This is a genomic window from Rubritalea profundi (genome assembly GCF_002954445.1).
In the GTDB taxonomy this organism is placed as follows: Bacteria; Verrucomicrobiota; Verrucomicrobiia; order Verrucomicrobiales; family Akkermansiaceae; genus Rubritalea; species Rubritalea profundi.
Genome location: NZ_MQWA01000001.1, coordinates 653,148 through 710,818, shown reverse-complemented (window position 1 = coordinate 710,818; position 57,671 = coordinate 653,148). Strand labels below are relative to the sequence as shown.

General features: G+C 48.2%; 52 protein-coding genes, 1 tRNA gene and 1 pseudogene (1 of these 54 only partly in view). 28 read left to right on the top strand and 26 right to left on the bottom strand.

The genetic code is table 11. The annotated features are described in order from the left end of the window. The 3 genes in view from murD to BSZ32_RS03090 are tightly spaced (at most 36 nt apart) and all read left to right on the top strand, a layout consistent with a single transcriptional unit that may run on beyond the window. A protein-coding gene (gene murD, locus BSZ32_RS03100; RefSeq protein ID WP_105042066.1) for a UDP-N-acetylmuramoyl-L-alanine--D-glutamate ligase crosses the window boundary here: on the top strand, nt 1–500 show its final stretch. The gene continues 808 nt to the left of window position 1, outside the view; 500 of the gene's 1,308 nt are visible here — the last part of the coding sequence; its start codon lies off the left edge, out of view; the stop codon is at nt 498–500. A gap of 36 nt (nt 501–536) precedes the next feature. Next, on the top strand, nt 537–1,295 hold the full coding sequence (locus tag BSZ32_RS03095; protein ID WP_105042065.1) for a LysM peptidoglycan-binding domain-containing protein: 759 nt from the start codon (nt 537–539) through the stop codon (nt 1,293–1,295). 4 nt (nt 1,296–1,299) lie between these two features. Beyond that, nucleotides 1,300–2,466, top strand: coding sequence for an FtsW/RodA/SpoVE family cell cycle protein (locus BSZ32_RS03090; protein ID WP_105042064.1), 1,167 nt, complete (start codon nt 1,300–1,302; stop codon nt 2,464–2,466). A gap of 86 nt (nt 2,467–2,552) precedes the next feature. Here the strand turns inward: BSZ32_RS03090 and BSZ32_RS03085 are convergent, their stop codons facing one another. Further along, complete coding sequence (locus BSZ32_RS03085) at nt 2,553–3,005, bottom strand: hypothetical protein (protein ID WP_105042063.1); 453 nt, start codon at nt 3,003–3,005, stop codon at nt 2,553–2,555. 147 nt (nt 3,006–3,152) lie between these two features. Then, a complete protein-coding gene (locus BSZ32_RS03080) occupies nt 3,153–4,382 on the bottom strand; it encodes an aspartate kinase (RefSeq protein WP_105042062.1) in 1,230 nt (409 codons plus the stop codon). A gap of 289 nt (nt 4,383–4,671) precedes the next feature. Between BSZ32_RS03080 and glmM the strand changes: the two genes are divergently transcribed. Genes glmM through glmS form a run of 3 tightly spaced genes read left to right on the top strand, consistent with a single transcriptional unit; the run spans nt 4,672 to nt 8,751 of the window. Beyond that, nucleotides 4,672–6,030: a phosphoglucosamine mutase gene (gene glmM / locus BSZ32_RS03075; protein ID WP_105042061.1), complete on the top strand. Its 1,359-nt coding sequence runs from the start codon at nt 4,672–4,674 to the stop codon at nt 6,028–6,030. Nucleotides 6,031–6,033: 3 nt separating this feature from the next. Further along, entirely contained in the window at nt 6,034–6,882 is an 849-nt protein-coding gene (locus tag BSZ32_RS03070; protein ID WP_105042060.1) for a hypothetical protein, read from the top strand. Between the two features lie 27 nt (nt 6,883–6,909). Further along, on the top strand, nt 6,910–8,751 hold the full coding sequence (gene glmS, locus BSZ32_RS03065; protein WP_105042059.1) for a glutamine--fructose-6-phosphate transaminase (isomerizing): 1,842 nt from the start codon (nt 6,910–6,912) through the stop codon (nt 8,749–8,751). A 241-nt stretch (nt 8,752–8,992) separates the two neighbouring features. Here glmS and feoB read toward each other — a convergent pair whose 3' ends face one another. From feoB to BSZ32_RS18630, 4 genes are all read right to left on the bottom strand, one after another. Then, nucleotides 8,993–10,900, bottom strand: a complete 1,908-nt coding sequence (gene feoB, locus BSZ32_RS03055; protein ID WP_105042057.1) for a ferrous iron transport protein B — start codon at nt 10,898–10,900, stop codon at nt 8,993–8,995. A 20-nt stretch (nt 10,901–10,920) separates the two neighbouring features. Further along, on the bottom strand, nt 10,921–11,175 hold the full coding sequence (locus BSZ32_RS03050) for a FeoA family protein (RefSeq protein ID WP_105042056.1): 255 nt from the start codon (nt 11,173–11,175) through the stop codon (nt 10,921–10,923). Nucleotides 11,176–11,682: 507 nt separating this feature from the next. Next, the gene (gene rlmN / locus BSZ32_RS03045; protein WP_105044756.1) at nt 11,683–12,780 is read right to left on the bottom strand and encodes a dual-specificity RNA methyltransferase RlmN; all 1,098 of its coding nucleotides are present in this window, start codon (nt 12,778–12,780) and stop codon (nt 11,683–11,685) included. A gap of 161 nt (nt 12,781–12,941) precedes the next feature. After that, a complete protein-coding gene (locus tag BSZ32_RS18630; RefSeq protein ID WP_165788603.1) occupies nt 12,942–13,094 on the bottom strand; it encodes a hypothetical protein in 153 nt (50 codons plus the stop codon). A 99-nt stretch (nt 13,095–13,193) separates the two neighbouring features. Here BSZ32_RS18630 and purD point away from each other — a divergent pair, with 99 nt between their 5' ends. Further along, a complete protein-coding gene (purD, locus tag BSZ32_RS03040; protein WP_105042055.1) occupies nt 13,194–14,444 on the top strand; it encodes a phosphoribosylamine--glycine ligase in 1,251 nt (416 codons plus the stop codon). A gap of 162 nt (nt 14,445–14,606) precedes the next feature. On the opposite strand, the gene BSZ32_RS03035 is transcribed toward purD, so the two are convergent. Then, nucleotides 14,607–15,224 carry a hypothetical protein gene (locus BSZ32_RS03035; RefSeq protein WP_105042054.1) on the bottom strand — a complete coding sequence of 206 codons (618 nt, stop codon included), beginning with the start codon at nt 15,222–15,224 and terminating at the stop codon, nt 14,607–14,609. Here BSZ32_RS03035 and BSZ32_RS19595 point away from each other — a divergent pair. Continuing rightward, complete coding sequence (locus BSZ32_RS19595; RefSeq protein ID WP_240610551.1) at nt 15,223–15,432, top strand: hypothetical protein; 210 nt, start codon at nt 15,223–15,225, stop codon at nt 15,430–15,432. The two genes, BSZ32_RS03035 and BSZ32_RS19595, sit on opposite strands and share 2 nt — an antisense overlap. On the opposite strand, the gene BSZ32_RS19590 is transcribed toward BSZ32_RS19595, so the two are convergent. Further along, on the bottom strand, nt 15,414–15,746 hold the full coding sequence (locus BSZ32_RS19590; RefSeq protein ID WP_240610550.1) for a hypothetical protein: 333 nt from the start codon (nt 15,744–15,746) through the stop codon (nt 15,414–15,416). The two genes, BSZ32_RS19595 and BSZ32_RS19590, sit on opposite strands and share 19 nt — an antisense overlap. 293 nt (nt 15,747–16,039) lie before the next feature. Between BSZ32_RS19590 and BSZ32_RS03025 the strand changes: the two genes are divergently transcribed. The 8 genes from BSZ32_RS03025 (at nt 16,040) to BSZ32_RS02990 (ending at nt 22,258) form a co-directional block, all read left to right on the top strand. Continuing rightward, the gene (locus BSZ32_RS03025) at nt 16,040–17,086 is read left to right on the top strand and encodes a TraR/DksA family transcriptional regulator (protein ID WP_105042053.1); all 1,047 of its coding nucleotides are present in this window, start codon (nt 16,040–16,042) and stop codon (nt 17,084–17,086) included. Between the two features lie 368 nt (nt 17,087–17,454). Next, nucleotides 17,455–17,646 (top strand): 50S ribosomal protein L33, encoded by a 192-nt coding sequence (gene rpmG / locus BSZ32_RS03020; RefSeq protein WP_343125950.1) that lies wholly within the window; start codon nt 17,455–17,457, stop codon nt 17,644–17,646. A 93-nt stretch (nt 17,647–17,739) separates the two neighbouring features. Further along, nucleotides 17,740–17,925 (top strand): 30S ribosomal protein S18, encoded by a 186-nt coding sequence (gene rpsR / locus BSZ32_RS03015; RefSeq protein ID WP_206018913.1) that lies wholly within the window; start codon nt 17,740–17,742, stop codon nt 17,923–17,925. Nucleotides 17,926–18,031: 106 nt separating this feature from the next. Next, entirely contained in the window at nt 18,032–18,826 is a 795-nt protein-coding gene (gene folE2 / locus BSZ32_RS03010) for a GTP cyclohydrolase FolE2 (RefSeq protein WP_105042050.1), read from the top strand. A gap of 118 nt (nt 18,827–18,944) precedes the next feature. Next, nucleotides 18,945–19,217 (top strand): hypothetical protein, encoded by a 273-nt coding sequence (locus BSZ32_RS03005; protein WP_129589565.1) that lies wholly within the window; start codon nt 18,945–18,947, stop codon nt 19,215–19,217. Between the two features lie 335 nt (nt 19,218–19,552). Then, nucleotides 19,553–19,993, top strand: a complete 441-nt coding sequence (locus BSZ32_RS03000) for a hypothetical protein (RefSeq protein ID WP_129589564.1) — start codon at nt 19,553–19,555, stop codon at nt 19,991–19,993. Between the two features lie 4 nt (nt 19,994–19,997). After that, nucleotides 19,998–20,471 carry a prepilin-type N-terminal cleavage/methylation domain-containing protein gene (locus tag BSZ32_RS02995; protein ID WP_105042047.1) on the top strand — a complete coding sequence of 158 codons (474 nt, stop codon included), beginning with the start codon at nt 19,998–20,000 and terminating at the stop codon, nt 20,469–20,471. Beyond that, the gene (locus tag BSZ32_RS02990) at nt 20,468–22,258 is read left to right on the top strand and encodes a hypothetical protein (RefSeq protein ID WP_105042046.1); all 1,791 of its coding nucleotides are present in this window, start codon (nt 20,468–20,470) and stop codon (nt 22,256–22,258) included. The genes BSZ32_RS02995 and BSZ32_RS02990 overlap by 4 nt, the downstream gene beginning before the upstream one ends. Nucleotides 22,259–22,275: 17 nt before the next feature. Here the strand turns inward: BSZ32_RS02990 and BSZ32_RS20510 are convergent, their stop codons facing one another. Continuing rightward, the gene (locus BSZ32_RS20510; protein ID WP_425500440.1) at nt 22,276–22,770 is read right to left on the bottom strand and encodes a 3-dehydroquinate synthase family protein; all 495 of its coding nucleotides are present in this window, start codon (nt 22,768–22,770) and stop codon (nt 22,276–22,278) included. 108 nt (nt 22,771–22,878) lie between these two features. Beyond that, nucleotides 22,879–23,357: pseudogene (locus tag BSZ32_RS20505) on the bottom strand (3-dehydroquinate synthase family protein); the annotation flags it as partial. A 551-nt stretch (nt 23,358–23,908) separates the two neighbouring features. Here BSZ32_RS20505 and BSZ32_RS02980 point away from each other — a divergent pair. The 3 genes from BSZ32_RS02980 (at nt 23,909) to BSZ32_RS02970 (ending at nt 26,662) form a co-directional block, all read left to right on the top strand. Beyond that, nucleotides 23,909–24,439 carry an RNA polymerase sigma factor gene (locus BSZ32_RS02980; RefSeq protein WP_105042045.1) on the top strand — a complete coding sequence of 177 codons (531 nt, stop codon included), beginning with the start codon at nt 23,909–23,911 and terminating at the stop codon, nt 24,437–24,439. Continuing rightward, a complete protein-coding gene (locus tag BSZ32_RS02975; protein WP_105042044.1) occupies nt 24,432–25,418 on the top strand; it encodes a hypothetical protein in 987 nt (328 codons plus the stop codon). Before BSZ32_RS02980 ends, BSZ32_RS02975 begins: the two co-directional genes overlap by 8 nt. Nucleotides 25,419–25,516: 98 nt before the next feature. Then, the gene (locus BSZ32_RS02970; protein ID WP_105042043.1) at nt 25,517–26,662 is read left to right on the top strand and encodes a methyltransferase domain-containing protein; all 1,146 of its coding nucleotides are present in this window, start codon (nt 25,517–25,519) and stop codon (nt 26,660–26,662) included. Between the two features lie 98 nt (nt 26,663–26,760). Here the strand turns inward: BSZ32_RS02970 and BSZ32_RS02965 are convergent, their stop codons facing one another. Both BSZ32_RS02965 and BSZ32_RS18230 read right to left on the bottom strand, forming a co-directional pair. Further along, nucleotides 26,761–27,207: a MarR family winged helix-turn-helix transcriptional regulator gene (locus BSZ32_RS02965; RefSeq protein ID WP_105042042.1), complete on the bottom strand. Its 447-nt coding sequence runs from the start codon at nt 27,205–27,207 to the stop codon at nt 26,761–26,763. A gap of 142 nt (nt 27,208–27,349) precedes the next feature. Beyond that, nucleotides 27,350–27,613, bottom strand: coding sequence for a hypothetical protein (locus tag BSZ32_RS18230; protein WP_129589563.1), 264 nt, complete (start codon nt 27,611–27,613; stop codon nt 27,350–27,352). A 284-nt stretch (nt 27,614–27,897) separates the two neighbouring features. On the opposite strand from BSZ32_RS18230, the gene BSZ32_RS02955 reads away from it, so the two are divergent. The 5 genes from BSZ32_RS02955 to BSZ32_RS02935 all read left to right on the top strand — a co-directional run bounded on the left by BSZ32_RS02955 (nt 27,898) and on the right by BSZ32_RS02935 (nt 31,789). Then, a tRNA-Ser gene (locus tag BSZ32_RS02955) sits at nt 27,898–27,987 on the top strand. Nucleotides 27,988–28,209: 222 nt separating this feature from the next. After that, complete coding sequence (locus tag BSZ32_RS02950) at nt 28,210–28,854, top strand: laccase domain-containing protein (RefSeq protein WP_206018702.1); 645 nt, start codon at nt 28,210–28,212, stop codon at nt 28,852–28,854. Between the two features lie 15 nt (nt 28,855–28,869). Continuing rightward, the gene (gene ispE, locus BSZ32_RS02945) at nt 28,870–29,691 is read left to right on the top strand and encodes a 4-(cytidine 5'-diphospho)-2-C-methyl-D-erythritol kinase (RefSeq protein ID WP_105042039.1); all 822 of its coding nucleotides are present in this window, start codon (nt 28,870–28,872) and stop codon (nt 29,689–29,691) included. 63 nt (nt 29,692–29,754) lie between these two features. After that, on the top strand, nt 29,755–30,771 hold the full coding sequence (locus BSZ32_RS02940) for a hypothetical protein (protein WP_105042038.1): 1,017 nt from the start codon (nt 29,755–29,757) through the stop codon (nt 30,769–30,771). Between the two features lie 13 nt (nt 30,772–30,784). Beyond that, nucleotides 30,785–31,789, top strand: coding sequence for a chorismate-binding protein (locus tag BSZ32_RS02935; protein WP_105042037.1), 1,005 nt, complete (start codon nt 30,785–30,787; stop codon nt 31,787–31,789). Here the strand turns inward: BSZ32_RS02935 and mutS are convergent. Next, the gene (gene mutS, locus BSZ32_RS02930) at nt 31,786–34,296 is read right to left on the bottom strand and encodes a DNA mismatch repair protein MutS (RefSeq protein ID WP_240610549.1); all 2,511 of its coding nucleotides are present in this window, start codon (nt 34,294–34,296) and stop codon (nt 31,786–31,788) included. The two genes, BSZ32_RS02935 and mutS, sit on opposite strands and share 4 nt — an antisense overlap. A gap of 95 nt (nt 34,297–34,391) precedes the next feature. Between mutS and BSZ32_RS02925 the strand changes: the two genes are divergently transcribed. Both BSZ32_RS02925 and BSZ32_RS02920 read left to right on the top strand, forming a co-directional pair. Next, a complete protein-coding gene (locus tag BSZ32_RS02925; RefSeq protein WP_129589562.1) occupies nt 34,392–34,823 on the top strand; it encodes a hypothetical protein in 432 nt (143 codons plus the stop codon). A gap of 21 nt (nt 34,824–34,844) precedes the next feature. Beyond that, on the top strand, nt 34,845–36,173 hold the full coding sequence (locus BSZ32_RS02920) for an AsmA family protein (RefSeq protein ID WP_105042035.1): 1,329 nt from the start codon (nt 34,845–34,847) through the stop codon (nt 36,171–36,173). Between the two features lie 6 nt (nt 36,174–36,179). Here BSZ32_RS02920 and BSZ32_RS02915 read toward each other — a convergent pair whose 3' ends face one another. The 4 genes from BSZ32_RS02915 to BSZ32_RS02900 form a co-directional block, all read right to left on the bottom strand. Next, the gene (locus BSZ32_RS02915) at nt 36,180–38,096 is read right to left on the bottom strand and encodes a RecQ family ATP-dependent DNA helicase (RefSeq protein ID WP_165788602.1); all 1,917 of its coding nucleotides are present in this window, start codon (nt 38,094–38,096) and stop codon (nt 36,180–36,182) included. 13 nt (nt 38,097–38,109) lie between these two features. After that, the gene (locus BSZ32_RS02910; RefSeq protein ID WP_129589561.1) at nt 38,110–38,640 is read right to left on the bottom strand and encodes a hypothetical protein; all 531 of its coding nucleotides are present in this window, start codon (nt 38,638–38,640) and stop codon (nt 38,110–38,112) included. 167 nt (nt 38,641–38,807) lie between these two features. Continuing rightward, entirely contained in the window at nt 38,808–39,434 is a 627-nt protein-coding gene (locus BSZ32_RS02905) for a peroxiredoxin (RefSeq protein ID WP_105042032.1), read from the bottom strand. A 228-nt stretch (nt 39,435–39,662) separates the two neighbouring features. Beyond that, entirely contained in the window at nt 39,663–40,112 is a 450-nt protein-coding gene (locus BSZ32_RS02900) for a superoxide dismutase [Ni] (RefSeq protein ID WP_105042031.1), read from the bottom strand. Nucleotides 40,113–40,232: 120 nt separating this feature from the next. Here BSZ32_RS02900 and BSZ32_RS02895 point away from each other — a divergent pair, with 120 nt between their 5' ends. After that, on the top strand, nt 40,233–41,927 hold the full coding sequence (locus BSZ32_RS02895; RefSeq protein WP_165788601.1) for a cation:proton antiporter: 1,695 nt from the start codon (nt 40,233–40,235) through the stop codon (nt 41,925–41,927). Nucleotides 41,928–41,947: 20 nt separating this feature from the next. Here the strand turns inward: BSZ32_RS02895 and BSZ32_RS02890 are convergent, their stop codons facing one another. From BSZ32_RS02890 to BSZ32_RS02850, 9 genes are all read right to left on the bottom strand, one after another. Beyond that, nucleotides 41,948–44,176 (bottom strand): hypothetical protein, encoded by a 2,229-nt coding sequence (locus BSZ32_RS02890; protein ID WP_105042029.1) that lies wholly within the window; start codon nt 44,174–44,176, stop codon nt 41,948–41,950. After that, complete coding sequence (locus BSZ32_RS02885) at nt 44,176–46,143, bottom strand: vWA domain-containing protein (RefSeq protein WP_105042028.1); 1,968 nt, start codon at nt 46,141–46,143, stop codon at nt 44,176–44,178. Before BSZ32_RS02885 ends, BSZ32_RS02890 begins: the two co-directional genes overlap by 1 nt. A gap of 21 nt (nt 46,144–46,164) precedes the next feature. Continuing rightward, nucleotides 46,165–47,061 (bottom strand): DUF58 domain-containing protein, encoded by an 897-nt coding sequence (locus tag BSZ32_RS02880; protein WP_240610548.1) that lies wholly within the window; start codon nt 47,059–47,061, stop codon nt 46,165–46,167. Between the two features lie 36 nt (nt 47,062–47,097). After that, complete coding sequence (locus BSZ32_RS02875; protein WP_105042027.1) at nt 47,098–48,150, bottom strand: AAA family ATPase; 1,053 nt, start codon at nt 48,148–48,150, stop codon at nt 47,098–47,100. Between the two features lie 103 nt (nt 48,151–48,253). After that, nucleotides 48,254–49,471 (bottom strand): 4-hydroxy-3-methylbut-2-enyl diphosphate reductase, encoded by a 1,218-nt coding sequence (locus BSZ32_RS02870; protein ID WP_105042026.1) that lies wholly within the window; start codon nt 49,469–49,471, stop codon nt 48,254–48,256. 46 nt (nt 49,472–49,517) lie between these two features. Then, nucleotides 49,518–50,198, bottom strand: coding sequence for a YwaF family protein (locus BSZ32_RS02865; RefSeq protein WP_105042025.1), 681 nt, complete (start codon nt 50,196–50,198; stop codon nt 49,518–49,520). A gap of 68 nt (nt 50,199–50,266) precedes the next feature. Then, complete coding sequence (locus BSZ32_RS02860; RefSeq protein WP_105042024.1) at nt 50,267–53,413, bottom strand: efflux RND transporter permease subunit; 3,147 nt, start codon at nt 53,411–53,413, stop codon at nt 50,267–50,269. A gap of 31 nt (nt 53,414–53,444) precedes the next feature. Beyond that, nucleotides 53,445–54,674: an efflux RND transporter periplasmic adaptor subunit gene (locus BSZ32_RS02855; RefSeq protein WP_105042023.1), complete on the bottom strand. Its 1,230-nt coding sequence runs from the start codon at nt 54,672–54,674 to the stop codon at nt 53,445–53,447. Nucleotides 54,675–54,700: 26 nt separating this feature from the next. After that, nucleotides 54,701–56,161 (bottom strand): efflux transporter outer membrane subunit, encoded by a 1,461-nt coding sequence (locus BSZ32_RS02850; protein WP_105042022.1) that lies wholly within the window; start codon nt 56,159–56,161, stop codon nt 54,701–54,703. Between the two features lie 377 nt (nt 56,162–56,538). Here BSZ32_RS02850 and BSZ32_RS02845 point away from each other — a divergent pair, with 377 nt between their 5' ends. Further along, entirely contained in the window at nt 56,539–57,351 is an 813-nt protein-coding gene (locus BSZ32_RS02845) for a hypothetical protein (RefSeq protein ID WP_105042021.1), read from the top strand. The last annotated feature ends 320 nt before the right edge of the window (nt 57,352–57,671 follow it).

Genomic DNA, 57,671 nt, shown 5'->3' with positions numbered 1-57,671 from the left:
TGATGAGTGCTGTGGCGGCTTGCCATGCTCTAGGAGTGTCCTACGAAATCGCAACTGACGCTCTTAGGGGCTTTGCTCCACCGATGCATCGCTGCGAGCTTATCCGCACCTTAGATGGGGTGGAATACCTCAACGACTCTAAGGCGACAAACCTCCACGCGCTCGACAGTGCATTGCGCTCACAATCTAGGCCTGTTGTCCTGCTAGCAGGAGGAAAAGAAAAAGGCCTTGAATACGAAGAGCTGTTAGCGCGTCTAGAAGAGAAGGTGCATTCCGCAATTGTGTTCGGTGAGATTGCTCAGCCGTTGGCATCCATTTTTTCAAAAGTAGTACCTACAGAAGTGGTTTCCACCTTAGACGAGGCTGTGGTTCTAGCTCAGAAACACGCGCATCTAGGAGATGCGGTGTTGCTCTCGCCAGGAACATCATCCTTCGATCAATTCTCAGGATACGAAGCACGCGGTGATCATTTCCGCATGCTCGTCAATAATCTCAAATAATTTCCATCCCAACCATTCCCAGCCCTAAAAAAGACCATGAAAGACAAAAAACTCCAGACCAAGCGGCAGACTAAAACTGGTTTCCGCAAACTGCACGCTAAAGTGACTGCTAGTTCTCGTAGAAAACAGCGAGCCAGTACTTCGGCTAACCCTAACATGCTCGATTCCGATGTGCCGAATGCCAGCATCGGCCGAGCACTCACAATCATTCTTATGCTTCACCTCGTAGCAATTGGAGTGATTTATACTGGCATCAAGTGGAACAAGGGACAATTTGATGACATCCTACCAGCTTCAGCGCGGACGCAAGCGGCTGCGACAAATGTCGACCTTAGTAATGTCAATGCCGGCCTCAGAACTGAATTTATGCTCGCAGGAGATACTTACGAAGCTTTTGCCGCACGCCACCAAGTGGATGTACAGGAGCTTCGCAAAGTGAATAATAATACAATTCCTCTCGCAGGGAAGCCATTGAGCCTACCCGCGGAGACTATCAAGGTGACATCGCCAGCAGTGGTTGCGGCGCTTCCAGTTTCAGATCGGCCACCACTCCCAGTAACGAACACTGTTGTCAATGTGCAGCCTGTGGCACATAGAGCGGTGATTGTTACGGCTAACATTCCTCTGGCTCAGCCAGTGGCAGGAGCTCAGACATACAAGGTGCAACCTGGTGATTCAGTCTGGCGTATTTCGAATAAATTTAAAGTGAGCCAAGATGCTCTGATGCAGCTCAATGGGATGAGCGATGCGCGTCAGTTACGCTCTGGTGTGACACTTAAAATTCCAGCTAAATAATCCAATGATCACAGCCCTCGAACGATCAGCAGATAGTCGCAATGCCATCATGGTATGTATAGCCACTAGCCTACTCATGGTGTTAGGTTTGGTGATGCTGGCATCGACGAGTGTATGGATCACAGAGGGAAGGGAATATTCTTTGTTGATCAAACAAGCTGGCTGCCTAGGCTTTGGTCTTATTGTCTCAGGAGTCTTAGCTTACAGTGATTATAAAAAATTACGAAAATGGGCGTGGCCGATTTATAGTTTCGCTATTTTCTTGTTAGCTCTTTGCTACATCCCAGGGGTTGGCAAAGAGGTAAATGGTGAGACCCGCTGGATTCAGCTCGCCGGCTTTACCTTCCAACCGTCTGAGCCAGCTAAAATAGCCCTCATGATTGGGCTCGCAGCTTGGTTTGCCCACCATCAGGCTGAGGTGAAAACTTTCCGCAAGGGTTATCTCTATCCTATGGCGATACTCGGTTCGCTCATAGGTTTGATCTTTTTTGAGAAAGACATGGGGACATCCGCCGGACTCGCTGCTGCAGGGATTGCTCTTATGTACATTGCCGGTACCCGTGGGTATCTATTGTTAGGATCCTGCCTTGGAGGGCTAGGCGTCCTCTCAGCGTTTGTATACACTAACGCTAACCGGATGAACCGGATCATGGCATTTATGAACCCAGATGACCCTGACGCACAGCGTGGCTTTTTCTACCAACAATATAGAGCTTTGTTGGCATGGGGCAATGGTGGTGTCGATGGACTCGGCCTAGGGAATGGTGCGGAGAAGCATGGCTACCTCCCCTTCGCGCACACAGATTTCATTTTCCCTATGGTTGGGGAGGAACTCGGCTTATGGTTTGCTCTAGGCACAGTCTTTTGCTTCGCTCTAATCGCCGCCTATGGCATTGCGATTGCAGCACGCTGTACGGATCTCTTTGGTCGCTTGCTCGCTGCTGGTCTGACATGCTCTATCGTAGTCCCCGCGATGATGAATATAGGAGTGACAACAGCTGTTCTACCTAACACTGGACTGCCTCTTCCCTTTGTGAGCTACGGCGGTACAAACTTAATCTTTACAATGGCGACCGTTGGTTTGCTCATAAGCATCCATCGCTCTACCATCACCCTCACTCCACGCGGTGAAAGAGTGTTGTTAGCGAAGAAGAAGAGTGTGAAACTCTAGAGGTTTTTAGGCTGCCGGATGAGCTCTTTAGATGAACACAAAAAAAATCCGCCCATCGTGAGCGGATCGTATTGATTTACCGTGGTCTACTTTGGGAGGTAAAAAAAGGTGCCGGCGGAGGGAGAGGAGACGAGTGTGCCAGGCTTGCATCTAGCTATACGGATTTCTCGTTTATCGTATGGATTGAGGTAGTAGTCTGTCTTTCCTGCGACTTTCGTCGCGGTTGGGTATTGTGAGAAGTGGGGGATGTAGTATTTTTTTCTGCCAGATCCTAATAGGATGCCTGATGGCTTGCCGAAAACATTGACGGGCTTGTTCGTGTAAGGGTGGTGAACGTATGTCGATGAGCTGTGCACGCGTTGAGCGATTGGGTAATTTCCCTTAGCGCCTTCGTGCATCACTAGCTCTGGGATCACTTCGTCGTCACCTTCAGTTAGCTCAACAGCGATGGCTGCAAGCGCGACAGCTTCCACGCAAGAGGTGAGTAAGCTGAGAGGTAAAAGTGAGGTGAGAGCGAGAACGAGAAGCTTGATTTTCATGAAGATTAAATTGCTGCGCGGAGAGTGTACTGGAATGCCTTTAGGCGATAGACTTTTATTTCCTTCGTTTTGACGGGTGGTAGGAAAGTAAAAAGCTTCACGACCAGATGGTGGTGAAGCTTTGAAAAATTGAATAGAGAAGCTAGGTTATTTAGTAGGCTCTTTGTCTAGATCGAAGGCGGCGTGGACTATGCGTGCTGCGTCTTCGATGTCTGTCTCATCGACGGTGACTGCGATCTTGATCTCGGAGGTTGTGATCATGCCGATGTTGATGCCAGCTGCTCCGAGTGCTTCGAACATTTTTGCTGCCACACCGGAGTGTGAGCGCATGCCGATACCGACACAGGAAAGTTTAGCTATGCCTGCTTCAGTCTCGATTCCTGCGGTGTTTCCTAGCTTAGAGATGATGGGCTTGAGAGCGGCTTGGGCCTTGCCAAGATCGTTGCTGTGCATCGTCACTGAGTGGCGAGCGAGGCCATCGTGCGCGATGTTAGAAATGATCATGTCGATGTTGATCTCCGCTTTCGCAAGACAGGAGAGCATCGCTGCGGACTTGCCTGGCTCGTCTGGGATGCCAGTGATCGTGAGGCGTGCTTGGGAGCGCTCTATTGAGACTCCTCGGATGACTACTGATTCCATGTTGTCGTGTTCTTCGGTTACTATGGTTCCTGGATTATCGTTCAAGGATGAGCGGACCTCAAAGATCACGCCATATTTTTTTGCAAATTCTACTGAGCGGGACTGCATCACTTTAGTGCCAGAGGATGCCATTTCCAGCATTTCGTCGTAGGACACTTCTGGCATTTTACGCGCATCTTTGACGATGCGTGGATCACAGGTGTAGACTCCATCTACATCTGTAAGGACCTGGCAGACGTCGGCCTTCAGAGCTGATGCCACTGCGATGGCTGTGAGGTCTGAGCCTCCACGTCCCAGTGTGTGGATCATGCCGTCTTCGCGTAGGCCTTGGAATCCGGCGCAAATAATGACTTTTCCTTCGTCTAAAAATCCTTGCATCATCGTAGGGTCGATCGCGTCGATCTTTCCTCGGGTGTGTGACCCCGTGGTTCTGATGCCGGCTTGGCGACCTGTGACGGAGGCTGCTTCGACTCCAAGCTCGTGAAGAGCCATGGTTACCAATGCGATAGATTGCTGCTCGCCAGTAGAGAGTAGTACGTCCATTTCGCGTTCGGCTGGCTCATCATTTAGCTCATTGGCCATGGCTATGAGTTTATTAGTGACGCCACCCATTGCTGAAACCACTGCAACTACTTGGTTACCTTCGTCGCGGAGTCGCTTAATACGGCTGGCAACATTACGAATGCGATCGAGTGAGCCTACGGAAGTTCCGCCATATTTTTGAACGATGAGAGCCATGTTGTATTGCTTGTTGTTGAAAATAGGTCAGTCGCGTTGAGGAGCGACAGCAAGGACTGAGTAATTGAGACTATCAATGATGTCTAGTCTAGAAATGCCTGAGCTGTGTAATCTTGGTGAGATTTACAGGCGATGTGGTTGCTGGCCGTGCGGATTGAAACCCGATGACAATAAAGACTAGAAATAGATATGGCATGTTCTGGTCAAACTGTTAAATTTTGGTCGGTAATGTTAAAAGTTGATCGGATTAGTGTGGTTTCGGATCGAACAACAAAGCTATTATATATATATGAATAAGCAACTTTTTGGAACAGATGGAATTCGTGGGAAAGCGAATCATTGGCCAATCACCCCAGAAGTGGGAATGCGTATTGGTCGTGCTGTAGCGCGGGTATTGAAAGCTCAAATGGCTGGGCATCATAAAGTCGTCATCGGCAAGGATACTCGACTTTCTGGTTACATGTTGGAAAGTGCGATCACGGCTGGATTAGTTTCGGAAGGAGCTCGTGTATTATTGACTGGGCCAGTTCCGACACCAGCTATTGCCTACCTTACTAAATCGATGGCGTGTGACGCAGGGGTGATGTTGACAGCGTCTCATAATCCCTACACTGACAATGGTATAAAGATTTTTGGACCGGACGGCTACAAGCTCAACGATGCCTTGGAGGAGGCAGTCGAAGCAATCATTCTAGAGGATAAACTCAGTGACCCAGAAGGAGAAATGGGCAAAGCCCTCCGGATTGATGACGCGACCGGGCGTTACATCGAATTTGCCAAGGCGTCGATTGGAGCGAAATCTCTCAAGGGGCTTAAAATAGTGATAGATTGTGCCAATGGTGCGGGTTATTTTGTTGGCCCACTGATCTTAGAAGAACTAGGCGCCGAAGTGATCTCCATGGCGGTTGCGCCAGACGGACGAAATATCAATGCTGGAGTTGGTGCACTGTACCCTGAGTTGGCCGGTGAGCAGGTCAAAGCACATGGAGCCAATCTAGGAATCTGTCTCGATGGCGATGCTGACCGTGTGATTTTTGTTGATGAAAATGGGGAAGAGGTCTCAGGCGACAAGGTTCTCTATATGTGTGCCAAGGCTCTTAAGGCCCAGGGCAAACTCGCGAAGGACACGCTCGTTGCTACGGTAATGAGTAATCTAGGTCTACATTCAGCTTTAGCTAAAGAAGGAATCAAGGTCGAAGCCACAGGGGTCGGAGACCGTCTGGTGATAGAGTGTATGCGTGAGAATGGCTATTCGCTCGGTGGAGAAAATTCTGGCCACATCATTTTTGCCGAAAGCGCAACCACTGGTGATGGCTTGATGTCTGCGCTCAAGGTGCTTGAAATGATGCAAGAATCAGGCAAGCCGCTCTCTGAGTTGGCGAGTGGAATGGAGGAATTCCCTCAGGAACTCCACGGGCTAGATGTTACCGAAAAACCTCCGATCGAATCAATTCCAGAGTTGGTTCAGGTGATCAGTGAGGTGGAAGAAGAATTTGGAGCCGACGGCCGTGTATTAGTACGCTATTCTGGTACGGAGAATAAAATTCGTGTGTTGGTGGAGGCAAAATGTGCTCAGGCAGTAAAGTCCTCAACGGAGAAGATTTGTGCAGTTGTAGAAGCTACTATCGGAAACAAATCACCAGTCTAGCTGATGCAACTTTTAAAAGCAAAAAACGTCGGCAATTGGTGGCCATTGGCAGAAGGAAGTGTGCCATCGGATCAGTTTGTGGCAGGTCAGACATTACAAAAATGCCAAGAAGTATTCGCTCCGGCTAATGCTAGCGTGTATCAAAATTCTTGGGTCTCTCAAGAGGATTGGAAGCTGTTGTTAGCCGCCGGATTCGGAGCCAACCTTCTGAGCAGGCAGGGCGAGAAGCTTGCTTGGCTGGACGATGGTAGTGGCACATCTCTGACCGCGAGCGACGATTCACTCTTGTTATTGTACCCTTGGGATCTACTGCAGGTGAATGAGCAAATAGTGGGCGCTTTGACTGAGAGCGTGCACATAGGTGAAGTGAGTCCAGCGGCCCACATAGAGGGAATTATTCACGTGGGAGTAGGGTCGCGGATCTTACCCGGCGTCTTTATCGAAGGCAATGCTGTGATCGGTGAAAACTGTAAGATTGGGCCGAATTGCTACATCCGTGGTAATACAGCTATCGGTGATGGTGTCCATATTGGGCAAGCCGTCGAGGTGAAAAATTCTATCGTTGGGCATGGTAGTTCAGTTGGCCACCTCAGCTATGTCGGTGACAGTGTGATAGGTTCCAAAGTGAACTTTGGTGCCGCCACAGTGACTTCAAATCTGCGTCACGATGGCAAAAATCATCGGACAAGTGTCGATGGAGCCTTGGTGGATACCGGTCGACGTAAGTTAGGCACGATCGTTGGAGATCATGTCCATACCGGCATTCATACTGCCATTTACCCAGGTCGGAAGTTGGGGCCCTATGCCACAACCCGTCCAAACGAAAGCGTCGAGAAAGACATTTTTGAATAATAAATAACTCAAAAAAATTAAAGATATATGTGTGGAATAGTAGCATATGCAGGCGTGCGCGCCGCATCACCGATCCTTTTGCAAGGATTAAGAAAACTCGAATACCGTGGGTATGATTCCGCGGGGATAGCAATTCACCGTGGCTCAGCCATTGAGATTTATAAACAAGAAGGGAAAGTAGCAAACCTAGTAGACTCACTAGGCGACTATCAAAATGATCTAGTTCACCAACAAGCGCACGTCGGGATTGCTCACACCCGCTGGGCGACTCATGGGCCGCCCACTCAGGCGAACGCGCATCCTCACTCCGCTGGTGATGGGCGTATCGCATTAGTGCATAATGGGATCATTGAAAATTATCGTTCACTGAAGTCCAAACTAGAAGCTCAGGGGCACGTCTTTCTCTCAGATACAGACAGTGAAGTTCTAGCGCATTTGGTAGATTCTCATTACGAGGGAGATCTTTTTACAGCGCTATCAGCAGCACTAAAGCAGGTCGACGGAACCTACGGTGTTGCTTGTATTTGCGCGGATGAAGCTGGTAAATTATTGGTTGCTCGTAGGGGCTCACCAATCGTTATCGGGCTAGGTGATGGTGAAACCATCGTGGCATCAGATGCCTCAGCTATTATAAGCCACACTCGCCAAGTAATCTATCTAGACGATAATGACATCGCTATAGTAGAGGAAGGTAAAGTAGATGTGCGCACCCTCGATGCTGTCCCAGTCCAGCGCGATCTAGCATCGATTGATTGGTCTGAAGCCGCGGCAGGAAAAGGCGGCTATGACCACTACATGCTGAAAGAAATTTTTGAACAACCCGAGGCTATTCGCAATGCTATTCGCGGGCGAATAGATAAAGATCGGGGGACTGCAATCCTTTCAGGCTTAGGTCTGAGCCCGCGTGAATTAGTCGACTTCCAGAGGCTGTTGATTGTTGGCTGCGGGACATCTCTCAATGCTGGACTTGTTGGCGAATATGCTGTCGAAAGTTTTGCTGCAATGCTCGCTGAGGTCGAGCAAGCTGCTGAATTTCGCTATAGAAACCCTATCGTAGGGAGTAAAGATCTGGTGATTGCCATTAGTCAGTCAGGTGAAACTGCCGATACTCTAGCAGCTGTTAGGGAGGCAATCGATAAAGGTGCTCTTGTGGCAGGATTGGTCAATGTGGTGGGCTCGACCATTGCTCGTGAAGCTGGACGAGGGATCTATCTACACGCTGGCCCAGAGATTAGTGTGGCATCGACCAAGGCATTTACCTGCCAGGTTTCAGTACTCTTGTTAGTCGCCTTGAAGCTTGCTCGTGGACGCAGGATGTCGCGTGATGAAGGAGTGAAAATAACACGCGAAATTCTCGGAATTCCAGCGCTTGTGCAGCAGGTACTAGAGAAGAATGATGCGATAGCAAAAATCGCCAACAACTTTATTAAATGCGAGCACATGTTCTACATCGGTCGTGGCTATATGTATCCAGTGGCACTTGAAGGAGCCCTAAAGATGAAGGAGATTTCCTACATCCATGCTGAGGCGTACAATGCTGCTGAGCTCAAGCACGGGCCGATAGCGTTGTTAGATGGAAATATGCCGGTGGTGGCATTGATGAATCGTGGACCAGGCCAAGAAAAAACCGTGGGAAATGTGGAGGAATGTCGCGCGCGTAAAGCTCCAGTTCTCGGAGTAATTACAGAAGGTGACGAGGAAGCTAAAGTCGCTTGTGACTGGACCATTGAAGTGCCAGATTGCCCACACTACATAGCAACGATTGTGTGCACTGTCGCGCTCCAGCTGTTCTCTTACCACGTGGCTCGTTTAAGAGGCTGCTCGATTGATCAACCTCGAAATCTAGCCAAAAGTGTGACGGTAGAGTAGTTGCTATTTGTATTCAGGTGAATACGATCAGCTGGAGCTTGTTCTTTTGGGAGATATAACCTCTCGTTTTTGGAGGAGCTTCTTTTTCGCTTTATCAGACATCATGTTACAGCCGCAGCTACCACAGGACGATGAACTCTTCAGCGATTTGTAGACCTTGTACGCTAGCGCCGCCACGGCGAGCGCGACAGAGCAGAGGGCGAGGATGGTCTGGGTGGATGGCATAAGATAAAGGAGTTCTCTAGAACCCTAACAAAGTCCCGATTTGGAAAACTGCAAGGGCTGCTAGATAGGCAAAGAGCGACATACCGACAAGTTGACCGACCGCCCAATTGTAGGAATTTGTCTCACGTGCCACCACAGCTGTGGTGGGAAGGCATTGCAGGGCGTAGACGAAGAAGATGAGGAGGCTTAGCAGCGTGAGAGGGGTGTAGATCTTGCTGCCGTCTGGCCAGGTAGATTCCGCCAATGCTTCACGCAGCAGTTTGTCTTGTTCCTCTTCCTCGATGTCCTCGCTGATGCTGTAGGTGATTTTAAGCGAACTCACAAATACTTCACGAGCGGCGAAGGAAGTGAGGACCGAGGTGGAGGTGCGCCAGTCGAAGCCGAGTGGCTTGAAAATCGGCTCAATAGTGTGGCCAATTTGACCCATCAAGGATTGCTCGAGCGCGAGTGATTTATCCTCGGAAGCAAGACTTCCTTTAGCTGGTTTTGGGTAAGTTTGTAGGGCCCAAAGGATGATAGAAAGTGCTAAGATAATCGTGCCAGCTCTCTTCAAAAATGCCCATGCGCGATCCCATATATGGCGCAGGAGATAGCCTAACTGCGGGAGTCTATATGGTGGAAGCTCTAGCATGAAATGGCTCGGAGTGGCATCTTCGGCTAGCCGTCCTTTGAGGATTCGTGCCGCAATGAGAGCTGTGACGATGCCTAGGCTATAGACACCTAACATAAACCCAGCCTGCTGCAGCGAACTCGCTTGAGGCAGCAACATAGCGATGAGAAGAAAGTACACTGGAAGACGTGCCGAACAGGACATCCAGGGAGCAATCAATATAGTAATGAGTCGTTCCTTCGCGCTATCTATGGTGCGGGTTGCCATGATGCCGGGGATGGCGCAGGCGTGTGAAGAAAGTAGCGGGAGGAAAGCTTTACCAGAAAGACCCACCAGGTTCATCACCCTATCCATCAAAAAGGCGGCGCGTGCCATGTAGCCACTGGCCTCCATCAGAGCGATGAACAAAAACAAGAGAACAATCTGTGGCAGGAAGATCAAAGTGCCTCCAATGCCAGCGATTACTCCATTGACTATCAGGTTATTGAAATCTCCCTCAGGTAGCGTATTTGCAGCCCATTGACCTATGGAGCCAAAGCTCTCGTCGATAAAATCCATCGGATAGGAGGAGAGCGAGAAGATCGTCCAGAAAACGCCTAACATGATAGCTATCAACGCAGCCCACCCGGTGAACGAGTGCAGTAAAAAGCTGTCTAACTTGTCGGTGAGCGTCAGTGTGCCGTCGTTTTCACGGCGGGCAGCTTCACCACAAATTGTTTGGATGAAATGCGTCCGTGCGGCGAGGCGTTCTGCCTCAGATCCAGAGACTTCCCACTTGGGGTAATCGATTGCTGGGAGGGGGAGGCGGAGTGCCTGCTTGAGCTCCAGCGTGCCTTTGTTTTTATTTGCCTGAACGGGCACAACGGGGACGCCTAGCTCCTCCGAAAGGATAGTCGGGTCTAGGTGGATTCCACGTGACTCCGCGAGGTCTACCATGTTCAGAGCGATCACCACTGGGCGGCCCAGTTCGATCACTTCCATCGCCAGCAATAGATGACGCTCAAGAGCTGAGGCATCGAGCACACAGACGCTGATGTCGGGAAATGTTTCGTCATCTTGTTCGCCGATAAGGAAATCGCGCGTGACCTTTTCGTCAGGTGACTGCGCATTGAGCGAGTAACAGCCAGGGAGGTCGACTAATTCGATCTTGCGGCCATGGGGTGTACGGAAACTGCCAGACTTACGCGAGACCGTCACACCTGAGTAGTTGCCGACCTTTTGGTTTTCACCCGTGAGAGCGTTGAAAAGGGTGGTTTTACCAGAGTTTGGGTTCCCGACGAGTGCAACTAGGTGTTGCTCAGATGGAGAAGACATAAAAAATAAGGGAAGTCTGTTTAGACTGGGCAGACAAGAATCTGCGCTGCGAGCTTCTTGTTGAGCGCCAATTTAGTGCCACATACCGTGCAGAGCATATTGTGGCCGTTACTGAGCTTTTTGACTTCCATGGATTCACAAAAACCCATACTGCGTAGGCGGTCACACGCGGCACCTTTGATGGAGTTGATGCGTAGAGAGCACCCAACACTCGCCTGAGCCAGTGTCATTGCACTGTCAGTTTGGATATCGGTGGCACGTCGGAAGAGCTTCATCACTTAGATCACTAATGCAGTTGAGATTCGTTTGCAATAAGAAATTTCACCTATGAGCGCATCCTGAAGCCGTTGAATAACTACATCCTAGTTTAGAAAAGGCGAACAAGCCCGGACAAAGCCGAAAGAGTCCGAACTTAAAAGGCTGGAGCTGAAGGCAACCCGAAAATTGTGCGAGAGTCTACTTGAGAAAAATCTGATCGAAAACAAGGGTTTGGACAGAGGTTCTGGAAAAAAAGAAGGAGCTGGCAAGAATTGTGCATGAGCTTTGTTGAAAGGCTGCGGCGTTGGACTCTGTCGAAACATTGACGGCTTTTTATAGGCGCCCATTTTTTATGAGATGAGTAAAAAAAGATCGTGCCGTTTGTCTTCGTCAGTAAATCCAGAACATATTCTACAATTAGAGCTTAGTCTGTGTAATGAAACCTCACTGGGAGATGATCCCATCATGCTTAAGGTAAAAACGTAACCACCTAACAACGTAAAACACTAAGAGGCTCCACCTCCCTAGTTCTTCGCCTCAATGATTCCATCTGCCGTCTCTTGCTGGAGGCGGAGTTGACCACAGGCTGCATCGATGTCGCCACCCTTCTCGATTCGGAGAGTGGTAGTAACATCGTTGTTACGGACAATATCGCGGAATTTGTAGCAATGCTCTTCCGATGGGCGTTCCCACTCGAGCCCTTCAACTGTGTTGTAGGGAATCAGGTTGACGAGGGCTCCAAGTGATTTGGCGCGCTTGGCTAGAATCTTAGCCTGCGCGAGGTCATCGTTGATGTCCTTGATGAGAATGTACTCAAAGGTGATGCGCTTCTTACTCTTGCTCTTGTAGTAGTGAAGGGCCTCGAAGAGTTCTTCGATCGGCCACTTTGAGTTGACAGGCATGATCTTGTCGCGCGTGTCGTTGGTCGCTCCGTGGAGCGAGATGGCGAGTCGGATCTGCTGTGGCCGGTCGGCAAGCTTCTTGATCATCGGCGCGAGACCCGAGGTGGAAATCGTGATATGGCGTGCGCCAATATGCATGCCCCAATCAGCAGTGATGATGTCAAGAGCTTGGTTGAGGTTTTTGAGGTTGGCGAGAGGTTCGCCCATTCCCATGAAAACGATGTTGTTGATCTTGCGGCCCGCAATTTCTTCTACCGCCATCAACTGACCAACGATCTCGTCAGCAGTGAGGTTGCGGGCAAAGCCATCGAGCCCAGAGGCGCAGAACTTACAGCCATAGGCGCAGCCAACTTGAGATGAAACACAGGCTGTGTGGCGATCTGATTTGTCGCCGTAAAGTGCCGGTGAGGCGGGGATGAGAACTGTCTCGACGTAGCGGCCATCGTGCAGCTTAAACAGAAATTTGCGAGTGGTGTCCTCGGAACCTTGTACACGAACGCACTCGAGTGGCTTGTAGCGGAAGTTTTCCTTCAGCGTGTCGCGCAGTTCCGCCGGGAGGTTGAGCATTTCATCAATACTTCCAGCACGGTGCTTATAGATCCACTCCAGCGCTTGCTTTACGCGATAGGCTGGCTGGCCGTACTCGTCTTTGAGAAGGGCGGAAAGGTCATCCAAGGTGTATCCTAGGAGGCTGGGAAGTGCTTGTGGTTTAAGGCTCACGATGGGTGTTTTTGCCACTTTACACCAATTGTCCAGCAAATCCCGCTAGAAATGTGAGGGAGGAGGGTAGCTAACTCACTCTGCAGGTTTTACTACAGGCTCGACAGGCTTGATGGAAACCATCTTTATTTTGTATGGGAAGCGAGGATTGATTCCATGCGCTATCTCTTCACCTTCTTGAAGGTTGTCCAGCCCCGATTGAGTGAAATTTTAGAAAAAAACTCGGCGTTGAGGACGGCATCATTGATGACTTCATTGTTGAGAAGAGTGACGTTATGGTCTCTTCTAGGATTGAGGGAGCGAGAAAAGGGCATTTTTTTACAAAAGACATGCGATGATTTAGGATGTTAGAGAGTGAAAGTCAAACTTCGCTCTTGGAGATTGCGGTGGTCTAGTTTTATCTCCCTTCAGATATGAAAATTTTGGTTGTAGGAAAAGGCGGACGCGAACATGCGCTTCTGACAGCATTCAGCGAATCACCAACAGCGACTGAGCTTTATAGCTTCCCAGGAAGTGATGCGATAGCTGAGATTGCGACACTTGTTGATGTGGATGGGCTCGAGAGCCTCATCGCATGGATGAAGGGGAATGACATCGAACTCTGTGTTGCCGGTGAGGAAAGTTACCTGGTGACTGGCGAAGGACTTGCTAACCTTTGCGAAATAGAAGAAATCCCATGTTGGGGGCCACATTTCCAATCGGCCCAGCTCGAGGCGTCTAAAGAGTTTGCTAAGGAATTCATGTTGCGCCACGACATCCCAACGGGTGCTGCTGCTGGTTGTGCTGACATTGACGAAGCGCGTGTCGCTATCAATGGCGTGTATCCAACGGTGCTGAAGTTCGATGGTCTTGCCGCTGGTAAAGGTGTGGCCGTTTGTCCAGATGAAGCGACCGCTGAGGAATTTTTAAATGACGTGATGGTGGAGCGCCGTTTCGGTGCAGGCCGCCTTCTGGTGGAAGAATGTCTCATCGGCCCTGAGGTTTCAGTCTTTGCGGCCGTTGTGGACGATAAGTATCTCATCTTCACGCCTGCACGTGACTACAAGCGGGCACTCGATGGCGACCTAGGTCCTAACACTGGTGGCATGGGAGCTGTGGCTTCGCGCCAACTTGTGAGCAAAGAGCTGCTTGCTCAAATCGACAGAGAGATCGTCAAACCGACTGTGGATGGTCTCGTGAAAGATGGCCTTCCATACCGCGGTTTCATTTACTTTGGCTTGATGATCACAAAAGACGGTCCAAAAATTATCGAGTACAATTGCCGATTCGGTGATCCAGAGTGCCAGGCAGTGATGCCAATCGTCGGTGGTGATCTCACCCAGTTTTGTTTCGACGGTGCCAAAGGTGAGCTCAATCCCGAGCTGCTTAATTTCAGCGAAGGTTGGTCAGTTTGTCTGGTGCGTGCCTCAGCAGGTTATCCTGAGACATCCCGTAGTGGTGACGTGATCACTGGCTTCGGCGATGTAGAAGGTGCTCGTGTGTACCATGCGGGAACTCGCAAAAATGCCGACGGCCAGTGGGAGACTAATGGCGGGCGGGTGCTGGCTGTAGTGGCTGGTGGAGACGACCGCAAGTCAGCTGTGGATGCCGCATACAAACAGCTTGAGAAGGTTACATTCGATGGGATGCAAAGCCGTACAGACGTCGGGGTATTCAATTTTTAAATCAAAAACGTGAAGTGATGGATGCTTAGTTTCTAACTTCGCGAAAAATAAAAAGGGCGGGCACCATGATGGTGTCCGCCCTTTTTGTGAATATAGTGGTGGCTTCTAACCGCCAAACCTTATGATCCGCTGACTAGGCGGTTTGAAACCGCCGTCACACTTCTAGAGTTCGCTGAGGTGATCTGCGCAAAACTGTGACCAAGTTTCGAGTCGTTCGTGGAACTCACCTTTTAGCTCAGCTACGCTGCTGAGTTGGAGATCGGCAATGGCGTCTTCGTTTGACTTTACCTCAGTGCCGTCGATGTCGAAAAGGTGAACCACTCCGAGGTGGACTTTACCCACTTCGTTCGTGTCATCGTTAAGTAAGCCGACGATTTTCTGAGTGTAGCTGCCATCGATGACTACTTCTTCAGCGATTTCGCGCTCAACACCCGCCATGTAGGTTTCATAGCCAAGGTGATCTTCGCGCTTATCTTCCGGGTTGATGTGGCCACCGATACCCATGGAGCGCTTAGCGTGCAGGCGAGCTTCGCCGCCAGCCTTACCGCGGGAATAATGGACGAACTGTCCATTGAGACGGATCAACACGTAAGGGATGAGTTGCTTGTGCGTTGGGTCCTCTTCCGCAGCACCACGATCCATGAAGAAGTTATTCTTAGGGTCTAGAATGGTTGGGAGGTACTTGTCGACGTCCGTGTTGAGCCCTTGAAAGGAACCTAGTGAGTCAAGTAGTTCGCGGGTGATGACGAGAATTTGCTCGCCTGTGTAGTCTTTTGCCATGAGTCAATTATGCCGTTTGAGATTTAACAAAGTCAGCTACCATCTGGATGTCTCCATCAGCAGCCCACACGTGACGCAGGAAATCGGCTGGGTGGATCTCGCCATGGCTGCGGAGAAAGTTGCGGTCGCCACCACAGCTAAACATGATGTTAGGGTCGAGCTCACCGCGGAGCTTGTGCTCAGCTTTACTTATGATGCGGGTAGGTAGGCGATGCCGTCAAACTCCTGATTCTTCGCAGGTAGAGCGCCAGCTGTGATCTCGTGCTCGCTGAGGATACCTTGCTGCATGACATTGAGGTAGTCACGGCGTACGGCAGCGATGAGGAGTGCTGTTGATTCGGTGGGCTCTCCTGCGTCTGCTAGATCCTCGACGAAGTCGAAGAGTTCACGTGGCTTGTATCCGATAGATTGGAGGAAGCTGATATCGTCCTCCGTGTAGTAAGATTCGTAGTCAGTGTTACCTCCTCGATAGGCTTCGTTGCAGCGGCGAAAGAGTTTTAGAAAGTGATCATTCCAAGTCATGGAAGGACACTGGCGTGTTAGGTGGCAGCTGTCAAATCTTGAGCGCATAAGGGTTTCTCTAGAGTGTCATAGAGTCGTTTTTTCTTGCCATGGCGTCCATTTGCTTTAAGCCAGTAGTGTTAAATCTCTCAGTATTTTAGATTTACGTCTTAGTAATCTAACTAAATAAAACTACCTAACTCTATGGCAGCCAAAAAGAAACAGTCGAAGAAAGTCGCAAAAAAGGTGACTAATAAATCCTCAGTAAAAAAATCACCGACTAAAAAGTCGCAAAAAAATCGCCTCCTAAAAAGGTGTTAAAGAAAGCGGTCAAAAAGGCTGGGAAAAAAAGTGTGACGAAAAAAGTCACCAAAAAAGCTGCTAGCAAGAAGGCCACCAAAAAGGTGATCAAGAAATCTCCAGCTAAGAAGAAGGCAAATAAAGTGGTTAAAAAGGCCACAAAGAAGCCAGCCAAGAAGCAGGCTAAAAAAGTGACGAAGAAGGTAGCTAAGGCGCCAGTCAAGAAAACGATCAAAAAGGCTGGGAAGAAAAGTGTGACGAAAAAAGGCACCAAAAAAGCTGCCCGCAAGAAGACCACCCAAAAGGTGATTAAGAAATCTCCAGCTAAGAAGAAGGCAAATAAAGTGGTAAAAAAGGTAGCTAAAGCACCCGTTAAGAAAGCGAAGAAAAAGGCTCCTAAGAATGTAGCAAAGAAGCAGCCTGCGAAAGTGGTGAAGAAAAAAGCGTCCACAAAAAAAATCGCGATAAAGGGAGCAAAGACTCTCGTGAAGCAAACGAGTAAAAAGGCCTCCAAGAAAGTCACAAAAAAGGCAGCATCAGAGAAACCCCCAGCTAAAAAAAGTCCTCCCAAATCATCTATTAATAAAGGCTCAGTGAAAAAACCAATAAAGAAAGCCCCAGTTAAGCCAGTCAAACTCACCGTATTTATTAAGAAGCAATACCAGCGCCTTCTCGATCTTCGAGACGAACTAGTAGATACCACCACGGATAAAGCCCAAGACACTCTCAGGAATCATCCTGAGGGGAGTGAGGCTACTGGCTCGGGGATGCATCAAGGAGATGCCGGTAGTGATGCTTATGATCGTGATTTAGCGCTAAACATCCTCTCGAAGGAACAGGATGCTCTTTACGAGATTGAACAGGCTCTGTGCCGCGTTAAGAGTGGTGGCTATGGCATCTGTGAGATGTCTAGTGAGAAAATTCCGAAAGAGCGTCTCGAGGCGATTCCTTTTTGTCGTTTGACTGTGAAATGCCAAGAAAAGTGGGAAGATAGCCACGGTAAAAATCGCTTTCGACGTTCAGATGAAGTAGGTTTCGCTGGTCTGACTCACACTTTATAAGTGTTTTAAATAAATTGAATGCCTGTGAGACGACTCTGTCTTGCGGGCATTTTTTGTTTTCAACGAGAATCTCAAGCAACTACCGGGCCGGTGCCGTTGTTGTATTTATTTCTTGTGATTTGCGAGTAGAACTCGGTTTCGCTGAGAAGGCTCCCTTCGGGCTGAAAAGGTTATCTCCGCAAGGCGTCGTTGCCCCTCAATTACGGATATCTATCCGATCTATCGTCGTGGCTTGCCTAGCTTGAGATCCTTTCCAGCGCCACCAACACTAGTTGCCGGAGGCTCCCTAATGATGAGAATCTGTAAAAAAGGAGCGGTTTGACTTGACGGTAGCCTGTAATTCGGTAGTTTCCGCCTCCCGATTTCAAATATTTAAGACCATGTCACGCGATATCATCACCCTAGAGTGCACAGAAGCACGCGCAGAAGGAAAATCACCTTCACGCTACACATCCACACGAAACAAGAAGAGCCTGAATACACCAGGTCGGCTTGAGAAGAAGAAGTACAATCCAGCGCTCCGCCGCCGTACTATTCACCGTGGCTCCGCTAACAGCTAATCTACATTATTTAAATAATTAATTTTATATAACATGTCTACTGAACCAAAAACAATCGAGCGCCGTATTGCTTTCCGTAAAGCAAACCGTTGCATGACTCGTCGTCGTATTGATCTTCCTGCTGAGCAGATTGATTACAAGAACACTGCGATCCTTTCCAAGTTTACATCTGAGACAGGCAAGATCCTTCCGCGTCGTGTGACTGGCGTTTCTGCTAAGCTCCACCGCAAGATCACCCGCGAAATTAAGCGCGCACGTTCCTGCAACCTTCTTCCGTAAGGAGGCAAGGGTATTGATACCAAATTAATGATTTTCACGAGCTAGTCCGGCCTTATCTGGACTAGCTCGCTTAGTATCTCAAAATTCACTAAGTACGTCATTTTCTATGCCAGCTCGGATCCAACCACTGACGGATACACAAAACGAACGTGATGATCGCAATATAGCGATTGATCGTGTAGGGGTCAAAGCTCTGCGCTTTCCTGTCGAAGTTCGCGAAAAAGAAGGAGGAAGCCAGCGCACGGTCGCAATTACAGCTCTTGCCGTAGATCTTCCTGAGCACTTTAAGGGAACGCATATGAGCCGATTCGTGGAGGTGTTAAACAGCCACGGCAATTGTCTCGATGTCCGCGAAATGAAAAAGGTGCCTGAAGAGTTGCTTGGTCGTCTCGATGCTTCTAGAGCACACGTGGAATTCGAATTCCCATTCTTCCGTACTAAGGCAGCCCCTGTCACGGGCAAAGGCGGAGTGTTAGATTACAATATTCGCTTTGAAGTAGAGGCCTGCTCCAATGGTGACTCTGATTTCATCTGCACAGTAATGGTACCAGTGGCAACTCTCTGCCCGTGTTCTAAAGCAATCAGTGAATACGGCGCGCACAATCAGCGAGGTCTCGTTACCTTTGCTGTGAGAGCTAAACAACCGGTTTGGGTGGAAGACTTGATCGACCTAGTTGAGTCATGTGCAAGTTGTGAACTCTACAGCTTGCTTAAACGTCCTGATGAAAAATTTGTCACCGAGAAAGCCTACGAGAATCCAGTTTTTGTGGAAGATCTTGTGCGCAACATCGCGGGCAAAGCAAATGCACAAGAAAATATCGTATGGTACAAAGTGGAGGCTGAAAATTTTGAGTCGATCCACAATCATAATGCTTATGCTATGATTGAAAAGCACGTCTAAGTCGTGCTAGGTTATCCTCATGTTGAAATAACCTGGGGATGCGACCATCCGTAAACCATACTTAAGCCTGCCGGGAGCATCCAATGGGTTGCCCGAAATGCATGACATTTTGGCTTCCATGCCAAAAGAACGTGAGCATCGCTTTGAGTCTGCTGGCGAGTTCATTAGGCGACTCGCTCATAGAGTTGCAAAATGGCGTGAGGGAGTCGCTGAGGATGAAGTTCCAGTGGTGCTGACTTTTCTTCCCACTGGAGATGTGGTTGAGGTTTTGACCATTGGTGAAGATGGTCACTCCAGTGTCGTTATCGAGGGCGCTATAGATGGCGCACCATGTATGTTTATTTCTCACCAAGCCAGTCTGCAGGTCTCCTTTGCTACACTCGGAAACTAGAGGAAGAAGAGGTGGAGGCTCCCCGACGAATGATTGGATTCCATGTGGGGGGAGAAGAAATCCAAGCGTAATCGCCCGCCTGAAACCAAGTTTAGGATTGTCTCCACGCTTTTTTGTGTTTAGATGAAAGACATAATCAATGAAATAGAGTCATGTATAAAACACTGTTAGAATCACCGCTGCCGATGAAAAGAGCAGCAAAAGCATCCCCCATAGCAAATCAACGACGAGGGAGTTTTTTGGTTGAGACGACAATTTCTTTATTTGTTCTCGTGGCGATTGCAATTGTCCTCATGGACGCTTCTTTCAATATCCTAAGGCCTCGGACTTGGACGATGAAGACGAACTTGGTGGATGCTTATTTATCCCAAGAAGTAGCCTTGATGAATAGTCTTGATTTTGATGATATCGCTGCAGGCTCTGACACGAGTGGTGTCACCACAGGATGGGGGGCAGGGACCACATCTACAGCGGTCTTAGCTAATGCCGTTGTACTTAATGGCACACCGATGGGTAAGATGCCGGGATTTACCGCAGGACCGAATAATGGCCGAGACTACACGGCTACAGTCTACCGCGTGAGAATTATTCCTCAAGTCAGCGGTACTACAATCGTTAACTCCGCGACTGCTGCTGACTTTGAACAAGATGCTGCAGGCCAAGCGCTTTCGTTAGCAGACACGGGGGTCAATTGCTATGAACTGCAAACTCATGTAGTATATACTGTGGGGAATGACACCTATGTGAAAACTCGTTCTGTAATCCGCTCCCAGTAAGAAAATGAAACTATTTATAATACCTAAAAGGCGCAAAGGGTACACTTTGATTGAGTTGTCTGTAGTATTAGTGCTAGTCGTGCTGATCGCGAGCACTCTAGTGAGTATGCTCTCACAGCAAGTCCAATTCTATACCTGGTGGAATACTCAAAGGTTTATCGCTGAAGAGGCTCCGCTCGCTAATAATATAGTAGTCCGCCTTTTCGCAAAGGCCGATACGTTTAGAACAGTCACTAATGCGGGAGCAACTTCGATGCAGCTTGGTTTCGTGCAAAATAATGGAACAACTTTGTACGGTGTGATCAGCTACAACGCTGGTACTAGCAGTCTACAATACTCGTACGATGGAGGCGCTGCTTGGAACATAGCTAGTGGACTCTCAGCGGCTAACTTCAACACAGTGGGGAACACTCTCCAGTTCACTTTGACCGGTCCTTACGGAGGACAAGTAACTTATGCAGCAACACCAGCATTATGAAAACTAACTTATTTAAAAACCGCCAGAGGTCGGGACTGATTACTATACTTAGTGTGGTTGTCATCGGCAGCTTCTTACTCGCGATCATGGGAATCATGTATCGAGGCTCAATCCGGTCTCTAGAGGCGCAAAAAAAAGTACAACTTCAAGTCGACTATGATGCTAGAAAACAAGCGTTTTTGAGATCTGTTGTCACGATAGCACCTGTCACCGTCGCTAATACCATGATTAATAATGCCAACGCCAATTTCGGTGGAGCGTCAGGCTTATTCGATTTAGCGAGCAGTGTATCTAAGCTTGGGACAGCAAGGAGTTCAGCCGATGAAACAGGCATGGAATTTCCGAGCACTTATAAGAACGGCAATACAGGAAACAAGACAGGAACCTTTAACGTAGCCAATTACGTGGCTAGTGTGACTGCTGCTCCGACACCAGTATTATCGGGAAATGCGGTTGCTTTCACAAAAATAAGTTATCCAGATATTCATTTTGGCTACTACTCTGTAAATTCGATAACAGGAGCAAAGACATTCATAGCTAAAAAAAACTCATGGACGATCAATGTGCATGAACGTGCCTCAGAGATAGCTGCCGCGGGTCTAAGTTCAGGCCTTTTGACTGATCACTATGACTTGGATATTTACGAAATCCCGGCTCAGTTGGCTATCAGTTCTTCAGCATTTACCAATATCGGTCAAATAGGTACTGGGAATTACGATGCAGGCAACGCTAACAATATAACGATAAAAGGAATTGTTTATGCTAAGAAAGCGACGATGAGTCATGGAAATATTGATGGAGTTTCCACGACACAAGGCGCTGACTTAACAGGGGCTACAGTTGGTGAATATACTGTTGATGCTTCTGGAGCTCGGACCACACACGAAAATGCGAATGCTACATTCTACCCAATTTCGAAGGCATCAGATTATGCCAGAACACTGTTTTTACCAATAAATTCAGGCTTCAACTTCTTTGATAGGTTTGCGACCTCTGATATGAATGGTGACGCTACGGAGGAATGGTACACCTATTCTTGCGGAAGCCATCAATGTAAGATGAAGCTGGATGTTATTGAGGTTAAAGCAGGCATTCCAACGGCCTTACGCTTTAGTACAGATACATACGAGGTCGTTATTTTCAATGCTGCTGATAGCGATTTCACCTCTGGAGTCGCTTGGCCCGGTGTAGCCGATGATGGCTACGATGATTTCCCTTTTATTCTTGAGGATTCTTCTGGGATTCAAGGTGTAGCGATCCATTTAGGAAAGCTTGCTGATTGGATTACGACCTCAGATGGGGGCAATGTCTTTGATGTCAAAAATTACCATTCAATTGCGATCAATGCTAATTACAAAGACACATCAGTAATTGATCGACCTCTAGCCCCGACTGTTGATTTAAGTCCCCTCGTAGTGATACTTAGGGATTGTGATGATTTGACTGATTTTTCCGACGGTTTTTCAATCGTGACTAATTACACACTTCAAATTTTAGAGGATCTAAACCAGGAGCCCATAACGGGTGGGGGAGAAGATTACCCGCCACTTTCAGTTTTTGCGCCAACAATTGGATACGGATTAGGTGATCAGTTTCGTTCAGTCTCACTCACAGGCAGCATGGGCAGTTTGAATACGGGAACAGGTGAGGTAAATATTCTTGAGCTCAAAGACACGAACGGTGGTGCATCTGCGGCTCAGACATTTGCGGACCTTAAACCAATTGAGGAGATAGCAGATTTACCACCAATTAATGTAATGAATTGGTTGGTGATGATTAAAAAATAGTTTGTAGAGGCGGACTTTTAAACCTCTCGTAATGCCTCAATCGTACTTTCGATTGAATCCCAAGTAACTTCTTTAGAGACAAAAGCTGAACCTAGTTTGCTTAACAGGACGAAATTGATCGAGCCTCCGGAGAATTTTTTGTCGCGCTTCATTTTCTCAAGCACAACTTCAGTTTTGATGCTTGAATCAAGAGTTAAAGGGAGCTGATAAGCTTTGAGTAGATCTAGCACGCGCTGGGAGTCTTGCTGGCTGAGGCTGGAGTATTCTTCTGAGAGAATGAGAGCTGCTCTAATCCCTAGCGAGATTGCCTCACCGTGGAGGAATGTGCCATAGGCGACTGATGCTTCGATACCATGGCCGATGGTGTGTCCAAAATTGAGGAGAGCTCTTGTGCCAGATGTTTCTTGTTCATCTTCTTCAACAACGCGTGCTTTGATCGCAATATTGCGAGCAATCAGTTCGGCTGGTGGGGACTGGTCCTGAGACGACAATGACTCTAGTTGATCAAACATCGCAGCATCACGTATGGCGGCATGCTTGATCGCTTCAGCATAACCTTCGCGGTATTCTCTCCCTGGCAGTGTTGCCAGCGTGGCCGGATCTGCGATGACCAGTTGAGGTTGGTGAAATGCTCCAACAAGATTTTTTCCTTCGGCGATGTTTACTCCGGTTTTGCTCCAACCGATGAGTCAACAAGCGAGACGATAGTAGTAGGAATTTGAACGAAGGGAATCCCTCTATAAAATACAGAAGCAACAAAGCCCGCGAGGTCGCCGACTACTCCTCCACCAAGGGCGATGACATAGGATGAACGGTCGTGGCCCTGCTGAGTCATTTCACGGCAGAGTGTTTCTAAGTTAATCAACGACTTGGAGGCTTCGCCAGCGGTAACAATATGTGAGCTTGTGCTGTATCCTTCAGATTCCAGCTGAGAGGTCACGGCTGCTAAATAGTGTGGAGCGACGTTGCTGTCAGTGATGATGGCGGCCTTTCCTTGCAAGCCCGCTTCTCTGATGATTTTTGCTGTACTTTGCAATAATCCATAATCACACAAAACGTCATAGCTGCGATTACCTAGGTTTACGTGAACAGTTGCCATGCCATTGGGTAAGGGATCTTCTCCATTTCGTAAACTGCTTATTCATTTTTCTTAGCGCCCTAAGTGCTGGTTATCTAGCAATTTAAATTGACCTCCGACTCTTATATGCTACAAAAGAAGCATGTTGAAACATAAGATAAAGGACTCAGTGCTGGTTACTGCACTCGCCGGCGTGTCACTCTGCTTGACTTCATGTGATTGGGGTGTTCTAGGATCGAGTCCAGATCCTGTGACGGTTCATCCACCAATAATAGAGCCAACTGATGTTACTCTGGATCCGAAGCCGAAGGCTCTGACGCCTCCCATAGCGAAGCCTTTAGAGAGTCGACCAGGATTTGTGCTTAATCCGTATACTGGGACCATAGTGGATGTTCGTGGGCTGGCCTCAGGCTTGCTGGTGAGAGATCCGGAAGATCCAGATAAGACTCATACATTCTATGTGCCTTAAGCCGACTTCAAAGGTAATCTTATGGGCTTATCAACGATTCATGGGAAATAGTTGATTCTGATGGAATAGATGTGTGCTTGGAATACTCTTAACCTTAGAAAGTATGAGTGAATTTCAAGATTTAGTAGACCAACACTACCAGCCGCTCTATCGCTTTGCCTATTCGTTGGCAAAGAGTCCTGATCGTGCTGCTGACTTAGTGCAGCAAACCTTTTGTATCTGGGCGCAAAAAGGCCATCAGCTGAAAGATAGAAGCAAAGCGAAGACCTGGTTATTTACAACTCTCTACCGTGAACACCTAGGGCACGCTAGAAGGTCGAATCGTTTCCCTGAAATTGAGCTTGAAGAAGTCGATTATCATTTGCATTCACATGAGCCTGATACAAGCAGGGGCTTGGACGGCAAGCGAGCTGTGGAGCTGCTACAGCAATTGGATGAGACATTCCGAGCCCCGCTCGCACTCTTTTTCCTCCAACAGCATAGCTATAAAGAAATTGCAGCAATTCTCGATGTGCCTATTGGTACTGTGATGTCGCGGATCTCTCGCGGCAAAGAGCAATTACGTACTAAAATGCGAGACGACGCAGAAGGTAAAATTATAAACATTGAAGGAAAGGTGAGACAAAATGGATAAAACACAGGCAAAATTCTTACTGAGTAGTTTTAGACCAGATGGAGCAGATGCGCACTTACCTGAGTTTGCGGACGCTCTGAAACTAGCAGCTGAAAACCGTGAGCTAGGCGAATGGTTAGCTCACGAGAGGGCTACTGACGCTGCCTTTGCTCAGGCTTTAAATTATTTACCTATTCCAGATGGCTTGCGTGACGAGATATTAGCAGTCCTTGCCTATGATGGAAATAGTGAAGCTGTGGATGCTGATTTAGACGGTTTATTCACAGGCGGAATGACTTCGATTGCTCCGCCAGAGGGGCTACGCGACCAAATTCTTGCCGCCATGCAAATGGAACAAGGTGCCGCGAATCTTGAAAATAGCAAGGTGACTGAAATCAAGGTTTGGCGATGGCTCTCTGTTACTGCAGTTGCAGCCGCTGTGGCTGTTGGGGCTTTGGTCACAATGAACCAGCCGGGTCTTATTCAATCAAATCAAGGTGTTTTGGCAAGCGATCACACGGCAATACCTAGCCCAATGATAGGCCATTCATCGGTCCAGCGCGTAGCAGTACATTCAGCTGTACATCAAATGGCTGTGAAACTGAAATCACCAAGTCAGATCAAGCTTAACACTGACCTAGATTGCGCTAACGCAGCAATGCAGTTCTTAGATACAAAGGACCATCCAGTTCCTTCCCAGCTCCCCGTTGGACTAGCAGAAGCTAAGCTAGTAGGTGCCTGTGATATGTACCTTGATAGCGGGCAACCCATTTCATTACTCTGTTTTGAGAAAGAAGGTATGGGTATGGTGCACTTAATCGTCGTTGATTCAGCCAGTCTATCTGACGCTGATGGACTCTCATCGATGAAGAGTATTTCACTCAAAAGTTGCTATGGGTGTGATGTGACTCAGTTTAACGTAGCGCATTGGCGTGAAGGGGAAAAGACCTACATGATCCTTACCAAGGCAAAGAAAAAAGACATGATGAAGTTATTCTAACCATCCGAATTAATGGATTCCAATCATGCGTAGCTTCTAAGTTGCGTAATTTTTATTCACTTTACTGTGACTAATAATTGTTTAATTAAGAACCCATTATGAAGACCGAATCAGCCGTCAAGGCCCGCTATGCTGCTGCCGCGAATCAAGCTGAGGCTGCATTGTGTTGCCCAGTTGACTATGACCCGAAATATTTAAAAGTAATTCCGCAAGAAGTGATCGAAAAAGATTATGGCTGCGGAGATCCCTCGAAATGGCTCAAGCCTGGAGAAACAGTATTGGATCTTGGGAGTGGTACTGGAAAAATTTGTTTCATAGCCGCTCAAGTCGTGGGTGAACAGGGTAAGGTCATTGGTGTTGATATGACTGATGATATGTTAGAGGTCGCCGAGCGTAATGCCCCAATCATTGCTGATGCCATTGGTTATTCTAATGTTGAATTCCGCAAGGGCCGCATTCAAGACCTCGCTTTAGATTTAAAATTGCTTGAAGAGCACCTCTCAGAAAATCCAGTAACTGATGCAAACGCCTGGATGGCACTAGCAGCGGTAGAACAAGGCATTCGCGAAAAGAAGCCGCTAGTGGAGGACAACAGTGTCAATGTGGTAGTTTCGAACTGTGTTCTAAACCTTGTTGAGCCAGAGCTGAAAGAGCAAATGTTTCAAGAAATATACCGGGTGCTCAAGAAGGGTGGACGTGCAGTTATCTCCGACATTGTGGCTGACGAAGAAGTTCCTCTCCACCTCCAAAAGGATGCTCAGCTTTGGAGTGGTTGCATATCAGGGGCGATGACCGAAGAGGGATTTCTTAAAGCGTTTGAAGACGCTGGTTTTTATGGTGTCGAATTCGTAAAATTTGAGAGTAATCCATGGCAAACTGTCGAGGGGATTGAGTTTCGCTCAGTTACCGTGCAGGCATGGAAGGGGAAAGAAGGTCCCTGTCTGGAGCGCAACCAAGCGGTGGTCTATAATGGACCATTCAAGAAAGTACTCGATGACGATGGCCATGCAATGGAGCGAGGAAAACGTTATGCCGTATGTGAAAAGACCTACAATCTCTACAAAAGGCCTCCTTATTGTGACAGTTTTACTCTTGTAGACCCCATCGAAGAGGTGCCTTTGGCTGATGCCGAACCTTTTGATTGCTCACGTACTGCTGAGCGTCATCCTCGTGAGACCAAAGGCCAAGATTATAAACTAACGACGGCATCAAGTGATTGCTGTGATGGCGATTCCTGTTGTTAGCCTGTAGTGTCAGCTAAAATCTAAGACTCAGTAAACTAAAAAACGCACAGCTTGCGACTGCGCGTTAAAAAAGCATTTAGGCTCTAGGCCTGATCAATTTACCGATTGATAATCATTTGAGCGTGGCGAATGGTATCAGCTTCCTCTTCATCCATTTCAGCCATTGTATCAGCGAGGCTAGTTGCTATTTCACCACGCATCAGCGCTACGAGCTCAGTCCCTTTGCTCGTAATACGTACCATGATCTTGCGACGATCTTCTGCAGCGTGGACACGCTCAACATAATCAAGCTTCTCTAGGCGATCCACTAATCCAGTTGCAGCAGCAGTGGAGTGGCCCATCTTTTTAGCAATGTCTGACATCGTGAGGTAGTCCTCACTTGAAAGATAAGCCATCAGGAAAAACTGCGGGAATGAAATCTTACCACGGTTGAGTTCTGAAGATAGGTTCAGTATGCAGGAACGTTGGGTGAACAGAACAAAATCAGCTAGGCGCTCTGCTTCAGCTCGGCTGGAACCTGTGTTCATGTTGGAGGATGTGTTCATAGGAGACGATATTGTGTAGTTTGGATTTGGTCTACGAGAGTGACTCTCGAACGTAGAATAAATACTAACATTATTTTTTAAAAAACAAAACAGAAATTGTAAGCTTTTTTAAAATATTTAGTAAAATGAGTGAAATTGGGAGCTAATTTTCATTTATTTCAAATTCTATTCCGCTCTTTAGTAGAGTTGTAGTTGTTTCATTTGCATCGACTTCGGAAGAGTTACGAAGATCACGCATGAATACAGGATCGTTTACCGTGTAGTTGCCATTGCTGAGATCTGCTACATAGAACTGTCCTAGCTTTTGGCCGGTCATTTTGAGAGCGTTGACACTACCGTCAGTTCCGCGCGAGTAGAAAATGGCGTCTATTTCGGTGTTGATTCTACGGTATTTCTGAACCAGCATATAATTTTGCTTAGGATAAACTGATGAGATTCTAGCAACCAGGACGTCATTTTTCGGTTCAGGTTCAGCTGTTTCAAGCGCCCCACTAGTACAGGAATTGTTGCAAATCATTGATAGTGAAATGAGCAGAAGAATGATGCGAGATCTCATATGCTTTGGAGCTTACGTCATTGAGGCAAGGACTCAAGAATCGCTTATAAAAATGCGATTATTTTTTTTACGCTGAAGTATTGACGAGACCTCTTCTATATGGTTCTTTCCTGCACTTCGACAAACGAATCACTGGACCGGTGGCTGAGTGGTCGAAAGCGCTCCCCTGCTAAGGGAGTATACCAGTGATGGTATCGAGGGTTCGAATCCCTCCCGGTCTGCCATTCGTTTATCGATACGAAAAGCCCGCTACTGTAATAGGTAGCGGGCTTTTGTTTTTATGGAGATTTGTGATTCATACACCATGCGACTAGGTTTACCTTTGTTAGCATTCATTCAACATGGGGCATTATGTTAAGATTGGAGCGAGGAGACGGCTGCACAAGAATTGCCTAAAAAAGTGATTTTGAAAGTGATTTTGGTGGTGGTGTAGTTAGTCTATGGATGTGACTGAAAATTTTCTAGAGCCATTAGCGATTGATGGATTCCAAGCGGCCTTCATTGGGCGAATAGCAGAGGTTGCAGTCGATACTGATCGTGATGCTACCATAGCTCGCTTGCTGCCATTTCATGAAAGTGAGATTGAGAAGCTTGGGTTTACTTGGGAAAACACTTGCAGAGCCGAGCAGGTCCATGGAGGGGGAGTCGCTGTGGTCCGAGACTGCCAAGGGAGTATGGTTCCGGCAGTAGACGGCTTGATAACGAATATCCCAAGAGTTCTGCTGGCGATTTATGTAGCTGACTGCGGGGCAGTTTACTTAATTGACGAAAAGAACAAGGCCATCGGACTGGTGCATTCAGGGAAGAAGGGAACTGATGCTAAAATTACGCGGGTCGCTTTGGATAAAATGGCTGAGGAATACGGCACAATACCATCTGATGTGATTGCCGTCCTAGCTCCATGTATTCGCCCGCCCGCCTACGATTGTGATTTCGCTGCTAAAATCAGGAAGACACTAGTGGACGCGGGAGTGAAGAAGTATTTCGACTGTGGAATTTGCACTAGCTCGAACCTTAAAAAGTATTATTCCTATCGCATTGAACAAGGAGCGACAGGTAGAATGCTTGCGCTGTTGGGAATCGAAGCATAAGTAATACACCAAGCGATGAGTGAGCATAGAGAAATAGCCCGAGCAAAGATAAATCTGAATCTAAAGATATTGGGGAAAAGGGAAGATGGATTCCACGCTTTGGAGACCCGTATGGCTCCTATCAGTTTGGCTGATCAACTGACATTTACTCCGTCCGAGGAATACAGTTTAGAATGCGATCAAGCAGGAGTTCCTCTAGATGAGTCGAATCTCGTCACCATGGCTGTCCGCATTTTTCAAAGAGAAACTGGCAAGGCGTGCGCTTTCCGTGTGCAGTTAGAGAAGCTCGTGCCACATGGAGCCGGCCTTGGTGGGGGCAGTAGCGATGCTGCTGCCACACTACGAGCTCTCAATCAACTAGAGGGCACTAATCTGAGTGTGGATGTTCTAGCTGAGTGGGCAGGAGAAATCGGTAGTGATGTGCCATTCTTTGTCTACGATAGCGTCTGTGATTGCTCCGGCCGTGGGGAAATTGTGCAACCCATCGAGTGGCCGTATCTCTTAGATGCCTTATTGCTTAAGCCTAGTTTTGGTGTGAGTACGCCAGCAGCCTATAAAAATTGGCTCACCTCAGAAGAAATTTCAGGAGTCCATTATGCCGCGCAGTCGATGTCGTGGGCTGAGTTTTGCAACGACTTAGAACGTCCCGTTTTTCAGAAGCATCGCTTTCTAGCGGAGATGAAGATGTGGTTGTTACAGCAACAGGAGGTGGCCGCGGCAATGATGAGTGGCTCAGGATCCACCATGATAGCGGTTCTTCATGACCCGCTGAAGGCTGAGGATTTAAAGCAGCGGGCTAAGGATCAACTCGATCCAACTCTCTGGCTGCTGCCGTAAAAATTGGATAAGTCTGTTTTTCTATTGTTATTTTTGAGGTTCCATTGAGCATAGCCGCAGACTATGGCGTACACCGAAGATAAGGCATTTGAGTTAGTGAAGTCAGCCCATGAGCGCGAGCGATTGGGGCATGCTTTTTTGATCACAGGTGAAGCCCAGGCTGGAGGTGAAAGACTGACTTCTCGAATGATTGAGATGGTCAATGGTGCCCATGATGCCACAGCTGGTCTTGATTTATTTGGCGGCGCACCAGATCCAGAGCCCCAGACGATCGATGAACTAGAAGGCGATCTGGTGCGAGTCGTGAGACCCGAGATGAAGTCGCGTAGAATTTCTGTGAAGCAGATGCGTGCGCTTGAAAAATCCATGTACCAAGCCTCCGAAAAGGATAAGTGGAAAGTTGGAGTAGTGTTAGAGGCCGACCGCATGGGTGTCGAAGCTGAGAATGCCTTTCTAAAGACTTTGGAAGAACCTCCGACAAATTGTCTATTGTTATTGATTACCAGCAACCCAGACCGGCTTTTACCAACGATACTCTCACGCTGTGTACAGCTTAAACTAATGACGAGCGCTAAACGTGAGCCATACGAAGGGGAGGCGGAATTACTCGAAGTTTTGGGTAAGATCGGCAAAGCTGGATTTGGTTCTGTCGGACGCGCTCTCACCCTCAAGGCTGCCTTTTCTAAAGTTCTAGACCGCCGGAAATTGACCATAAGTAAAGCCAATGATGCGGCACAAAAAGAGGAAGTGCTACATTACAAACAAACCACTGAGGGAGATTGGTTAAAGCAGCGCGAGAACTACTACAAGGCCCTTACCGAGAGCGAGTACCTTCTGGAGCGAGGGCAGTTTTTAGATGTTATGATCACATGGTTGGGAGATGTTGTCCGGCAAAAATGTGGAGTGGAGAGTCTCGACTATCCTGCGCATTCAGCGGTAACAAAATCCGTAGCTGAGAGCGATTCACTAGAGTCCTTGTTGCGGCGGATGGAGGCGCTTGAGAAATTAGGCGACATGTTAGATACTAATGTCAGCGAGCCACTAGCTCTGGAAGTCGGCTTCATGCAGGCATTTGGTTAGTGAGATTCTTACTATGAGCGGCAACAAGCACAGCTATGCGATTCTAAAAACACCTAAGGGGAAAACCTTAGTGGGTGTTGGACCTTTCAAGGAGCTCGAAGAATGTCCACATACCGGAGTCGCTTTTTATAAGAATAATTTTGCTCTAGATGAAGCCCGCCCATGGAAGGTTCCACAAGAGGTCTTTGAGCTAAGTGCGTCAGATTTCGCTCAATTCAAGAAACCCAGCATTGAGTGGCAAGAGCTTCTACCTGATGGTTTCACTGGAGTTTTCAGTGAGATCAATGAAGCCATTCACCGTGGAGTCGTTGAGAAGTCTGTGCCGGTGGCGACTGAGTTTGGAAAGTTGGCTAAGGGCGATATGTTAGGTTTATTACGAGACCTTCACCACGCTGGAGAAAATTTTTATTCATACGCATGGGTTGACGGCGATGATGGATTTTGCGGTTACACACCGGAGTTGTTATTCCATTTACGTAAAGGGAGATTCAAGACCATGGCATTGGCAGGGACTGCTCGATCTGATGAACGCAGCATCTTTGCTTTCGACGAGAAAGAAATTCGAGAGCATGAGTATGTGGCCCAAACATTAGTAGCCAACCTCTCAGACATTGGGATGGTAAAACGTAGCGATCGGCAAATTATGGATCTTGGAAATTTAGTCCATTTCCATACTCCAATTGAAATCTTCATGTACGGCGATCACAGCATCGATTTCTTACTGAGAAAGATGCACCCAACTCCAGCTCTGGGTCCACTGCCTAGAACTGCAGAAACTCTGAAATTACTGCATGATTGGCGAAATAGGCTGCACGCACCGGTACATTTTGGTGCGCCTTTTGGTGTTTACGACCATGGTGAATTTCATGCGGTCGTGACTATCCGGGGAGCCTATTGGAAAGGAGAGACCGTTGCTGTGCCTTCCGGTTGTGGAGTCATCGAGGCATCCCGCCTGACCAATGAGTGGCGGGAATTAGGGCTAAAGAGAAATGCTGTGAAAGCGAGCTTTGGGATCTAACCGAATAGATCCATTTGAGGGGAGTTAGACTCGGGCATAGTAGCTTTGGTATTTTTGGCTTTTGGCTTACCCTTAGCTTCAGGCTTGGAGGAATTCATTTCTAGATGAGAAAGAATATCTTTAGCGCGGTTGACGATGGAATCTGGCAGTCCTGCTAGCTTAGCGACTTGAATACCGTAGGATTTATCCGCAGATCCTGGGAGGATCTTGCGCAAGAAGATGATTTCGTCATTCCACTCGCGCACCGCAACATTGTAGTTTTCCACTGCTTTGCGTGTGTTCGCTAGGTCGGTAAGTTCGTGGTAATGGGTGGCGAAGAGAGTGCGGGATTCTAGCGTGTCGTGTAGGTGCTCGGCGACTGACCACGCGATAGAAAGGCCATCAAATGTGGCAGTTCCTCTGCCAATTTCATCGAGGATGACTAGGGATTTATTTGTGGCGTTATTGATGATGAGCGAGGTTTCGTTCATCTCTACCATAAATGTGGACTGGCCTCGGGATATGTCATCAGAGGCTCCGACGCGGCAGAAGATTCGGTCGACTAGACCAATGTGTGCGGACTCCGCTGGTACATAGGCACCGATCTGTGCGATCAGAGTGATGAGGGCTACTTGGCGGATGTAGGTAGATTTACCTGCCATGTTAGGGCCTGTTAGGATGACTAGGCGGGAATCTTCATGATTGAGCAGTGTGTCGTTAGGTACAAATTTTTCATCGACTAAAGTTTGTTCGAGAACTGGATGACGACCTTCTAGAATACTGAGTTTACGCGATTCATCGAGGATGGGCCGCGAGTGCTGGAATAGCTGAGCCGTTTCCGCTAGGCCGAGGAGAACGTCGAGGGAGGCTAGCGCATCGGCGGTTTGTTGCAGTTCATCTAGATGTTTTGCAATTTGGGCTCTAAGCTTAGAAAATTCTTCGGCTTCGAGTTGTTTAGAACGTTCTTCAGCACCGAGTACTTTGCTTTCTACTTCCTTTAGCCCTGGAGTGATGAAGCGCTCCGCGTTGGCCATGGTTTGTTTCCGTAGGTAGTCATCTGGGACGAACTCAGCTTTGGCTTTAGTCACCTCGATGAAATAGCCGAAGACGTTATTGAATTTTATCTTCAGGCTGTCGATCCCGCTGCGTTTCCTTTCGGATTCTTGAAGCCTAGCTATCCATTGTTTGCCATCGCGCGAGGCTGAGCGGAACTCATCTAGTGGTGGGCAATAGCCGTCGCGGATAATTCCGCCATCGGTCAGCTTCGCTGGAGGCTCGTCAACGAGAGCACGTTCCAACAGCTCAACTAGGTCATCAAAGTTGTGAATATTAGCAAGCAATTGGTTCGCCAGAGGAGTACTGGAGGCGACTGCTTGTAGATCTTCTTTGAGTGTTGGTATCTGAGCCAACGACAGCCCCAGAGATTGCAGGTCTCTTGGCGAGCCACTTCCTTGTGAAAGCCTCCCTGTGGTGCGCTCGATGTCGCGAATTTGCTTGAGCGAATCACGGCATTGGTTGAGCAGGTAGGGTTGTTCGAGGAAGGCTGCAATGAGATCTTGTCTAGCGACGATAGATTCTAGGTCACGTAGTGGGTGGAGGATCCAGTCGCGCAGTTTGCGTGCTCCCATCGGAGTGGCCGTCCGATCGAGGGCGTGCAGCAATGTGTGCTTTTTGCCTGAGCGAGATTCTACCAGATCTAGGTTGTTCTGGGACGCTGAGTCGATCATGACGAACTCATTGTTATCGCGTACCGAGAGTTTCAGTAGGTGGTCGCAGGAGCGTCTGAGCTGGTAGATTAGGTAATGTAGGATAGCTCCAGCGGCAGATGTGGCTGCGGTCATTTCTGAGCAACCGAAGCCGTCGAATGACTGGACTTTGAATTGTTCTTTTAGCTGGTGCTGAGCTTGCTCGGGGATGTAGGCGTAACCGTCGTAGGGCATACAGTGGGCGACATCTCCTAATTGACTGATTTGGTCATCTGGAATGATGATCTCTGATGGTGAAAGGCGCTTGAGCTCGTCTTCAAGCTGCATTTTATCTGAAAATTCTGAGACCGTGAATTCACCAGTACTGTGGTCGGCACAGGCTAGTCCGTAGCGTTTCCCTATACAGCAAATACTGGCTAAATAATTGTGACGAGCACCGTCTAGCAAGTTGATGTCATCGACAGTTCCTGCAGAAATGATTTGGGAAATCTCACGCTCAACTAATTGTCCTTGGACTGGTGTCGAGGTTTGCTCTCCGATGGCCACTCGAATTCCGGCTCTGACGAGTTTGGCTATATAGCCTTGAGCAGCGTGGTATGGGAATCCACACATTGGTACATCGTGGCGCTTGGTGAGAGCTATATTGAGAGTCGAGGCTGCACGTTGTGCATCTTCGAAGAACATTTCATAAAAGTCACCTAAGCGGAAAAAAAGAACAACGTCGTCTGGTAGAGAACGACGCATGGCCATATATTGAGCCATCATTGGGGTAAGTTTCTTGTCTTTCTTAGCTGCCATGTGGATGGGAGTCTGATCCAGCATGGGGGGGAGTTTCAACTGTGAAGTCACGAATAGAGAGAGTTTTTCGTCGTCTCAGGCTTGACAGTTCTCTGTGATATTAGATTATGGCTCGGATCATGACAAAAAGTAAATTTTCACGTACATTTAAAGTGCTCGCTCTTGGGAGCTTTGCCCTAGTTTCCAGTCTTCAAGCTGAGGAAGAAGATACAAAAATGTCAATAGAGATGCAGACTGTGAGTAAGCAGCTCAAATCTCTTAGAAAAATTGCTAAGGATGACTTTGCCGCGGCTGCTGAGGCTGTGCATAAGGCGCATGTGGCTTTACTTTCAGCAATGCAGTACACGGCGTCAATGGTGGAGGAAATGCCAGCTGGCGATGAGAAAGCAAAAGCGCTGGCTGATTCTCGTCGTTTACTAGGGCTTTCCTATGCGGCACTGTGTGAGTTAGAGATAGCCTACCTAGAGAAGGATCCAGCAAAGATTGAAGCGGCTATGACTAAGGTGAAGGGAACTAAGAAGGAAGGCCATAAAAAGTATACCGACGACTAAATTTCTGCTAGGCTCCGCGCTATGAAGAAATGGTTAAAACGCCTTATTATAGGGCTTGTTCTCATAGCGTGTGTCCTCGCATTTTCGGCAAAACTTTTGCTAACAAAAGAATTCCTCGTCGAGGAAATAGAAGACTCAATCAATAGCCGTGTGCAGATCGGGTCTTTTGATGTTTCGCTCTTTTCCATTCCGGCCAAGATTACACTGCAGGACGTTATTCTTGCGGAGCGTGACAACAATGTGAACCGAAAGGTCCCCTATAATGAACGCGCCCCTCTGACTCAAGGAGCCTTGGAGTGTAAAGAGGTGAGCTTTGATGTGTCTTTGTGGGAGTTATTATCTAGAGAGATTTATGTGGAGCATTTTGTATTAGACGGTCTGCATGCGAGGGTGAAACTGCACGAAGATGGGACGAACTCTCTGGATAGTCTCTTCGAAGATGTAGCCAAAGAGGATCAACCCAAAGAGAAATCAAAGAGCTTCAATGCGCGTGAGAAGGATGAATTTGTCACCCAACTAAAATCTATTTCGATCAGTAATGTTAGCTTTGACCTTACCATAGAGAAAACTGGAGTTTTTCTCCAAGGGGAGGACTACTCAGTTGAACTCGAAGATATTAAGGTCAATCCAAATGCTCTGGAGCTAGTGAATCAGGCTAAGCTCAAATTAGCAGGGAATCTGCAGATCTATGATTCTGCATCGAAGACACTCAAATATGGTGAGATTGGCCTCAGTGGGAATGCAGATGTCCAGCTATTTGACCCAATGACTGGCTATATTGACCCAGATGTCACGCTTGATTTGGACATCTCAGATAGTTCGTATCTCACCACTAAAATCCCCTATGTTGAAAAAATATGGGATTTTGGTTCTAAACTAGAGAAGTACGGAGTGAGCTTTGATTCGCTTCCAAAGAAAGCGAGCTTTGGTCGGAGCCGAAAGATTGCGGGCAGTTACAAACGTGGACGCGTGGATGTCACGAGAGATTTGTCCATCGTTATTCACGATTGGGAAGTAGCGGTGAATGAGAAGTCATGGTTGAGTTCAGGGAGTGAACAACACGAGTTTTTTATCGACCTTAGTGCGAGTCAAAAATCTAGCCAATCACTAGTTGGTCATATCGATAGTCTACTCAAGAATGTGCCAAAGGAGCTCCGTGGAGGTCTAGCAAATAGCATCAAGCAAGAATGGCTAGTCAATGGTAAGTTGACGTTGAGCCTGCAGACTAAAGGTGTGTTATCCAAACCTAAAATTAAGATGATCACTAAGCTTCCTAATGTGGATGACCTGATAAAGGACTACGCTAAAAAAGGCGCCGTCGATTTCTTGTTCAAGCAGTTCGGTCGTTAGAAATAGTCAATCCGCAGCATTCAATATGGCTTTGGCGTAGTTGTGAATGTCTGTGTAATGGTGTTTGGAAAGTAGCCCGAAATTTGAATTTTTAGTTAACCAATAATGACGTAAGTACGGGCTGGGGATGCCGCACAAAAAACGTGTGAGTTGCTGGTTCGTACGAATCCTATTCTTGGGCGAATCAAGTAGCTTATGAATAGCCTCTAACTGAGCATCTGAGACTGGTGGCACAGTTGAACGTGGAAGTTTTCTGGGGCGCGCTTCTTTGCGGCATGAAGAGCATGTCCCGCAGGGAGTGCTCACGTTTTCGCCAAACCACTGAGCTAGTTTGTTAGGTATACAGGCGCGTGTCGTGGCTATTCTTTGGACTTCGCCGAGCTTAGCCATTTCGGTAGCTATTTGCTTTTGTAAATGGTCTAACAATTCGTGTTTGATGGCGGCGACATCGCGCGATTTTTTATTGATCTTATAGTGCCAGAACCAGCCGCTAGGCTTGTATACTATAGTGCCATCTTCTTTGAGTTCATCCAGAGTTTTCCATAGTTTGTTGGGCGTAACTGAGAAGTCGGATTCAGTTGATTCGGTATCGTAGCGCTCACCAAGATTGAAGATGTGCTCAAGAGCGTTACGAATTATTTTTGAGAATGAACTAAGGTCGAGCCTGCTTCCAGCCACTGGCCATGCCCAAATGTAGCGCCAACTGGTACCAATAAATTTTAAATACCCACTGACTTCCAAGCGTGCTAGAATGATATCAAGACTGCTCACGTGGAGGTCGAGTTGGACACGTGTGTGGTAGGGAGAGATTTTTGAGGTCATTCCGTGCTCGAATAATGAGCCAATGAGTTTTGTTAGCGGACGCTCTCTGATTACCTTAGCTTGGATAAAGTTTTCTAACGGGATCAGATCATCACCGCAGGCGAGAAGTTGGCAGAGGCTGGGGAGTCCGTCCCGTCCAGCTCGGCCACTTTCCTGCATCCACCCCTCGGGGGACTTAGGTAGGTGGTAGTGAATGACACTGCGAATGTTAGGCTTATCCACCCCCATGCCAAAAGCGATGGTGGCAACGACTACTTCGATTTCGTCACGAAGAAATGCATTCTGGATTTGTGAGCGTGCTGTGGTGTTAAGGCCCGCGTGGTATGAACGAGCTTTGTAGCCATGGGTATTAAGCAAGTGGGCGATTGCTTCACATTGCTCTTGGCGCATGGCGTAAACTATCGCTGGAAGGTTCTCTTTGTTGCTTAGCGTCGCGAGCAGCGGCTGGTCTTTCTTATTTGCTGAGCATGGAGTGATTTTAAACCTTAAATTTGGACGGAGATGGGATGAGCTGAACTGCTGAGCTGTTTTTATTTTGAAAAGTTTACGAATCTCAGAGGCTGTTTTATGTGTAGCAGTCGCTGTGAGGGCTAGCACGGAATGTGGTTTAAATGACCTTACTATTTTAGGTAAATAGAGGTATGATGGTCGGTAACTATGGCCCCAGTCAGAAATACAGTGCGCCTCATCGATGGCAACAAGGGCAATGTCAATTTGGCGTAAAACTGTGGATAGTGCTGGGTTAGCTAAAGACTCAGGGGAGGTATAGAAAAGTTTGAACTCGCCTTTGCGTAGTAAGCTGAGTTGTTGGCTGCGCAGCTCAGAATTGAGTGTCGAATCGAAATGTCCGACAGCCAAACCTTTGCGTTTGAGCTCTTGGGTTTGATCTTGGATGAGTGAGATCAGCGGAGAGATGACTAGCGTGACTCCGTCTAGCAGCAGTGCTGGAAGCTGGTAAGTGAGGGATTTTCCTCCGCCGGTGGGGAGAATCGCCAAAGTGGGATCACCATTAAGTACACTCTCGATGATTTCCCGCTGGAGCGGCCGGAATGTTTGGTGGCCAAAATGGCGGCTAAGAGTTTGTGTGAGAGTATCGGCCACAGGGGACAACCAATTACTTGGGTACAGGATTGATGTGTTTCTCTAGGAAGCTAATAGAGAGGTGGAACTTTCCTTGGTCTTTAGCTATACCCATAAGTAAGGTTCCACCATCGACATTCCAGAGATGGGAATTAAGAATTGAACCGTCTTTTATCTGGCTACTTTTTGGTATTGAATTGCTCATTACTGCTGGGCCATAGACTTCTGTAATAAGTCGTGTAGCACTCTTAAATGGGCCGCTCAATTTGGAATTGGCATTTCCGGGGGCAATGGCGTTTGAGCGCAAAGCTATCTCATTGAGTTGCTGATTTTCGTTCCAATTGAAGAATAATGAGAAGTTGAGGCCTTTGAGGTCTTTTTTAATTTTGAAAGTTCCATTCAGGCCAACTCTGGCAAACATGGTTTTTGGGATAGTGTTGTCCACGCGCTCACACGCCATGAGTTTGTCGGTTACCTGTTGTCTAGTATCTCTATATTCAAGGTCTTCATAGACGCCAGCGCTGAGACTGAGAACAGTAAGGAGAAGACTAGCGATGATTTTCATAAAGCCGCTCATGTGCTGTACAAAATACTAAGAAATAGCCACTGCGCAATGGCGGAATCTATAAAAAACTAGATCATCATTATATGGCGAGTGATGAGGGGAGGCATAGCAACAAAAAAGCCCATGCGCTTAGGCATGGGCTTTTGAGACATATCTAAAGAGAAAAATTACTTAGAGAAGTAGGATGACACGCCTGCGTGGTCTGCGGTCATAGCGTCGTCACCTTTCTGCCAGTCCATTGGGCAAACTTCACCGTGCAGTTCGAAGTGCTGGAGAGCGTCGATCACACGGATACATTCGTTGATGGAGCGGCCAAGCGGCATGTCATTGACAACTTGGTGGCGTACAGTACCAGCTTTGTCGATGAGGAAGAGACCACGGTAAGCTACGAGCTCACCTTCGACCTCTATGTTGTCGTCTTCGTCGAGTACAACTTCACCAGCGAGGACATCATAGTCTTCAGAGATTGTTTTGTTGATGTCAGCAACGAGTGGGTAGGTGACGCCTTCGATACCACCTTTGTTCTTTGGTGTATTGAGCCAAGCCCAGTGGGAGAACTCAGAGTCAGTAGAGCAACCTACCACTTGAACTCCGCGGGATTCGAATTGTGCGATCTCGTCTTGGAAGCGGTGGAGCTCAGTCGGGCATACGAAAGTGAAATCTTTTGGGTAGAAGAAAAGTACGACGTATTTTTCGCCAATGAATTGGTCGAGTGAAAATTCTTCGATGATGTTCTGGCCTTGGACTGCTTTAGCAGTGAAGGATGGTGCTTTTTTTCCTACGAGTACTGACATGTCTTTAAGTTTTAGTTAGTTTTAAAATAAACCTCAAGAGGTCGCAACTTGCTATTCTTGAGCGATATGCGATTTGATGTAGTGGAGATTTCAGTGACGTGCAACTGGTTTCTGAACGAGTGTGCAGAATATTGGCTATAAGTATTTCTAATAAAGAAGCTAAACTACATAAATAAAGGCCTATGCGAGAGTCGCATAGGCCTTCATAGAATTCGCTGAAAAGTGGCTTTACTTCTTTGTGTAGGTTGCCTGGAACTGGTCGAGAGTCGCGTGGAGCTTCTTGGCGTTCTCTAGGTCAGTGGTCTGCTTACACTTCATGGCATAGACTGTGATTTGATGGAGAAGTGTGAGCTTCTTAGTATAGGCTGCTTTGTCTGTTTCAGTGATCTTTACGCGCTGAGCTAAAAAGTATTGAGCGACCGTGTCCTGGATTGACTGCGCGTGTTTCTCCTTATTGCTGATCCAGCGTGTGAGTTGGTTGGTGTTCTTAGACGGGTCTTTAGAAAGCTCATTGATTTGCTGCATCGCCTTTGCAATGGTTTCTTGGTCTTTGTGCATGGTGGCGAAGACATTGTCGTCGGCGTAAATCCCACATGGAACCTGACAATGAGCCGAGAGAATAGGTGCGGAGGCTATGGCTAGTAGTGCAACGGTGGCTGATAGAATAGTAGTTTTCATAGAATAGGTTCTTTAGTTGATGAGCTGCAGTATAGCTCAAAATTAGTGGTCTAGCAGATTAAAAATGAGAAAGTGTGAATTATGATGGATGAATGTGGTAAAAGTGCGCTAAATTCAGCTATGCATTGGTTACTAGCCGCAACTGGAGCTATTCCTCCATTTTTCATTCTACTGACAGTGGTTCTGTTAGCTGTGGTGGTCGTGTCGTTGGTACTAACGCGATTTAAACAATCCTTGCTAGTGGGTTATTTCATCTGTGGTGTGGTGATACGAAACTCTGGATTGTTAGATTGGGTTGGAGTTGAACAGGCTGGAGTGATCGATGCTTTAGCAGAAATCGGGGTTGTGCTTCTTCTATTTACATTGGGGATCGAGTTTTCCCTCAAAGAAATAAAGGCTCTACGACGACCTGTGTTTATCGGTGGCGGGTCTCAAGTAGGTTTATGCATTCTCGTTGCTGTTGGCGGAGGGATGCTGCTAGGTTTGAGTGGTTCTCAAGCTCTATTGTTAGGCTTTGCATTCAGTCTCTCTTCTACAGCAGTGAGTATGAAGAGTTTTCAGGAAATGTCTTTACCTGAGAGCCCGCCTGCTCGGACCGCATTAGGAATGGCGATTTTTCAGGATCTAGCAGCCATATTATTTATGGTTCTTATTCCGCCGTTGTTGAGCGATGAAGGTGGAGCTGTTGATGTCGGTCTAGCCCTACTTAAGGGAGCTCTTTTTACTGCTGGTATAGTTATTCTGAGTCGTCGAGGCTTCCCGCAAATGCTCGACGCCGTAGCTAGAACGAGGAGTCGAGAGTTATTTACAATCACTGTGATTGGGCTTTGTGCTGGAGTGGCTCTAGTGAGTGGTTTGTTAGGGTTGAGTCCAGCCCTTGGAGCATTTGCAGCAGGGGTTGTTGTGAGTGAGTCAATCTATTCCCATCGCGTGCTCTCAGACATATTGCCATTCAAAGATCTCTTTCTTACGGTGTTCTTTGTCTCCGTAGGCTTGTTGATAGATGTGGACGTGATCCTAGCCTACTGGCCTACTATATTATTGGCGACAGTGTCGATTTTAGTCATCAAAGGAGTAATCGTGTCACTGGCGGCACACTGGTCTGGGCTAAGGCGAGGAAGCTGGCTGGTCACCTCGGCAGCTCTTTGTAGCACGGGTGAGTTCTCCATTGTGTTGCTGAATCGTGCGAGTGAGTTCAATGCTTTATCAGCACAACTTGAGCAGGTTCTTTTGGCCAGTACCGCATTTTCTATGGGACTTGTTCCCACTTTACTTAAAAAGAGCATTGGGTTGGCAGATCGGATAAAGCGCTCAAGTAAGCAATTTTGTGGCTCCGAGCATGAAACGCTTGGCATTGGTGGACAGGTCAGCGAACTCAATGACCATGTTGTCATTTGTGGCTATGGCCCAGTGGGGGAGAATCTTCACAGGAATCTTACTCGTGCGAACGTCGGAGTTGTGGTGTTAGAGACAAACCCTGAAACTGTAAAACGTCTGCACGGCGAGGGAGTTATTTGCCTTTTTGCCGATGCAAGCGATACAGAGTCGCTTCAACTGGCCCGCACTAAGCACGCTAGAAGTATTGCTTTCACCTTTCCAGATGAGTCAGCGGTGTTGAAGTCTATGCATAGTGCTAAAGCAATAAATCCAGAGATTCGTATTTATGCGCGAGCCAAATTTACAGCCCAAGCTGAGCGTTTGAAAAAGGCGGGTGTCCACTTTGTGCTGCATGATGAAGAGCAAAGTGGCCGGGCGATGATCAGCGCTGTGATGCAGTGCTACGCTGCGGATCTTGAACCTGATTGGGAGGTCTAGGCGCATACTACGCAGTCATTTTAGAAAGTACCATTCAGCTTTCTGAGTGTCCAGAAGAGCGCAAGAAGAACGATCAGCGTAATCATACTGGCTATTTGTGCCCAGAGAGGAATGCTTTCTTCTTGTGGCTTCTTTATAGGAAGGGCGTTGATTCGATTGGCTATGTCTTTGATGTCTTTAGCCATGATGACTTCGCCGCCAGTGACCCGGGCCATTTCCTCTAGAACTTCTGGGCGCGCTGGTTGTCCAGTTTTTTCGAGCACGTCACCTTGGGCTATGATGGTTGTTTCGACTGTGGCGTCAGCGTCGTTGACGATGCCCGCGGAAAGCTTCCATTCACCGGGGAGTGAAATACGTGTGCGGCCGCTATAACTGCCCCATGCTTCAGCAGACCGGGTGAGTTCGATACGGGATTTTTCACCATTGGGTGAAGTGACATCGACATAGATTGATCCGTCGGTGAGTGGGGCACCATTGCTGTCGAAAGCATTTGCTTTGAGTGTCACAACATCAGCGGGTCTGGGTCTATCCGGGCTGTAGTATAGTCTGATTTGTTCTCCAGCAGCCATGTTACGTTGGTAGGACATCCAGCGTGCAACTTGTCCCCAGAAGCGATAGTGATAGAGGTCCTCGACACCGCGGCGCCAGCGCCAGGCTGAGTCATGGCCAAGGTAGAGAACTTTACCATTGCCTGCTGATTTTGTGACAAGAAGTGGGATGCGTCCGTAGCGGTTGCGCCTATTCGCATGGGTTGCTAGAACATCGGCACCACCCTTTGCTTTTTCAATGGCGGCGGACCAATAGAAGCCCGGAAGGTTTTTCCAGACACGTTCGTTCTCGAGTTCGTTGTCACCTAACATAGTGAGCAACGAGCCGCGGCCTTGCGAGGTGAGAGCTAGAGGTGACGCTGTTGACTCACTGATTCCCTCAGGTTTTGATTCGTCTAAAATGACAGGAATGAGCTCACCTAGCGGGGTGTTGAGTAAAGTCTTTTGGTTCCCTTTGGATCCTGGAATGAAAACGATTCCACTGGCCTGATTCTCTACTAAACCTTTGAGCAACTCTGTTTGCTTGAGGGTGAGTTGACCATTGGCAATACCAACATCGCCAATGAAAACAACATCATACTTTTGCAAGTCTTCTAACTTGTCTGGGAAGTCCTGTATGTAGTCCGGCCCATCTCCTTTACCTAACTTCGGGTGGAATAAAAGGCAGTCCAGATCCACTCCCGGATCGCGAGAAAGCGCATTGCGGATAAAGCGGTATTCCCATCGTGGAATGGATTCAATGACGAGAACTTTGAGGTTTTCCTTTTTTCCTTGGATGATGAATTCCTGGCGGTTGTTTTCAACGACGAGTTCACCCTCCGCAACTGGGAAGCTAAGTTCTAATTTGCTCGTACCTTCGCGGTCGATGCGCCAGAGAACATTATCAAAGTACTCCTTTCCAGCCGGGATGTGCACCTTCTTGGTGAACTCTTTACCATTGGATGTATCTCGAAGCTTTATGGTGGTATTTATGTCGCGCTTGAGTGATGAGCGAAGCGAGAACGGAATTTGGATGGGCTCACCGATAATGCCATAGGTCGGCGCAGTGATGTCGAGGATCTCGATGTCAGGAAGGCGCTCCTTACTGCCGACGGGAATGGTGAAAAGAGGAACGTTCTTGAGCAACATTTTCTGAGCAGCTCCAATCGGAGGAGAGCCTGTATTCCAGTCTCCGTCACTGAGCAGTACTATAGCTCTTAGATTGTCATGTTGTTCTAGCAGCTTTTCGATGGGATCGTTGATGTCTGTTCCTTGTAATGTGGTGGCAGTAGTTTCGGTGTTTGGGCTCGGTTCGGAAAAGGGTTGTGAGAACACTGCGGTCTTCCCGTTGTTTTCTAACGTCTTCCAAACATCTAACTTGAGTGCCGAATCAATGAAGGCGCGTCTGCTGACGACTGAATTTTTTCCGTCTGGTAATTGGGCGTCGAGAGTTTCTCCTGATCTTGAAGCATCCCATAAAATGGCGATTTCTGGCTCATTCTCAGGTGTGATAATTGTTTTCCATTCCGGACCCCATAGCATGAGGACGACCAATAAGGTGATGAGAAATCGGAGAGCCTCAATGGCACCCGTGCGCTTTGGTCGTGCAGATCGTGTGGTCGCCAGTACGCAGAGAGTTCCGACCACAATGAGTGCGACACAACCCACGGTGAAGAAAGTGAGTGAGGGAGTAAAGTGGAGGTTCTGGATCTGGAAATGCACTAGCGGGTGGATTCTATTTTCTTACGTTTATGAGCAAGGCAGAGGAGAGCTTCAACTATCAAAAATAGCAAAACGGCAACCAGAAATACTTGCCATAATTGTTGGGCAAAAGCGGAGGGGTTATCTGTATCTTCTTCGAATAAGGAGTAGGGGACGTCAGATAACGCTTGGTCTAATTCTTCCTTGCTGAGGCGTGTTGTTAGGTCTTCATCGGCTGGACGGTTCACTGCAATTGTCCGTTCACCAAATGTGTAAACACCAGCTTCGTATTCAGCATTCAGAGGGTTAGATGGTGTCGCTTTGTCTAATCGCTTTCGTTTGGCCGAATCGATGGCTATTTCAGCAGGAAGTTGACCCAGAGTGGCTGAATGGCCGGAACCAAAACGTTGGTTTCCTTTAAGTAGTAATCGCTGAGTGAGGGGCAAAATAACATCGGCATCACCTAGGTTGGACCAAGTGTAGTCTGGCAGCGTTGCGATAAAATAGGCAGCTCCACGGCCGTGCAGCTCACGTGCTAGAAATGGGCTGTCATTACTCCACCGCGCTAGGCTAGTGCCTTCGGTGAGGATTTCTCTACGTTTTATTGCCTTGAGCTTGCTGACGGGAATGGGGGTGCCGTCTTCACCATTACGTAATGGGCCATCGCTGCGATCCCAGTCTTGGACAATAAAATATTTTCCACTAGAGGATTTGTTAACGAGCCCCCATTGGGTATTGAGGAAGGACTGATCTTCTGTGGTTGTCGGTGGGTAAAATGCAATAATACCACCCTTGTTGATGAAGTCTAGCAGTGGAGCTTGATCGTCTGTTTTAGGCAGTGGAGCTTGCCAGACAACGAGTGAAAGAGTGTCCCATGGAATGCTTTCGTGAGGGAGGTAGGTTTTGGCTTGCTGACTAGCATAGCCAGGTGGCGCAGAAGCAAGGCTGAGGTAATACTGAGATTCAGATTTTGCCGCAACAATGGCGGTGTGAACTGGGAGTTCCGTACCGTAGGAGAAGTAGGCGGTGTTGTCTCTAGAGTTCGTGTCCGCAGCAAGTTGGATGTAGCCGTAGCCAGATTTACCTGAGAGCTGTAAGCGCTTAGTGAACTTCATGACGTCACCAGAGATCGTTATATTCTCTGTGCTCTGGGCTCCATTTAGTGAAAGGGTGAGTGGAATCTCTTGTTCACTGGCTTCTGTTGACTGGGTGATTTCTAGCTCTAGCAGGAGTTCCTCATCGATGCGTTGTGCTCCGACTAATCTAATACTGATGTTGTTGTTAGTTTCTGAATTGAGTGAGAGGACCCGCAGGCTAGCTTGGCTCGAAAGGTTATTCAGGCCTGATCGAATACTACTCCATTTACCACTTTTTAGCTGCCAGTCACTGTGCTGCATATCTGAAGCGACCCAGATTTCAGTTCTACCCGTGTTGTTTTTTAGGATGTACTGGACTGCCGTATCGAGAAGTGAAGGAATATTAGCGACGGTGTCGGTCGCCTTTGTTTGTGAAATTTCATTGAGAGTCGACGGTCTCGCTATGGAAATGGGGACGCCGGTAGCACTATCGATGAGTACCAGCTTTGTGTCACCTAGTTCGGAGATGGAGTCTTGGGCTAATCGAATGGCGCTCTCACGTTTGCTGGTAGCACTTTCTAGTGAGCTTTGCTCCATCGATGCGGAGCGGTCGAGCACAAGGATGACTGTGTCTAGTTTACTTTCGCCCCAACTAAGAAATCCATTAGTCGCGAGTGGTCGAGCAACGGCCATGACCAGCGCTGCAATAGCGAGAGCTCTGCAGGTGAGGATGATGATGTGCTTGAGTTTCTTTTTTCCGCGTGACTCACGGGTCGCTTTGAGGAGGAAATCCATAGCGGCCCATTTGACAACTCGATGGCGACGCCGGTTGAGCAAGTGAATGAGCACAGGAATCCCTAGAGCTAGCAGCCACCAAAAAAAGGCGTAGGATGATAGAAATGGAAAACTCAAGTTGGTATGCGTTGGTGGATGTTAGCGGGAGCCCTTTTTAGGTAAGCGATCGAGCAAAAAGGTGGAAAGCACACTTTCGTAGCTCTCGGTGGTTCTGACTAGTCTGTAGTCGGCGTTTGCATCGTGGCAGCGGCGTTTGATGTCGATGAGAAAGTCTTGGACGATTTGCCTATATTCATCAGCGATCAGCGCCGGTTCAGCTACAATAGGAGATCCATCTTCAAAGTCGACAAAGCGGTGTGGGCGTTCGAAGTCGAAGTCGATTTCTTGTGGGTCCATAAGATGAAATACGACAACATCGTGTTTGCGGTAGCGTAGATGTTGCAAGGCGTCAGAGAATGCGTCTGGGTCACAAAATAAGTCTGACAGGATAATGATGAGGCCGCGTCTTTGGACCTTTTCAGCGATCGAGTGTAGGCCTTCGATGAGTCCGGTGTCTCCTTTCGGTGTGACTTCCGAAAGGGTCTTAAAAATGCCCTGGAGGTGAGAGGCGCGTCGGCGTGGAGGGATTTCCAAGTCTAACTTTTTTGAGATACAACTAAGTCCAGCAGCGTCACCTTGGTGGACTGCTAGGTAGCTTAAGGTCGATGCTATTTGTCTGGCGAATTCGATCTTAGAGATCCCTTTGTCTGCGAACTCCATAGACCCACTGGTATCGACAATCATGTGGGCTAACAGGTTGGTGTCAGCTTCAAATTCTTTGATGTAGTAACGATCTGAGCGAGCGTAGGCTTTCCAGTCGAGGCGGCGAGTGTCGTCGCCTTGCACGTACTTTCTGTACTCTGCGAACTCGACTGACGATCCACGGTTCGGAGATCGGTGGCGCCCAGCAACATTGCCGAGCATGGGCTGCCGGCTTTCTAGAGGAATGGCCCCAAGGCGTCCTAGAACGGCTGGGTCGAGGAAGGAATAATTCACAGAGACTGAATTGGGTTGAGTCTGTGAGTAGGCATCTTATTGGTCGTCGTGCATTTCATTCACGAGACGTTCGACTACTTTGTTTGCTGTCATTCCTTGGGACTCAGCGGCAAAGTTCGTCAAAACTCTGTGACCAAGTACAGGCATTGTGACGGCTTCAATATCTTCAAGCCTTGCCATGTAAGATCCATGGAGAGCCGCGCGGGATTTAGCACCAAGGATAAGATATTGTACTGCTCGTGGTCCAGCTCCCCAACCGACATATTCTTTCACCCACTCTGGTGATGAATCTAATCCGGGACGAGTTTTGCGTACAATGTTCACGGCGTAATCGTAGATGTGATCTGGTACTGGCATGCGCCTCACTAGTTCTTGGTAGGCAATTACCTGTTCACCAGTAAGTACGGCGTCTAACCTTTTCTTAATGACTCCAGTGGTCTCACGTGCGATGCGGCGTTCTTCAGCCTCACTTGGGTAATCTACATCAATGAGGAACATGAAACGGTCTAACTGCGCCTCAGGTAGAGGGTAGGTGCCTTCTTGCTCGACTGGGTTCTGAGTGGCAAGGACGAAAAATGGTGGCTCTAGAAGATAACTATGACCCAGAGCTGTGACTCGGCGCTCCTGCATAGCCTCTAACATGGCTGCCTGAGTTTTGGCTGGAGCTCGGTTGATTTCATCGGCGAGGAGAAGGTTTGCAAAAATAGGGCCTTTGATGAACTGAAACTCGCGTTTTCCGCTCTCAGTTTCTTGAATGATGTCCGTGCCTGTAATATCGGAAGGCATGAGATCTGGAGTGAACTGGATTCGACTAAAGTTAAGCTCTAAGCATTCAGCGACAGAGGAAACTAGCAGCGTCTTGGCTAATCCAGGAACTCCCATCAAAAGCGCATGGCCACGTGCAAACAATGCTATAGCTAATTGCTCTACAACAGTTTCTTGGCCGATGATTACTTTTGATAATTCTTGTTTTAAGGTGCGGTATGTGTGACCGAGTTGGTCAACTGCCGCGACGTCATCTGGTGGTAGTTGGTTTGGGTCAGTAACGACAGGGGCCGTAGCGACAGGGTCAGAAATTTGGGTTTCCATGCTAGATTGTTAGAGTTGGGCTTTATTGAAATAAGGTGCGATGGTTTGAAGATCCACACCATCGTATAAATACGAGATCGCGCAACGATCTCTTACAGAAGATTTACAGACCTTGTGGGTCGACACCTCTGAGTTCGAAAATTCTTTGAATGGTCGACTCTATGAGGTTGTTAGGGCAAGACGCTCCAGCGGTGACTCCTACGATGACATCTTTGCTGGTATCTAGCAAGTTAGTGTATTCTGTTGTGACTTCTGATTTATGTTCGAGGTCGAAATGCACAATTTCTTGCAATGAGGTAAGTCGGTCTGAGTTTTGGATGAAGAATGTGGGGAGTTCTTCTTTGCCGATTTCGACTAAATGTGCAGTGTTGGAGCTATTATAGCCACCGACGACGAGGAGCACGTCCATGTGGCTTTTAAGCATTTCAAAGAGTGCGTCTTGGCGTTCTTGGGTTGCGCCACAGATGGTGTCAAAGAATTGGAAGTTTTCAGTCTTGCCATCACGTTCTGTGATAGCTCGGCAAACGCGTTTCTGAATTTCTTCGGTCTCGCTCTTAAGCATGGTTGTTTGGTTTGCGACTCCAACTTTGTTGAGGTGGAGATCCGGGTCAAACCCTTCCGAAACAGCATGACTGAAGCGCTTCATTAGATCTTCAGAGCTGACTTTTCCCTTGAGGAAATCGCAAAGGTAGTCGGTGTCCGCTAGCGTAAGAATGACGATGTAGTGTCCGTCTTTCGCGTCACCCAGAGCTCGGGAGGCCGTGGCTCTGGTTTCTTCGTGGCCCGCTTTTCCGTGAATAATCGAAGTGTAGCCTTGTTTCGCGTAGGTGCGGACTCGGCGCCAAACCTTCATGACATCTCCACAAGTCGTATCGACGATAGCAGCTCCGCGCTCTTCGATCTTCTCGATGTAGCTGGTAGGTGCTCCAAATGCGGGTACAATAACGACGTCATCTTCAGTCAGTTGATCGTATTGTTCATCCATTTCCTTCCATGGGAGGGAAACGATGTTCATGTCTTCTAGTTGTCGATTGACCTCTTGATTGTGAATGATTTCGCCAATGAGATAGATGTTATTGTCAGCGAAAACTTTTCTGGCGGCGTAAGCTAGATCGATAGCTCGCTCCACCCCGTAGCAAAAGCCAAACTGGCGAGCTAGTTTGATAGTAGTGTGGCCTACTGTGAGTGAGCCATCATTAGCTCGGATCTTCTCTACGATTGACGACTCGAAGTGGCGTCGGACCTCGGCTTGGACTTTTTCCATGACATCGGGGCGTCGGACATTGATACGCTTGCGTTTCTTTGGTTTGGCGTCGCTCATAAATTTATGGGGAGAGAATTGCGCGGAATCCACTGAGATGCACGTGTTATTTCTCTGATTTTCTTGAAAAAGGTAGGGAGAGCAGGAAAAAGAACAGGAAACAGACAAGCTCTAGGACTAGAATATACCACGGCCACGATGGAAAATAGTCGAGCAAACTCGCTGTGTTTGGCTTGTGGTGAAGGTAACCAAAATTTGTACCCAACAGGAAATTCACAGTGAGGCCGATAACAAGGTAGATCTGACTGAGTCCGAAGACAAACCAGTGCGCTCTCGGACGTGGACGCCACAGCATAGCGAGTGGGAGGAAGAGCGCAGTGATGACAACGAAGCTATGATTCCAGAAGAAGGTAACAAATTCAGGGCTAGGGAATCCGTGCTGGAGGTTTGGTGTGAGTAGCCCTTGGAGGGTTCCCGCGAGTCCCCAAAAATAAGCAATTTCAGCGAGTTTTTGGGATTGTGTGAATAAGGCGATGCCACCGATGATGGCCGCAAGATCGCAAAGGTGGAGGGGGAGGGTAGTTCCTAGATCAGTCGGATAGGAATAAATGTAAGCAATCGCAATCTGTAGAGGATAGCTAAGGAGTGTGCAGGCGGCTAAGCCATAGCGAATCGGTTTGCGGAGTTTACTGTGCCGACGGTAAAGAACGATGAGGAGCGAGGCCAGTGCTGCAATCGCGAGCAATGTCAACAAGTGGGTTACTCCAAATATTTCAAAATTATGCATAGAGTTGGACTCTGCCGCCTAGTCAATTTTACTGACTAAGCGGACTTGTTGTAGAGTGGTCTCCAGAGCTATTCTGCGCTTGTCGTTGGAGTCTCATTCGGTTCAGCTGTATCCTTTTTACCAAATTTCTCGGCAAGGGTTTGAATCGCGTAAAAGAGCATTGGAACAACAGCCATGCCGAGGACTGTGGCTGCGAGCATTCCACCGAGCACGGCAGTTCCCAAAATCTGGCGGGATTCGGCACCAGCGCCTGAGGCTATGACCAGTGGGATCACCCCAAGAATGAAGGAAAGCGCTGTCATCAAAACAGCACGGAAGCGAAGCTTGACCGCTGCCAATGCTGCATCAAAAATACTCAGACCCGCTATACGTTGTTCGTTGGCGAACTCGGTAAGAAGAATCGCGGTCTTTGCGGACAGTCCGATTAGCAGGACAATACCCACTTGGGTGTAGACGTTGTTGTCCATCCCGCGAAGCGTGACTGCTGCGACAAGACCGAGCAGCGCAACTGGCACTGCCATGCATACTGAGATTGGCAGAGTCCAACTCTCGTACTGGGCTGCTAGAACTAGGTAGACCATGAGGATCGAGAATCCGAAAATTGCCATCATGCCTCCAGAGGCTTGTTTTTCTTGGTAGGAAAGATCAGTCCAGCTGTAGCCCATGCTTGGTGGAAGCTCTTTGTCAGACATGTCCTCCATGATCGCCATCGCTTGACCCGAGCTGAAGCCATCTGCTGGGTTCGCCATGATCTTCACCGCTGGATACATGTTGAAGCGAGTGATCGTCTGAGGGCCTAGGATTTCTTTCAGAGTACAGACTGCTCCTAGCGGGATCATTTGTCCGTCTGAGCCTCTCACATTGAGGCGCATGATTGATTGTGGGTCGGCTCGGAATGGACCGTCAGCTTGGGCGGTGACTCGGAATACGCGTCCAAATTTGGTGAAATCATTCACGTAAGCTGAGCCAAGGTAAACCTGCAGCGTATCAAAAACAGCAGTCATAGAGGTGCCCGTCCGCTGTACTGCTTCACGGTCAATATCGATGTAGATCTGAGGAACGGATGCTCGGAAGGTAGAGCGAGCTTGGGTGATTCCTTGCTGGGAGTTTGCCGTTTGAGATAGTTGAGCGGAGACCACCTGTAGTTGCTCTAATCCAGACCCTTCTTTGTCTTGAAGCATATAGGTGAGGCCGCCAGAAACTCCCACACCAGGAAGTGATGGCATAGGGAAGGCAAAGGCTGACCCATCGAGCACCTTCGCGAGCTCCGTATTGATTTTTTTGAGGATATCGCGTTGGTGGAGGCCCGCTTCTTTGCGGTCATCCCAGTGGTCAAAGGTGATTAAGCAGAATGCGGTGTTAGAGGCGACAGCTCCGTCGACGATCGAGTAGCCGTTGACCGCGAGGATATTCTCAACTCCTGGGGTGGAAGTGACAATTTTCTCTATTTTTTCCATGACAACCTCTGTGCGTTGGGAAGAAGCTCCGTCAGGGAGTTGCAGGTTGAGCATTGCCCAGCCTTCGTCTTCCTGAGGTACGAAGCCCGTTGGCAGTTGGCCGAGTCCGACGATAGCTAGGCTGGTCAAGCCGACGAATAGGAGTAGGCCTAGAACGACGAAACGAAGCGCCTTTTTAACGATGGCGACATACCCTTGGTTGGCTTTATCTAGTGTCGTGTTAAAGAGTTTGAAAAAACCTTTAGGTTCACTAGGTGCCTTCTTCAGCAAAATACCACAGAGCGCCGGGCTGAGTGTGAGTGCGCAAATCGAGCTAAATACAGTGGCGACAGAAATGGTCACAGCAAATTGCTTGAACATCGTTCCTGTGATGCCTCCCATCATTGTCATAGGGACAAACACGGCGAGGAGTACTAGTGTGGTAGCGATCACTGGACCGGAAACTTCTTTCATTGCAGCGGTCGCCGCCGCTCGACCTTTGAGCCCTTTAGAGAGGTGAACAAAGGTATTCTCAACCACAATGATGGCATCATCGACCACAATGCCGATCACCAAGACCAGTCCAAAAAGGGTGAGCTGGTTGAGTGAGTAACCTAAGAGGTTGAGTACGAAAAATGTGCCAATCAGCGAAACTGGAATGGTGATGGCTGGGATTAGTGTAGCACGGAAGTTCTGCAGGAAAATGTACACCGTGAGGATCACCAAAATAAGAGTGGCGATGAGAGTGGTGACCACTTCCTTGATAGACGCTGTGATAACGTCTGTGGAATCGTATACGATGAGGTAATCTACATCTTTAGGGAATGAAGCTTTCAGTTCTTCCAGTTTGCTTTTTACACCTTCAGCAACGTCCATGACATTCGAGCCTGGAACCTGGAAAATGGCTAGAGTCGCGGAAGCTTGACCATTGATTTTGGAGGTGAAATTGTAGGTGTTAGCGCCTAGCTCAACACGGGCGACGTCACGGATGCGAATCGGACTTCCTTCTGCTCCAGTTGCGACGATGATATCTTCGAATTCGGAGACTTCCTCTAGCCGGCCAAGAGTACTGAGGACGAATTCAGAGGCGGTTCCATCTGGAGCGGGAGCTCCGCCGACTTTACCTGCCGCGACCTGAATATTTTGCTCGCGAATGGCGTTCACAACGTCAGTAGCAGCAAGGTTTCGCGCTCGCAGTTGGTCAGGTTCGAGCCATATGCGCATGCTAAATTCTCCTGTGCCATAGACTGTCACATCACCCACACCTGGGACTCGGGCTATCTCATCGCGGACGCGTAAGTTCGCATAGTTGCTGAGGTAGGCGTCATCATAGGTTCCGTTTGGTGAAATCAATCCAGCATACAGCACCGAGTCTGTAGATTTCTTTTTTACCGTGACACCTGTGCGTTTTACTTCCTCTGGCAGGCGAGACTGTGCGACGGATACTCGGTTTTGTACTAGAACGTTGGCAATGTCTAGGTCGGTTCCGGGTTCGAAAGTAACTGTCAGAGTCATGCTCCCGTCATTGGCGCAGACGCTGGACATGTAGATCATGCCTTCGACTCCATTGACTTCTTTCTCAATAGTGGCCGCAACGGTTTCAGATACCGTGGCTGCATTGGCGCCAGCGTAGGTGGCCGAGACTGTGATCGTAGGAGGGGCTAGGTCTGGGTACCGCGCTATTGGCAGGCCGACTAGTGCCACAGCTCCTAGCACAACGATGATGATCGAGAGAACCGATGCGAAAATTGGTCGATCGATGAAAAACTTACTGAACATAATGAGTGGTCGCGTTAGTGGTGGTCTAAGTCTACTTCGACTCGTCTTGCTTTGCCTTCAGCTCAGCAGGTTGCTCGGCTTTGACTGAGAATGTTGTGCTCATTTCTGGAGCAACGATGGCACCTTCTCTGACACGCTGAAGGCCGCCGATGATTACCGAGTCATCTTTTGTTAGTCCCTTTGTGATGATGGTGTCACGCACAGGGACGGCGTCCTTATCTGTTTGTTCACGAAGCACAGTGGCGCCTGTTGTGACTCCTTTACGAAGGACTTTGTTGTCACTGTCCACTACCCAGACATAGCTGCCACCAATGTCTTGAAGCACGCTAACTGCAGGCACCATGATTGCGTCCTCGTGGTTTTTGGGGTAACCAACTCGCGCAAAAAGGCCTGAGGAAAGTGTGCCCTCAGTGTTAGGGAATTCTGCGCGGGCAAGTGCTGTGCGCGTCCTCTCATTTACTTTATTGTCGATGAAGTTTATATCGCCAAGGTGCTCATAAATTGTGCCATCTGCTAATTCTAAACGAACCTTGTTAAAGTTATCGCTAATGTTTTTATTTTCCGCACGTTCACGGTAGAATTCTAGCATTATGCGCTCTGGGACCTCGAAGTAGGCGCGAATCGATTGCTCATCCACCACACGGGTGAGCAGTGTGGCTTCACCATTTCCAACGAGGTTGCCCACGTCCACCATCGTGCGGGCTATTCTTCCGCTGATAGGGGATTTGATATCTGTGTATTTAAGGTCGATTTTGGTCGTTTCTAATCCAGCTTTAGCTTGGTCTACGAGTGCTACTGCATTCTCTACTTCAGCTTCGGCAGTTTCGATGACGTGTTCGGAGACTGCTCCTGTGGGGGCTCCTTTATCATCTTTGGCAGCTTCATTGAGGCGGCCGAGGGTGGCTTTTGCGATTCTGCGCGCGGCTTCAGCTCTGGCGACATCAGCCTCAGATGCCGCTACGGCTGCATCGTAGGGAGCTTGTTCGATCAGAAAGAGTTTGGCACCTTTTTCTATAACAGAACCTTCCTTGAAAAATGCCTCCTCTAGTATGCCTTTGACTCGGGCGCGGATTTCTACCTCAGAGATTCCAGCCAGTGTGGCAGGGAAATCTTTGTATACTGTTTGATCTTGGACCAAAGGCTTAGCAACAGTCACCTTCATTGGTGGCGGTGGGGCAAACTCGTTTTTGGGTCCACAGCTAACAAATGTGAGTGACGAGGCTACTGCGACAAGCGGAAGGATGAATCGTTTAGTGATCATGGTGTAAAGGAGAGATTAGAGTGAAATTATTTTTGGATGGAAACTTCAGGCATTACTGTGCCGCCACCTAGAGATTTAAATAAGGAAACGTAAGCAGCAGAAAGGACGCCTTTGCTAGTCGCTGCCGTGTCTTGGCTACTAAAAATGGTACGCTCAGCATCGAGCACGTTCTGGAAGTCAACCAGACCTTCTGTGTAATTGGTTTTTACCAGTTCCACTGTCTTGGTGGCCGACTTTACCGCATCATTGAGCGATGAGAGCCTGTCGCGTTCGTAGAATGCTGATGAGAGGCTGGTTTCGACATCTTCCACGCCGCGTAGAACTGCTTGCTCGTAGGCGTAGAGAGCCTGCTTGGTGCGGGATTCTTCGATCCGGACTTGTGCGCGAATGCGACCAGCGCTGAACACATTCCACTTGAAGGCTGGACCAAAGCTGTAGCCGCCAGAAGCGCCATCAAACAAGTTGGAGGTGTTGGCAGAAGTGAAGGAGAAATCACCAGTAAGTGCAAATCTTGGGTAGAGGTCGGCCTCCGCAACACCAATGCGTGATGTTTGGGCTGCGAGTTCGCGTTCAGCCCGGCGGATATCTGGGCGTGATCGCAATAGGTTAGTAGGGAGGCCAATGCCCGTCTTACTAGATGGCATAGGGATGCCTTTTGTGCTTTTTACTAATGATTCACCTTCTCCAGCATATTTACCTAACAGCGTAGCCAGGCGGTTGAGAGCTCTAGCGCGCTCGGCTCGCAGTTGTGGAACAAATGCTGTTGAGTTCGCTAGGTTTGTCTTAGCTTGGCTGACGTCGAGTTCTGGAGAAAGGCCAGCTTTGAATCGTGCCTCTGTGAGTTTTACTGACTCATCCTGGTTCTCGATGTTTATGTTGGCCTGACGGATACGCTTTTCGTAAGTTCTAACCTCGATGTAGCTATAGGCTACTTCTGCATAGAGAGTAACCAAGGTATCTCGGTAGGCCTCTTCTATGGCTTCGGCTGTGGCATCTGAGGATTCGATGGCTCGTCTCACCCCACCAAAAAAATCTAACTCCCAACTAGCCGAAGTGCCAGAAGACCAATTTTTATAATTCTGGCCGCCGATGCCTGTTGACGGCGTCGAGTTTTCACTCTGACTAGCACTGTTGTATGCACCACCGACGTCTACGCTTGGAGCTAGCCCACTGCGGGAAATAGTTCTGCCTTCTTGTGCTTCTATTACGCGCTCGAGAGCAATTTTAACATCTGGATTAGCTTGCGATGAGAGCGCTATCAGCTTGTTAAGCGTAGGGTCGTTGAATTTTGTCCACCAACTTTGCAGTGAGGATGAATTAGAACGTAGATCGCTGGCTAATGACTGGTGCCAAGTGTCTGGCATTATAGTCTCAGGGCTCTGGTAATTCCGACCAACAATCATCGTGTTGCAACTGCTCAGGAAGGTGAGCCCGATTGCTACAGATGTGGTAATGCCTGCTAACTGAAAAGAAGATAGACGATTCATTTGTTGAAAATGTCTACCTTAGGGGGGAGGATGTCCAGTATCAATTAGTACCATGTGGGCTGATCGATCGGTCGATATGCAATGGGATAAAGCCAATGGGGCACTAGTATTTTCAGGAGAGAGGCGTGAAAGGCAACTAGAATGCATCTGTTTCTTTGCACATACTTCTGCAGGATGCTCGCGATTATTCTTACGGGTTGTGGCTGCAGACCCATATTTAACTGAATCTACCTGAGTCAAGGGGGGGGAGGAGATATGTTGTTTGTTACTCTTGAATGTGTTACGATGCTTGTTGCGAGATATTGAGAAAATAGCTTTACTGGTGATAGCTCCATACTTTATTTTCGCTATGACATCCCTCAGCTCCAACTTTTAAGATGACTCCTACCACTATATCAGAATCAGCTCAAGCTCAGCTCGATGCTGTCCAAGCAAATCCTGCTGACTGGGCGGGAAGGAAAGAAGCCGCTCATAAATTATATGAAGAAGGCTACTATCTAGAGGCTGCCAATACCGTATGGAATGCGCCTGAGATGCCATCCACTGATATAGATGTGGCATTCGCGGTGAAAATAGTTTCTCGTGCTAGACCGAATCGTTCCATTCGCCTCGTTTACGAAGTGCTGCGGCGCAATTCGGGTAAGGCTGAGCAAAATATGGCACTGGCTCGCTCGTTCAGCCTGATTGGCCTGCCCATGCTAGCGTCTCGTTTCTATGGTGCTGCTATTGCGGCTGACACAAGCCAATTTGATATAGGTTTCGAGCAACAGTCTCTATGGTTTGATGATTCTGGGAGTTTACTTGAAGCTTGGGGGGATTCATCTTCAGACATTAAGCCTCCATTTTCTAAACCTGTTGAGGCATTTCTTGGCAATGCTATTAATTTTGCAGAACTCACGCGTGACTTACCTCAGGAGGTGTCACCCGTCACTGGTCCAATATCTAATAGAGTTGCGAAGCCCTCTGGGTTAAATGAGCCTCCCGTTTTACGGATTGCAAAGCCTGCGCGACCAGCCGTGGCTCCAGCTCAACAGAGACAAAAACCATCCGCTCCAATAGTGACCCCTGTTTCATCTACGCGAAAGCTAACGAGCCTAGTTTCTCCACCGAGTACATCAACACATAATACGATGGTTCCTGCAAAGAATACTCCTAAGCCAATGCTGCCGCCTCTACAAGCGGATGAGTAGTCTGCGCTGGATAGAGTAATTGCGATAGCTAGATAGCATGACGATTAAATCATGTTCAGCTCTAGCAACTATCAAAAGCGTCGTTTTGATTATTTGGGGCTCCACATTTTTGTGCCGGTCGTATTTCCCCTATTATTTGGCCCTTTGCCACAGCCACGTGTGTTCGTTTTGAAGCTAGAGAGAGGTAGGCGCTCAACCGCTTCAATAGTGAAGTGTACAAGGTCATCGTCAGCTACCTAGTCCCGTAAATCAGGAGGGAGTAGCATCGGGGTGTCACGGGTCTATCATTACGAATCTCTCAGCCATGCGCGAACTCTAGG

Coding starts and splice junctions, on each gene's coding strand:
- BSZ32_RS03095 (WP_105042065.1), top strand. CDS start 537: ATGAAAGACAAAAAACTCCAGACCAAGCGGCAGACTAAAACTGGTTTC.
- BSZ32_RS03090 (WP_105042064.1), top strand. CDS start 1,300: ATGATCACAGCCCTCGAACGATCAGCAGATAGTCGCAATGCCATCATG.
- BSZ32_RS03085 (WP_105042063.1), bottom strand. CDS start 3,005: ATGAAAATCAAGCTTCTCGTTCTCGCTCTCACCTCACTTTTACCTCTC.
- BSZ32_RS03080 (WP_105042062.1), bottom strand. CDS start 4,382: ATGGCTCTCATCGTTCAAAAATATGGCGGAACTTCCGTAGGCTCACTC.
- glmM (WP_105042061.1), top strand. CDS start 4,672: ATGAATAAGCAACTTTTTGGAACAGATGGAATTCGTGGGAAAGCGAAT.
- BSZ32_RS03070 (WP_105042060.1), top strand. CDS start 6,034: ATGCAACTTTTAAAAGCAAAAAACGTCGGCAATTGGTGGCCATTGGCA.
- glmS (WP_105042059.1), top strand. CDS start 6,910: ATGTGTGGAATAGTAGCATATGCAGGCGTGCGCGCCGCATCACCGATC.
- feoB (WP_105042057.1), bottom strand. CDS start 10,900: ATGTCTTCTCCATCTGAGCAACACCTAGTTGCACTCGTCGGGAACCCA.
- BSZ32_RS03050 (WP_105042056.1), bottom strand. CDS start 11,175: ATGAAGCTCTTCCGACGTGCCACCGATATCCAAACTGACAGTGCAATG.
- BSZ32_RS18630 (WP_165788603.1), bottom strand. CDS start 13,094: ATGCCCTTTTCTCGCTCCCTCAATCCTAGAAGAGACCATAACGTCACT.
- purD (WP_105042055.1), top strand. CDS start 13,194: ATGAAAATTTTGGTTGTAGGAAAAGGCGGACGCGAACATGCGCTTCTG.
- BSZ32_RS19595 (WP_240610551.1), top strand. CDS start 15,223: ATGAGTCAATTATGCCGTTTGAGATTTAACAAAGTCAGCTACCATCTG.
- BSZ32_RS03035 (WP_105042054.1), bottom strand. CDS start 15,224: ATGGCAAAAGACTACACAGGCGAGCAAATTCTCGTCATCACCCGCGAA.
- BSZ32_RS19590 (WP_240610550.1), bottom strand. CDS start 15,746: ATGACTTGGAATGATCACTTTCTAAAACTCTTTCGCCGCTGCAACGAA.
- rpsR (WP_206018913.1), top strand. CDS start 17,740: ATGACTCGTCGTCGTATTGATCTTCCTGCTGAGCAGATTGATTACAAG.
- folE2 (WP_105042050.1), top strand. CDS start 18,032: ATGCCAGCTCGGATCCAACCACTGACGGATACACAAAACGAACGTGAT.
- BSZ32_RS03005 (WP_129589565.1), top strand. CDS start 18,945: ATGCCAAAAGAACGTGAGCATCGCTTTGAGTCTGCTGGCGAGTTCATT.
- BSZ32_RS03000 (WP_129589564.1), top strand. CDS start 19,553: ATGAAGACGAACTTGGTGGATGCTTATTTATCCCAAGAAGTAGCCTTG.
- BSZ32_RS02995 (WP_105042047.1), top strand. CDS start 19,998: ATGAAACTATTTATAATACCTAAAAGGCGCAAAGGGTACACTTTGATT.
- BSZ32_RS02990 (WP_105042046.1), top strand. CDS start 20,468: ATGAAAACTAACTTATTTAAAAACCGCCAGAGGTCGGGACTGATTACT.
- BSZ32_RS20510 (WP_425500440.1), bottom strand. CDS start 22,770: ATGTTTGATCAACTAGAGTCATTGTCGTCTCAGGACCAGTCCCCACCA.
- BSZ32_RS02980 (WP_105042045.1), top strand. CDS start 23,909: ATGAGTGAATTTCAAGATTTAGTAGACCAACACTACCAGCCGCTCTAT.
- BSZ32_RS02975 (WP_105042044.1), top strand. CDS start 24,432: ATGGATAAAACACAGGCAAAATTCTTACTGAGTAGTTTTAGACCAGAT.
- BSZ32_RS02970 (WP_105042043.1), top strand. CDS start 25,517: ATGAAGACCGAATCAGCCGTCAAGGCCCGCTATGCTGCTGCCGCGAAT.
- BSZ32_RS02965 (WP_105042042.1), bottom strand. CDS start 27,207: ATGAACACATCCTCCAACATGAACACAGGTTCCAGCCGAGCTGAAGCA.
- BSZ32_RS18230 (WP_129589563.1), bottom strand. CDS start 27,613: ATGCTGGTTCAGAAATACCGTAGAATCAACACCGAAATAGACGCCATT.
- ispE (WP_105042039.1), top strand. CDS start 28,870: ATGAGTGAGCATAGAGAAATAGCCCGAGCAAAGATAAATCTGAATCTA.
- BSZ32_RS02940 (WP_105042038.1), top strand. CDS start 29,755: ATGGCGTACACCGAAGATAAGGCATTTGAGTTAGTGAAGTCAGCCCAT.
- BSZ32_RS02935 (WP_105042037.1), top strand. CDS start 30,785: ATGAGCGGCAACAAGCACAGCTATGCGATTCTAAAAACACCTAAGGGG.
- mutS (WP_240610549.1), bottom strand. CDS start 34,296: ATGCTGGATCAGACTCCCATCCACATGGCAGCTAAGAAAGACAAGAAA.
- BSZ32_RS02925 (WP_129589562.1), top strand. CDS start 34,392: ATGACAAAAAGTAAATTTTCACGTACATTTAAAGTGCTCGCTCTTGGG.
- BSZ32_RS02920 (WP_105042035.1), top strand. CDS start 34,845: ATGAAGAAATGGTTAAAACGCCTTATTATAGGGCTTGTTCTCATAGCG.
- BSZ32_RS02910 (WP_129589561.1), bottom strand. CDS start 38,640: ATGAAAATCATCGCTAGTCTTCTCCTTACTGTTCTCAGTCTCAGCGCT.
- BSZ32_RS02905 (WP_105042032.1), bottom strand. CDS start 39,434: ATGTCAGTACTCGTAGGAAAAAAAGCACCATCCTTCACTGCTAAAGCA.
- BSZ32_RS02900 (WP_105042031.1), bottom strand. CDS start 40,112: ATGAAAACTACTATTCTATCAGCCACCGTTGCACTACTAGCCATAGCC.
- BSZ32_RS02895 (WP_165788601.1), top strand. CDS start 40,233: ATGCATTGGTTACTAGCCGCAACTGGAGCTATTCCTCCATTTTTCATT.
- BSZ32_RS02875 (WP_105042027.1), bottom strand. CDS start 48,150: ATGGAAACCCAAATTTCTGACCCTGTCGCTACGGCCCCTGTCGTTACT.
- BSZ32_RS02870 (WP_105042026.1), bottom strand. CDS start 49,471: ATGAGCGACGCCAAACCAAAGAAACGCAAGCGTATCAATGTCCGACGC.
- BSZ32_RS02865 (WP_105042025.1), bottom strand. CDS start 50,198: ATGCATAATTTTGAAATATTTGGAGTAACCCACTTGTTGACATTGCTC.
- BSZ32_RS02860 (WP_105042024.1), bottom strand. CDS start 53,413: ATGTTCAGTAAGTTTTTCATCGATCGACCAATTTTCGCATCGGTTCTC.
- BSZ32_RS02855 (WP_105042023.1), bottom strand. CDS start 54,674: ATGATCACTAAACGATTCATCCTTCCGCTTGTCGCAGTAGCCTCGTCA.
- BSZ32_RS02850 (WP_105042022.1), bottom strand. CDS start 56,161: ATGAATCGTCTATCTTCTTTTCAGTTAGCAGGCATTACCACATCTGTA.
- BSZ32_RS02845 (WP_105042021.1), top strand. CDS start 56,539: ATGACTCCTACCACTATATCAGAATCAGCTCAAGCTCAGCTCGATGCT.